Origin of the sequence: Burkholderia sp. CpTa8-5, from assembly GCF_017815045.1 — a bacterium.
Classification (GTDB): Bacteria; Pseudomonadota; Gammaproteobacteria; order Burkholderiales; family Burkholderiaceae; genus Burkholderia; species Burkholderia sola.
The window spans coordinates 1-57,488 of record NZ_JAGIQD010000032.1 but is presented as its reverse complement, the minus strand read 5'-3'; the positions used below and the strand labels follow the sequence as shown (position 1 = coordinate 57,488).

Here is a 57,488-nt window from a genome sequence, read left to right as displayed (position 1 = left end):
GGCGTTCGCGGGCTTCGGCGCGTTCGCGGCCGCGCACTGGTTCAATCACGTCGGCGGCCCGCTGCCGCTGTTGCCGCTCGTCGGCGGCGTGGCCGGCGCGGGCTTCGGGTGCGTCGCCGGGCTGCTGGCGACGCGCCGTTCCGGTACCGCGTTCGCGATGATCACGCTCGGGCTCGGCGAATGCGTCGCGGCGGCTGCGTGGAGCGTGCCCGCGTGGTTCGGCGGGATCGGCGGCGTGCCGATCGACCGCGCGAGCGGCGCGCCGTGGGGCAACGCGCATTTCGGCGCGCCGGCGCACGCGTATGCGCTGATCGCCGCGTGGTGCGTCGTGTCGGCATGGGCGATGCATGCGCTGAGCCGCACGCCGCTCGCGCGGCTCGCGAACGCGGTGCGCGACAACCCGGCGCGCGTCGCGGCGCTCGGCACCGATCCGCGCCGCGTGCGGCTCGCGATGGTCGCCTGCGCATCGTTTTTCGCCGGCGTCGCCGGCACGCTGACGCTGATCGACGTCGAGATCGCGACGCCCGACAGCGTATCGATGGCGCGCTCGGCGACCGTGCTGATCGCCGCGGTGATCGGCGGCGCCGGCGCATTCTTCGGGCCGGCGGCCGGCGCGGCCGTGCTGACCGCGCTGAGCATCGTCGTCGCGGGCGTGTCGCGCGCGTGGGCGCTGTATCTCGGCGTGCTGTTCGTCGCGATCGTCGTCGCCGCGCCGGGCGGGATCGCGGGCATCGCGCAGGCATTCGCGCATGCGCTGCGGCGCGAGGCCCCGGCGACCGAGCGGTGGCGGCTGCTGTGCGCCATCGGCGCGTGTGCGTTCTGGGGCGTCGCGATCGTCTGCGCGGCCGAGCTCGGCTATGCGTGGCGCTTCGCGCAGGACGACGGCACGGGCGTCGCGTTCGGCGCATGGGGCATCGACGCCGATACACCGATCGGCTGGGCCGTCGCGGGTTCGGCGGCCGGCATCGGCATCCTGCTGTGGGGCTGGCGCGCGCGGCTCGGGCACGGCGCGGCGGCCGCCACGCGGGAGGACGCGCGATGAACGGCAACGCGATCGCGCTGCACGGCATCGTGCAGCGCTTCGGTGCGCAGACCGTGCTCGACGGTGTCGATCTGCGCATCGCAGCCGGCGAGCGCCACGCGCTGATCGGGCCGAACGGCGCGGGCAAGTCGACGCTGTTCGGCGTGATCGCCGGGGCGACGCGGCCGACGCGCGGGCGCGTCATGCTGCACGGCGTCGCGCTGCGCGGGCGCGGGCCGGTCGTCGCGAGCCGCCTCGGCATCGGCCGCAGTTTCCAGCAGACGAGCGCGTTCGCGCGCCTGAGCGTATTCGACAACCTGCGCTGCGCGGCGCTGCATGCGCCGGCCGAACGGCGGCGCTGGTGGAACCAGCTGCGCGAATCCGCGTCGGTCGATCTCGCGGCCGCGCGCGTGCTGCACGACATCGGCCTCGACGCGCGGCGCGACACGCCGGCCGGCGAACTCGGCTATGCGGAGCAGCGCGCGCTCGATCTCGGCATTGCGCTCGCGAGCGGCGCGCGGACGCTGCTGCTCGACGAGCCGACGGCCGGCATGAGCCGCGCGCAGGCCGCGCGGATGATCGCGTTGATCCGCGCGACGACGCAGGGCCGCACGGTCCTGATGATCGAGCACGACATGGACGCGGTGTTCGGCTTCGCCGAACGCATCACGGTGCTCGTGCGCGGCACGGTGGTCGCGACCGGCGCGCCCGACGCGATCCGCGCCGATCCGCGCGTGCGTGCCGCGTATCTGGGCGAGGGTGCGGCATGAGCGCGGTGCTCGACATTCGCGGGCTGCGCGCGTGGTACGGGATGCAGCCCGTACTCGATGGCGTCGATCTCGCGCTCGCGCCGGGCGAGACGCTCGCGCTGCTGGGCCGCAACGGCTCCGGGCGCTCGACGCTCGCGAAGGCCGTGATGGGGCTCGTGCGCACGGCCGGCTCGGTGCGCATCGCCGGCGCCGAATGCGCAGGGGCGCGCACGTTCGAGATCGCGCGGCGCGGCGTCGCTTACGTGGCCGAAAGCCGCGACGTGTTCCCGCTGCTGACCGTGCGCGACAACCTGCGGCTCGGTTTGCGCGGCGTGAGCGGCGCAGCCGAACGGGCGGCGCTCGACCGCCTGTTCGACCGTTTTCCGCTGCTGGCCGCGCGCGCGGACGTGAAAGCCGGGCGGCTGTCGGGCGGCGAGCAGCAGGTGCTCGCGCTGGTGCGCGCACTCGCCGGCGGCCCGCGCGTGCTGATCGTCGACGAACCGGCCGAGGGGCTCGCGCCGCTCGCGGTCGACGAAGTCGGCGCGTGTCTCGCCGCGCTGCAGGCCGACGGCGTCGCGATCGCGCTGATCGAGCAGCGGCTGCAGCTCGCGCCGCGGCTCGCGCGGCGCGTCGCGGTCATGGGGCGGGGACGGATCGTCTACGACGGCGGGCTCGACGGGCTGCACGGCGAGGTTGCCGACGCGTGGCTGAGCGCCGGCTGACCACGCCCGGTCGATTGTTCGGCAAACTCCGCCAGTCAATTCGCGTCGAGCCGCTTTATCGCTGCGGTGCCGCAACGTAAATTTCCAGTCAGGCCGATTGCCGCGGCAACATCGTCGCGGCAACCGGCGCCATCCATCGAAGGTCTTCTGACTGAGGAATGAAATCATGAGCAAGCTGGCAGGCAAGGTAGCGGTCGTCACGGGCGCCTCGAAGGGCATCGGCGCGGCGATCGCGAAGGCACTGGCCGACGAGGGCGCAGCGGTCGTCGTCAACTACGCGAGCAGCAAGGCGGGCGCGGATGCGGTCGTGAGCGCGATCACCGAAGCGGGCGGCCGCGCGGTCGCGGTCGGCGGCGACGTGTCGAAGGCCGCCGACGCGCAGCGCATCATCGATACCGCGGTCGACACGTACGGCCGTCTCGACGTGCTCGTCAACAACTCCGGCGTGTACGAATTCGCGCCGATCGAAGCGATCACCGAAGAACACTACCGCCGGCAGTTCGACACGAACGTGTTTGGCGTGCTGCTGACCACGCAGGCGGCCGCCAAGCATCTCGGCGAAGGCGCGAGCATCATCAACATCAGCTCGGTCGTGACCAGCATCACGCCGCCGGCCAGCGCCGTGTACAGCGGCACGAAGGGCGCGGTCGACGCGATCACCGGCGTGCTCGCGCTCGAGCTCGCTCCGCGCAAGATCCGCGTGAACGCGATCAACCCGGGGATGGTCGTGACCGAAGGCACGCACAGCGCGGGCATCATCGGCTCCGATCTCGAAGCGCAAGTGCTCGGCCAGACGCCGCTCGGCCGCCTCGGCGAGCCGAACGACATCGCGTCGGTCGCCGTGTTCCTCGCATCGGACGATGCACGCTGGCTGACCGGCGAGCGCCTCGTCGCGAGCGGCGGGCTGCGCTGAGTCGGCATGAGTGGGGCCTGCGCGAGGCAACGTGCCCCGCGATCACCGCGTCGCAGGCCCCGCCGTCGTGGCATCCCCGCAGCGCAGCTCGGTCGGGTTTGCGAAAACGCGAATTTCGATATTTAATTCCTCTGAAGTGATCCGGCAGGTTTGAACGGTTTGCGGCCGGATGCAAACGGCGCACGTCGCTGGCCGGTCGAGCGAACATCGGCGGTGCGGCGCTCGACATGCGGCCGACGCCGGCATGGTTCGTTTTCGGGGAAGCGGGACATGAGACGTGCGGTCATCACGGGGATCGGCATTGCGTCCAGCATCGGCAGCGATGTTCCGACCGTGCGCGACGCGCTGCGCGCGGGCCGCAGCGCCATCGTGTTTTCCGAATCATTCAGGGACGCGGGACTGCGCAGCCACGTCTGGGCGCCCGTCGAGGCGCCCGCGCCGGATCGCGTCGATCGCCGGCATCTCCGATGGATGACCCCTGCCGCGCTGCAAGCATTCGCATGCATGCAACAAGCGATCGACGACGCGCGGCTGCCCTCGCGCCTCGTGTCGAACGAGCGCACCGGCGTGATCGTCGGCAACGCGTGCGGGGTGTCGCTCGGTTACGTCCATGCGGTCGATGCGATGCGCACGCGTGGGTTGCGCGGCGTCGGCGCGTACGACATCGTGCATTCGATGCCGTCCGTCCATGCCGCGTGCCTTGCCGTCGCGTTCGGCGTGCGCGGCGTGAGCTACGCAATCTGCGGTGCGTGCGCCGCATCGGCACAGTGCATCGGCCATGCCGTCGAATTGATCAGGGCCGGCACGCAGGACATCGTGTTCGCCGGCGGCGCCGAAGAACTGGGGTGGGAAGTCGCGTGCCAGTACGATGCAATCGGCGCGCTGTCGACCCGCTTCAACGATACGCCGGTGCGCGCGTCGCGCCCCTACGATGCGGACCGCGACGGCTTCGTGATTTCAGGCGGCGCAGGGATCGTCGTGGTCGAGGAAATGAATCATGCAATCGAGCGCGGCGCGCCCGTCTATGCGGAAGTGATCGGCTACGGCACGACGACCGACGGTATCGACATGGTCGTGCCGTCCGGCGAAGGCGCCGAGCGCAGCATGAGGCTCGCATTGCGCGGTATCGATTTGCCGATCGACTATCTGAACACGCACGGCACGTCCACGCCCGTCGGCGATATCCGCGAATTACGCGCGATCCGCAACGTGTTCGGCGAGGCCGCGCCGCCGTTGTCGTCGACCAAGTCGACGACCGGCCACGCGCAGGGTGCGGCCGGTGTGCACGAATTCATCTATGCGGCGCTGATGATGAACGACGGATTCATTGCGCCGAGCATGAACATCGGGCAGCTCGACGACGGCGCGTGCGGCTTCGACATCGTCACGGCGACCACGCAGCGGAAACTGACGACCGTGATGACGAACAGTTTCGGTTTCGGCGGCGTCAATGCGACGCTCGTCATGACGAACGCCTATCGCGCGCAGATGCAATAGCGCGCCGCCGCATGCGTTTCCCTGAACTGCCGATTTCTCCCGGAGGTGTCGACATGCAGGTTGCTCCCAGCCATCGCAGCCATCATTTTTCGTTGCGCGTGCCGTTCGTCGATGTCGATCTCGGCGGCGTCGTCTATCACGCGAACTACCTGCGCTGGTTCGATCAGGCCAGGATGGAATGGTATCGCGCCAACGGTATCGATCTCGCGCACATGATGGCCGAACTGCGAACCGGGCTCATCGTCTGCCGCATCGAGACGGCTTTCCTGTCGCCGGCGCGTCACGACGAACCGCTGACGATCCGCACGACGCTGACCGAGCTCACGCGCGTGCGTATCGCGTTCCAGCAGGAGGTCTATCGCGACGATACGCTGCTGGCAAAAGGGCGAACGGGGCTCGCCGGCGTGAATCTCGACACGCTGCGGCCCGTGCGGATTCCGTTTGCGTTTCGCGTCGAATGAAAGACGCATGCCGTGGCGCTGCGCGACCCGTCGACCGCCGGCCGCGAGCGGCCGCTACGCGCTCATCGCCAGCGCATTCGCGCCGACGTGCCACCGCAGGCATTCGACGACGAGCGCGTGATTGGCTTCGGAGCCGAGCCCCGCGATCGTCATCGCGCCGACGATGCCGGCGCCGGCGAGCCGCAGCGGTACGCCGCCGCCATCGAGCGCGTAGTCGTCGTCCGACAGGCCGTGCGAGCGCAGCGACCAGCCGGCACGCCGGAAGCACGCGCCGACCGCGAGCGAACTCTGGCCGAAACGCAGCACCGTGTTCTGCCGGCGGCGGATCGCATCGCTATCGTGCGCGCCGCTGCCGTCGAGCGCGCAGTAGAACAGCGGCGCTTGCCCGCCGACGATGCCGACCGCGATCGGCAGCCCGCGGCGCGACGCGAGGTTGACCGCGATTTCTCCGATGCGGCGTGCGACGGCTGCATTGAAGTGCGGCAGCGCCGGGTTCGACGCATCGTCGTCGAAGGCGTGGGGTTCGAGGCGAAAGGGGGGCGTCACCATGGCGGCTCCGTCGCGTTGCCGGCACTGTACGCGCGTGCCGGGCGTCGCATCGTCACGGGCCGCGCGCGGGCCCGTCTTTCGTTCAGTGCTTCGGCGTTTCGGCACGTCGACGTTTCAGCGTTTCGCGCTTCAACGTTTCGGCGCCGCGTCGAGCATCCACTCGTGCGCGGGATCGTTCCTGAACGCCCACGCGCGGCTCGGGCCCGCCATCACGTTCAGGTAGTACAGGTTGTAGCCGTGCGGTGCGACGACCGGGTGATAGCCGCGCGGCACCATCACGACGTCGTGGTTCTCGACCGCGCACGCCTCGTCGAGGCTGCGGTCGTCGGTGTATACGCGCTGGAACGCGAAGCCCTGCGGCGGATCGATCCGGTGGTAATAGGTTTCCTCGAGCGACGTCTCGTCGGGCGCCGCGTCGCGGTCGTGCTTGTGCGGCGGATAGCTGCTCGAATGGCTGGCCGGCGTGACGACTTCGACGACGAGCAGCCGGTCGGCGGCCGGGTTGTCGCCCATCAGGATGTCGCATACGTAGCGCGTGTTGGTGCCTTGCCCGCGCACCGAGCGGCGCATCCGTTCGCCGTCGAGGCGCTGAACCCGCTTGTCGCCGCTCGCGTACGGCGCGGTGCACAGCGCGACTTCCGCATCGCGCGTCGCGACCAGCGTGACGGTCTTGCCGCCCGGCACGTACAGCGCGTCCGGCGACACGTCCTCGAACACGCTGTCGCGCTTGCCGAGCGCGTCGTACGTCTCGCCGTCGACTTCGGCGCGCACCGTGCCCGTCAGCACGACCACACACAATTCGCGCGTGTCGGTGTCGAGCGTTTCGGTGTCGCCGGCCTTCAGGCGCAGCGCGCGAAAGCCGACGTGCTTCCAGCCGGCCGATTCGGGCGTCACGTTGCAGATCTCGCGGTCGGCGGATGCCTTGACCAGCAGGGGAGAAATCGTCATGAAATAAGTCTCCGCAATAGGGTAGGGCGCGAACGCTCAGGCGCTTGCGCGCGAACTCACGCGCTCAACCGGTCGACGATCGCGCGCAGCGATTCGTAGCCCTTCTTCGCATACGCATAGCTCGGCGCGACGGCCGGGTCCTGCTCGGCCTCGACGACGAGCCAGCCTTCGTAGCCGGCGTCCTTCAGCGTGCGCAGCGTCGCGTCGTAGTCGAGCGCGCCGTCGCCCGGCACCGTGAAGGTGCCGTTGATCACGCCGTTCAAAAAGCTCCAGCCGTCGTTGCGTGCCTTGCTGACGACCTGCGGCCGCACGTCCTTGCAATGCACGTGCGCGACGCGCGACACGTGCTTCCGCAGCAGCGCCACCGGGTCGGCCGCGCCGCCGAAATACGCGTGGCCGGTGTCGAACAGCAGGAACACCTTCGCGGGATCGGTCAGCGCCATCAGCCGGTCGACGTCGTCCGGCGACTCGACGTACGCGCCCATGTGGTGATGGTACGCAAGCTTGATGCCGTACGTGTCGAGCAGGTGCGCGCCGAACGCGTCGAGACGCGCCGCATAGCGCCGCCACGCCGCATCGTCGACGAAACGCGGCCGCTTCGCGACCGGCGTGTCGATGTTGCCCTGGATCGTGCCCGCGCATTCGCCGTACACGACGACCTTCACGTCGTTGTACTGCAGCTTCGTCATATGCGCGCGGCAGCGCTCGATTTCCGCCGCGACCGCATCGGCATCGGTCATGCCCGGCGCGACTTCCGCGAGGAAGCCCGAATACCAGCCCGACACGCACACGAGCCCGAATTCGGCGAGCTTCGCCTTCAGTTCGGGGCCCGTCTTCGGAAACTTGTTGCCGAGCTCGAAGCCCGCATAGCCGATTTCGGCGCCTTCCTTCAGCGCCGTCTCGAGCGGCGTCTCGCCGCCGAGCGACGGCAGGTCGTCGTTCATCCACGACAGGGGATTGATACCGATGCGGACGTTCCAGCTCATGACGGGTTTCCTGGGTTCGAATGTTGTTGTGTCGGCGCGGCCGATGGAAAGGGGCGCGGATCAGCGCCGCTGGCGGGTCTTCGCGTCGAGATACGCGCGGTGCGCCGCTTCGACGCCGGCGCGTTCGGACACCTGCGGCACCGCGACTTCCCACCACGCGCCGCCGTCGTCGGTCGTGCGCTGGTGCGTGGTGTCGATCACGAGCACCTGGCTCGTCGTCGCCGCCCGCGCGCGCTTCATTTCGTGGCGCAGCTCGCCGATGTCGCGCACGTGCACGGCTTCGGCGCCCATCGCGCGCGCATGCATCGCGAAGTCGATCGTCGAGCGTTCGCCGCCTTCGGGCACGCAGTCGTCGAGCATGTTGTTGAAGCTCGCGCCGCCGCAATTGAGTTGCAGCCGCTCGATGCAGCCGTAGCCGCGGTTGTCGAGGATCACGACGATGAGCTTGCGGCCGAGCATCACGGATGTCGCGAGTTCCGCGTTGAGCATCATGTACGAGCCGTCGCCGACGATCACGATCACTTCGCGCTCGGGCCGCGCGAGCTTCGCGCCGAGGCCGCCCGCGACCTCGTAGCCCATGCACGAATACGCATAATCCATGTGATAGTTGCCCGGCACGCCGCTGCGCCACAGCTTGTGCAACTCGGCCGGCAGCGTGCCGGCCGCGCAGACGACGAGATCGTCGCGCGCGCTGTCGCGTCCCGCGTCGGCCGCGGAGTCGCGCACCGCGCCGATCACTTCCGCATCGTACGGCAGCGTGTCCTTCGGAATCCGTGTGGTCAGGTCCGTCACGCGCGCGTTCCATGCGGCGGCCTGGTCGCGGTTCGCGGCGGTCCACGCCGGGTCGGCGCGCCAGCCGGCCAGCGCGGCCGACAGCTGGCCGAGGCCCGTGCGCGCATCGGCCACCAGTTGCCGGCCGCGTTTCTTGCCCGCGTCGAACGGCTGCACGTTCAGGCTCAGCAGCGTCGCGTCGCCGTAGAGCGCGTGCGAACCGGTCGTGAAATCCTGCAGCCGCGTGCCGACCGCGAACACGACGTCGGCCTGCGCGGCCGCGCGGTTCGCGGCGGGCGAGCCCGTCACGCCGATCGAGCCGAGGTTCAGCGGGTGGTCCCACGCGAGGCTGCCCTTGCCGGCCTGCGATTCGGCGACCGGCACGCCGTGCGTGTCGGCGAACGTGCGCAGCGCATCCCACGCCTGGCTGTACAGCACGCCGCCGCCCGCGACGATCAGCGGCTTCTTCGCGGCCTTCAGCATGTCGAGCGCATCGGCGAGCTCGAGTGCGTCGGCCGGCGGCCGGCGCATCCGGATCACCGGCGGCGCGAAGAAATCCTCGGGCCAGTCGTACGCGAAGGTCTGCACGTCCTGCGGCAGCGCGAGGCACACGGGCCCGCACTGCGCGGGATCGGTCATCACCTGGATCGCGCGCGGCAGCGCGACGAGCAATTGCTCGGGCGACGTGATGCGGTCGAAGTAGCGCGTGACGGGCCGGAAGCAGTCGTTCGCGCTGACGTCGCCCTGTTCGAAATCCTCGACCTGCTGCAGCACCGGGTCGGGCAGCCGCGACACGAACACGTCGCCGGGCAGCAACAGCAGCGGCAAGCGGCCGACGTGCGCGAGCGCGGCCGAGGTCAGCATGTTGGTCGCGCCGGGGCCGATGCTCGACGTCGCGGCCATCATCCGCTGGCGGAAATGCGCTTTCGCGAACGCGACGGCCGCGTTGGCCATCCCTTGCTCGTTGTGCGCGCGAAACGTCGGCAGCCGGTCCTTCTCCGCATGCAGCGCCTCGCCGAGCCCGGCCACGTTGCCGTGGCCGAAGATCGCGAACACGCCGCCGCAGTACGGCAGGATCTCGGTGCGGCCGTCGGGCTGGACGACTTCGGCGCGCAGGGCGGCCAGGTAGCGCACGAGCGCCTGGCTGACGGTCAGTCTTACGGTGGTGGTCATCGTCGGTCGATAGAGAGAAGTCGGGTGGTCGTCACGGGCACATGCATCAGGCCGCGGCGGCGGCGCGCGCGGCGGCCCGGCGGCCCAGCCACGCGTCGACCAGTTGCGCGAAGTTGCCGGCCACTTCGTCGATCAGCGCCTGGTCGTCGATCCGGCCCGCGAACCAGTTCAGCGACGCATCGGCCCACAGCGTGCGCCCGACCATGAAGCCCTTGACGATCGGGTTGGTCGCCGAGCGGAAGCTGTCGACGAGGTATTGCAGCGGCTGGTTCAGCCCGAGGATCACCGCGCCGCGGCAGTACGGGTCGCGCTCGGCGATCAGCGCGGCGAGCCGCGCCCAGCCGTCGGCGGTGAGCGGCGTGAGCTTCCACCATTCGGGCTTCACGCCGAGGTTGTAGAAGCGCGCGACCGTGCGCAGCACCGCGTCGTCCTCGGTGCCGGCCGGCGTGACCGCGCGCGGCGGAATCATTTCCAGCAGCAGCTCGTTGCCGCTCGCGCGCGTGGCTTCCCACAGCTCCAGCACGCGCTGCTCCTGTTCGACGCGCAGGTCGACGTGGTCGTCGGGGTGATAGTGGACGAGGCACTTCACGACCTGTTCGGTCGGCCAGTGCGTGAGCGACGAGCCAACCGAACGCGTGTCGTCGAACCGCAGCGGCCGCGAGCCCGGCAGCTCGACCGGGCGGCCGACCCACCAGCCGCGCCCGGTGGCCGACGCGAGCGCGTCGCTGCCGTACGCACCGCCGTCGATCAGCACGCCGACGTGGCCGGCGATCCCGCGATCGCGCTCGACCTGTTCGACCGCGCGCACGAGCAGGCGCTTCAATGTCTTGATCCGCGCTTCGTCCGCGCCGGCCTGCACCGCGAGCTCGTAGAACTGGCTGCGATGGTCGAACGCCATCACGCACAGGTCGTCCCATTCGCGGCGCGGCACCGTCACGCGATGCAGGTGCGCGAGCGTGCGGTCGGCGTCGACCTGCGGATTGCGGCTGCCGTCGAACCAGTGCGCGAGTTCGGCCGGCGTCGGCATCGCGGCCGAGCACGCGTGGCGCGACACGACGATCGCGCCGCACGCGTTCGCGATGCGCGTCGATTCGGCCCAGTCGCGCCCGCGCAGCAGCCCGGACAGCAGCCCCGACAGGAACGCGTCGCCCGCGCCGAGGACATTGAGCACGTCGACGCGCTCGCCGAGAAAGGTCGGCGCATCGTCGATGCGCGCGGGAACATCGCCTTCGATCACGCAGCAGCCGAGCGCGCCGCGCTTGACGACCAGCGTCGCGTTCGTGATCGAGCGCACCGCCTGCAACGACGCGATCAAATCATCCGGCACACCGCCCGCGATCAGGAATTCCTCCTCGGTGCCGACCAGCAGGTCGAATTCGCCGAGCACCTGCTGCAGCTGCCGTGTCACCTGCGCGTCGGGCACGTAGCGGTTTTCGCCGGCGCCGCGCGCGGTCAGCCCCCACAGCACCGGCCGGTAGTCGATGTCGAGGATCCGCACGGCGCCGTGGCGGCGCGCATACGTCAACGCGGTCAGCGACGCCTCGCGCGTGCCCGGCGTCGACAGATGCGTGCCGGTGATCGCCAGCGCGCGGCAACCGGCGATGAAGGCCTCGCTGATCTCGTCGGCGCGCACGGCCATGTCCGCGCAGTTCTCGCGCACGAACAGCAGCGGAAACGTATCGCGATCCTTCAGCCCGAGCAGCACCAGCGCGGTGAGGCGCTCGCGGTCGGTCTGCAACTGGCTCGTGTCGCAGCCTTCGCGCTCGAGCGTCTCGCGCAGGAAGCGGCCCATCTGCTCGTCGCCGACGCGCGAAATCATCGCGGTCTTCAGCCCGAGCCGCGCGACGCCGAACGCGACGTTGCCGGACGAGCCGCCGAGATACATCTGGAAGCTGCGCGCGTCCTCGAGGCGGCTGCCGTACTGCTGCGCATAGAGATCCACGGCCACGCGGCCGAGGCAGGCGAGATCGATGGGGCGGTCACTCGGAAAGTTCAGCAGGCTCATATCACGTGTCACGCTCGCGGCCGGCGTTCGGCGCTGCCGGCAGATTAGGGGACCGATCCGGCGGCGGCTGTCGCGGCAGGTGCTGCACGACGCGAGGCGGCCTGTCGCCGGGATTCGGGCTACGGAACGGAGTCTAGACTTTTTGGAAATCTAGTTCCCTAGGTGAAATCACGTAGAAATAAATTTCCAAATTTTCGAGGAAGTGATCTACAGTTTCATCCGGATGCTTCAGTCCCGATCGGACCAGATCGGACTCGGCCCGGCGGCGCGCAACGCGCCGTCTTCCGCCCCCCGGAGATGAGGAGACAGATTGATCATGAAGACCAAGCTGATGGCCGTCGCGGCCGCCGCGATCCTGGCTGCGCCGCTCGCGCATGCCGAGAAGATCGGCGTGACGATGGCATCGTTCGACGACACATTCCTGACCATCCTGCGCAACAGCATCGCCGATTCGGCGAAGAAGGACGGCGCGACGGTGCAGATCGAGGACGGCGGCAACGACGTCGGCAAGCAGTTGAGCCAGGTCCAGAACATGATCGCGCAGAAGGTCGACGCGATCATCGTGAACGCGGTCGATACCGACGCGACGCCGAAGATCACGAAGATGGTGGCCGCCGCGAAGATCCCGCTCGTCTACGTGAACCGCAAGCCGGTCGATTTCGACAAGCTGCCGGCCGGCGTCGCGGTCGTCGCGTCCGACGAAAAGCAGTCGGGCACGCTGCAGGCGCGCCAGGTGTGCAAGCTGCTCGGCGGCAAGGGCGACCTGCTGGTGCTGATGGGCGAGCTGTCCAACGAATCGGCGCGCGCCCGCACCAAGGACATCGAGGACGTGATCGCGACGAAGGATTGCGCGGGCATGAAGATCGTCGACAAGCGCGAAGGCAAGTGGAGCCGCACGCAGGGCCAGGACATCACGATGAACTGGCTGAGCTCCGGCACCAAGTTCGACGCGATCATCTCGAACAACGACGAAATGGCGATCGGCGCGATCAACGCGCTGAAGGCCGCACGCAAGCTGACGCCGAAGACGGTCGTCGCCGGCATCGACGCGACGCCGGACGGGCTCGCGGCGATGAAGGCCGGCGAGCTGAAGGTGTCGGTCTACCAGAACGCGACCGGGCAGGGCGCGCAGGCGGTAGCCGCGGCGCTCAAGCTGGCGAAGAAGCAGCCGGTCGATCGCTACGTGAACGTGCCGTTCGAACTCGTGACGCCGGAGAACATGAACCAGTACGCGAAGCACTGACCGGTTTTTCCGCTGAACTGCGCGGGCCCGGCGCGGCCGGGTTCGCGCGCGATTTTCGAGGTACGTCCATGTTTACAGCCAGGATCGCGCGCTCGACGGCCAGCGAAAGCGCACCGGCCGCTTCGTCCGCCGCGCCCGGTGCGCCCACGGCCGACTGCGTGCTCGAAGTGCGCGGCGTCGGCAAGTCCTTTCCCGGCGTCGTCGCGCTCGACGGCGTGCAGTTCCGCGTGCGCCGCGGCACCGTGCATGCGCTGATGGGCGAGAACGGCGCCGGCAAGTCCACGCTGATGAAGATCATCGCGGGCGTCTACACGCCCGACCAGGGCGAAATCCTGATCAACGGCGAACCGGTCGTGCTGAACGGCCCGCTCGATGCGCTCGACCGAGGCATCGCGATGATCCATCAGGAACTCAACCTGATGCCGTACATGACGGTCGCGGAGAACATCTGGATTCGCCGCGAACCGAAGAACCGCTTCGGCCTGATCGATCACGCGGCGCTGCGCCGCCGCACGGCCGCGCTGTTCGAGCGGCTGTCGATCGACATCGATCCGGAGACCGACGTGCGCACGCTGACGGTCGCGAGCCGGCAGATGGTCGAGATCGCGAAGGCCGTGTCGTTCGACTCGGACGTGCTGATCATGGACGAGCCGACCTCCGCGCTGACCGACAAGGAAGTCACGCACCTGTTCCGGATCATTCGCCAGCTCCGCGAGCAGGGCAAGGGCATCGTCTACATCACGCACAAGATGAACGAGCTGTTCGAGATCGCCGACGAGTTCTCGGTGTTCCGCGACGGCAAGTACATCGGCACGCATGCGTCGAGCGACGTCACGCGCGACGACATCATCCGCATGATGGTCGGGCGCGAGATCACGCAGATGTTCCCGAAGGAGGAGGTGCCGATCGGCGAGGTCGTGCTGTCGGTGCGGAACCTCGGCGTCGACGGCGTGTTCCGCGACGTGAGCTTCGAGCTGCGCGCGGGCGAGATCCTCGGCGTGGCCGGCCTCGTCGGCTCGGGGCGCTCGAACGTCGCGGAGGCGCTGTTCGGCGTCGTGCCGGCCACGTCGGGCGAGATCCGCATCGACGGCAAGCCGGTGCGGATCGCGACGCCCGCGCAGGCGATGAAGCACGGGATGGCGTTCCTCACCGAGGACCGCAAGGATTCCGGCTGCTTCCTGAATCTCGACCTGCTCGCGAACATGGAAGCGGCGGTGCTCAGCCGTCGCTACGTGAAGTTCAACTTCGTGCAGCACGCGCAACTGAAGCGCGACTGCGAGGAAATGAGCCGGATGCTGCGCGTGAAGTCGCCCGGGCTGCACGAGGAAATCCAGAACCTGTCGGGCGGCAACCAGCAGAAGGTGCTGATCGGTCGATGGTTGCTCACGCAACCGCGCATCCTGATCCTCGACGAACCGACGCGCGGCATCGACGTCGGCGCGAAGGCCGAGATCCACCGGCTCGTCAGCGCGCTCGCCGGCAAGGGCGTCGCGGTGCTGATGATCTCGTCGGAAATGCCGGAAGTGCTGGGGATGAGCGATCGCGTGATGGTGATGCACGAAGGGCGCATGACCGGCATCGTCGATCGCAAGGACGCCGACCAGGTCCGCATCATGGATCTCGCGTCGCGCTGAGCCGAAACAAGATTGGAGACACTGAAATGGGCAACCTGAACCCGGTCGCGGATGCGCAGACCATGACCCTCAAGTCGCGGCATGCGAAGTGGCCGCCCGAACTGAGCATCTTCCTCGTGCTGGTCGGCATCAGCCTGTTCTTCGAGATCGTCGGCTGGGTCGTCGTCGGCCAGAGCTTCCTGTTCAATGCCGAGCGGCTCGAGATCATCGTGCTGCAGATGGCCGTGATCGGCATCATCGCGGTCGGCGTGAACCTCGTGATCATCACCAGCGGGATCGACCTGTCGTCGGGGTCGGTCGTCGCGGCGGCCGCCGTCGTATCGGCGAGCCTCGCGCAGGTGTCCGACTTCCCGCGCGCGGTGTTTCCGCACCTCACCGACCTGCCGATCATCTGGCCGGTGCTGGCCGGCGTGTGCGTCGGGCTGCTGGTCGGCCTGCTGAACGGCACGCTGATCGCGATGACGGGCATCCCGCCGTTCATCGCGACGCTCGGCACGATGGTCGCCGCGCGCGGTTTCGCGAAGTGGTTCACCAACGGGATGCCGGTGTCGATGCTGACCGACCCGTTCGCGGCGATCGGTGCGGGCGCCAACCCGGTGATCATCTTCGTCGTGATCGCCGCGATCTTCCACGTCGTGCTGCGCTACACGCGCTTCGGCAAGTACACCTATGCGATCGGCGCGAACCGCCATGCGGCCGTCGTGTCGGGCATCAACGTCACGCGGCACCTGATCTTCGTCTATGCGATCGCGGGCCTGTTGAGCGGCATCGCGGGGACCGTGACCGCCGCGCGTGCGATCTCCGGCCAGTCGGGCATGGGCGTGATGTACGAGCTCGATGCGATCGCGGCCGTCGTGATCGGCGGCACGTCGCTGTCGGGCGGCCTCGGCCGCGTGACGGGCACCGTGATCGGCGTGTTGATCCTCGGCGTGATGACGTCGGGCTTCACGTTCATTCGCATCGACGCGTATTACCAGGAGATGGTGAAGGGCGCGATCATCGTCGCGGCCGTGATCGCCGACCAGTACCGCAACAAGAAGAAGCGCCGCTGACCCGTCATGCATCGCCGGGCGGGGGCGGCACGTGCCGCCGCCTGCGTCCGGCACCTGTCACCGTCGAGGAGATTCGATGAAGATCGCGCTGGACCCCTACATGATTCGACACCTGCCGCTCGACCGCCTGCCGCACGCGGTGGCCGAGCTTGGCTACGACCAGATCGAGCTGTCGCCGCGCAGCGACTTTCTCGACTGGTGGGTGATGCCGCGCGCCACGCGCGAGCGGATGGCCGCATTCCGGCAGGCGATGCGCGCGAGCGGCGTCGGCCTCGCGTCGCTGCAGCCGATGTACCGCTGGGCGAGCCCGTTCGAGGACGAGCGCCAGTGGGCGGTGCGCTGCTGGAAGAAGGCGATCGAGGTGGCGGTCGAGATGGAGTGCGCGCTGATGGTGTCGGAGTTCGGGCGCGGCGCGTCGCCCGAGCGCTCGGTCGGCGAACGGCCGGGTGCGAACCCCAAGGAGCTGTGCGAAGCCGCGTGGTTCCGGTCGATGGACGAGCTGTTGCCGATCCTCGAGCGCGAACGCATCGTGCTGTCGGTCGAGCCGCATCCGGAGGACTGGATCGAGCAGCTGCAGCCGGCGATCGACATCGTCACGAACCTCGGCTCGCCGTCGCTGAAGCTGTCGTATATCGCACCGCACACGTTCTACTACGGCGACGACATGGCCGCGATGATCGCGCAGGCCGCGCCGATCCTCGCGCATGTGCGCGTGGCCGATACCTTCGACCACCGCAAGAGCAGCCAGCTGCGCTACATCGTGAACCCGCCCGGCTCGAACCAGATTCGCGTGCACCAGCATCTCGACATCGGGCAGGGCGAGATCGACTGGGACGTGTTCTTTCGCGCGCTCGGCGCGGCAGGCTTCGACGGCGTGATGTCGTCGTGCGTGTTCGCGTGGGAGGACCGCGCGGAAGCGTCGTCGCGCTACATGCGCGACACGATCCAGCGCTACGTCGATCGTCATTTCGATCGCACCGCGCGCTGACGGATGACTGACCGGTGCGGCGCGTGCCGCACCGCCAATGAACGACTGGAGACTCCTAGATGACCTTGCAAATCGGCGTGATCGGCTGCGGTGCGATCGGCCAGGACCATATTCGCAGACTGACCCGCACGCTGTCCGGCGCGCGCGTCGTGGCCGTCAACGACATCGATCCGCAGCAGGCGCGTGACGCGGTGACGAAGTACGGGCTCGATGCGGAGATCTACGGCGACGGCCACGAGGTGGTCGCGGCCGCCGACGTGCAGGCCGTGCTCGTCACGTCGTGGGGGCCGACGCACGAAGCGTTCGTGCTCGACGCGATCGCGCACGGCAAGCCCGTGTTCTGCGAGAAGCCGCTCGCCGTCACGGCCGAAGGCTGCATGCGGATCGTCGAAGCCGAAGTCGCGCACGGCAAGCGGCTCGTGCAGGTCGGCTTCATGCGGCCGTACGACGAAGGCTATCGCGCGCTGAAGCGCGTGATCGACAGCGGCGAGATCGGCGCACCGCTGATGCTGCATTGCGCGCACCGTAACCAGTCGGTCGGCGAGCGCTACACGACCGACATGGCGATCACCGACACGCTGATCCACGAACTCGACGTGCTGCGCTGGCTGCTCGGCGAGGACTACGTGAGCACACAGGTCGTTTATCCGAAGAAGACGCGCCACGCGTCCGCCCATCTCGCCGATCCGCAGATCGTGCTGCTGGAAACCGCGAGCGGCGTGCGCATCGACGTCGAGATCTTCGTGAACTGCCAGTACGGCTATGACATCCAGTGCGAGGTGGTGGGCGAGCAGGGCATCGCGAAGCTGCCCGATCCGCCGGCCGTCGGGCTCAAGCATGCGGCGCGGCAGTCGGTCGAAATCATGACCGACTGGAAGGAGCGCTTCATCGCGTCGTACGACGTCGAGCTGCAGGCGTTCATCGACGGCGTGCGGGCGCAGGCGCTCACCGGGCCGTCGGCCTGGGACGGCTACGCGGCGGCGGTCGCGGCCGACGCCTGCGTGCGTGCACAGAAGAGCGGGGCGGTCGAACCGATCGCGATGGCCGAACGCCCTGCGTTCTATCGCGGCTGAACCGCAGCCGCCTGTTTGCCGGACTGACCGACATGACGATGAAGATAGGTTGCGCACCGTGCTGCTGGGGTGTCGACGATGTGAAGAACCCGCACCTGCCGCCGTGGCGGCACGTGCTCGCCGAGGCCGCACAGGCCGGCTACTCGGGCATCGAGCTCGGGCCATACGGCTACATCCCGCTCGACCTCGACGTGGTGAGCGCCGAGCTCGAGCGGCAGCGCCTGAGCATCACCGCCGGCACGATTTTCGACGATCTGGTGTCGCCGGAGAACCTGCCGAACCTGTTGCGCCAGACGCGCGAGATCTGCGCGCTGATCACGCGGCTGCCGAAGCTGCCGAAGCTGCCGACGCAGGACGGCCAGCGCTACGCGGCGCCGTACCTCGTCGTGATCGACTGGGGCCACGAGGAACGCGACTACGCGGCGGGCCACGGCGAGCGCGCACCGCGGCTGTCGGACGAAAGCTGGGCGGCGATGGTCGACCACATCCGGCAGATCGCGACGATCGCACGCGACGAATTCGGCGTGCGCGCGGTGATCCATCCGCATGCGGGCGGCTACATCGAGTTCGCGGACGAGATCGACCGGATCGTCGCCGACATTCCGGCCGACACGGCCGGCATCTGTCTCGACACGGGCCACCTGTATTACTCGGGCATGGACCCGGAAACGTGGCTGCGCCGCCATGCGGCACGGCTCGACTACGTGCATTTCAAGGACATCGACGCGGCCGTGTACGACGCCGTGATGGGCGAGCACATCGCGTTCTTCGCCGCCTGCGCGCGCGGCGTGATGTGCCCGATCGGCACCGGCGTGCTCGACTACCGGTCGATCCGGCAGGCGCTCGACGATATCGGCTATGCGGGCTATATCACGATCGAGCAGGAGCGCGACCCGCGCAACGCCGGCACGAGCCTGCGCGACGTCGCCGCGAGCCGCGCGTTTCTCGCGTCGGCCGGCTTCGCGTGATCCACCGCATCACGCCCACCCTGAACTGAACACGCACCAGGAACACCACCATCATGATTGACGGACAGATTCTGCTTGGACATTCGATTCGCTGGGGCATGGTCGGCGGCGGGCTCGGCAGCCAGATCGGCTACAGCCACCGGTCGGCCGCGCTGCGCGACGGCAGCTTCCAGCTGGTTGCGGGCGCATTCGATATCGATCCCGAACGCGGCCGGCAGTTCGGCGTGAAGCTCGGCGTCGCGGCCGAGCGCTGCTATCCCGACTACGCGGCGATGTTCGACGCCGAGGCGCGCCGCCCGGACGGCATCCGCGCGGTATCGATCGCGACGCCGAACAACACGCACTTCGAGATCTGCCGCGCCGCGCTGAACGCGGGGCTGCACGTGGTCTGCGAGAAGCCGCTGTGCTTCACGACCGAGGAAGCCGAGGCGCTGCAGCGGCTGTCGGTCGAGAAGAACCGGATCGTCGGCGTCGCGTACGGTTATTCCGGACACCAGATGATCGAGCAGGCGCGCGAGATGATCGCGCGCGGCGACCTCGGCGAGATCCGCATCGTGCAGATGCAGTTCGCGCACGGCTTTCACAGCGAGGGCGTCGAGGCCGCGAGCGCGGCCGCGCGCTGGCGCGTCGATCCGAAGTTCGCGGGCCCGAGCTACGTGCTCGGCGACATCGGCACGCATCCGCTGTATATCTCCGAGGTGATGGCGCCGGAACTGAAGATCAAGCGGCTGATGTGTTCGCGGCAGAGTTTCGTGAAGAGCCGCGCGCCGCTCGAGGACAACGCGTTCACGATCATGGAATACGACACCGGCGCGATCGGCTACGTGTGGTCGAGCGCGGTGAACGCCGGCTCGATGCACGGGCAGAAGGTGCGCGTGATCGGTTCGAAGGCGAGCATCGAATGGTGGGATGAACACCCGAACCAGTTGCGCTACGAAGTCCAGGGGCAGCCCGCACAGGTGCTCGATCGCGGAATGCCGTACCTGCATCCGCACGCATTGCGCGAGGACCGCATCGGCGCCGGGCATCCGGAAGGGCTGTTCGACGCATGGTCGAATCTCTACGCGCGCTTCGCGCTCGCGATGGACGCGGCCGATCGCGGCGACGCCGCGGCGGTGCAGGCGATCCGTATTCCGGACGTGCACGCGGGCGTCGAAGGCGTGCGCTGGGTCGAGAACTGCGTGCGTTCGGCCGACGCGGGCGGCGTGTGGGTCGACTATCGCTGAACGGAGGCGGGCCGGCTGCGCCGCGCTTCGTCGCGACGGCCGGCCTCGGTACACACCCTGATCTTTACGCCGCCGCGAGCGCGTTGGACAATCGCTCCCAGTCTTGCCGTGGAGCGTATGCAAGCGATGATCGAGCGCGTGGGAGCGAGCAGGCGGCGCGGGCCGTGCCGCAAACGTGATTAAATTCGCCCTTCATGCATGTATCCAGTCGAGCCCCGGGCCGCGCCGGCCAGCCACGCGCGCGCACCGGGGCCGTCAACTTCGCGCTATCCGATGAGTTCATCCGAGAAACCTCCCGCCACCGTCGAGGCGTTCCTGCAGCACCTGACGCAGGAGTACGACGGCCTCAGCAATCGCCTGAAGGTGATCGCGCGCCACGTGGAAACGCATCGGGACCAGCTTGGGCTGGAGGGCATCCAGTCGCTCGCGGAAGCCTGCGGCGTGCAGCCGTCGGCCGTCGTGCGCTTCGCGAAGCACTTCGGCTTCTCCGGGTTCTCCGAGATGCAGCGGCTGTTCCGCGAAGGGCTCGCGCAGCAGATCGCGCCGGGCCGTGCGTACAACCTGCGCGTGCGCGACGTGATCGAATCGGGTTCGTCGAGCCTGCAACCCGAACAGATCGCCGACGAATTCATCAAGGGCAGCATTGCCGGGATGCAGCAGTTGCGGCAGACGCTCGACTCGCAGGCGCTCGCGCAGGCGGTCGACCTGCTCGCCGATACGCAGACGATCTGGATCGCCGGGTCGCGGCGCGCGTTTCCGATCGCCGTGTATCTGGACTATGCGCTGCAGCACACCGACAAGCGCATCGGGCTGTTCAGCGCGCTCGGCAGCATGCATCTCGGGCAGATCCGGTCGGTGCGCGAAGGCGACGTGATGATCGTGATCTCGTTCATGCCGTACGCGGACGAGACGGTACAGGTCGCGCAGCAGGCCGCGCAGCGCGGTGCGCGGCTGATCGCGATCACCGACAGCCGGATGAGCCCGCTCGCGCGGGAGGCGGAAGTGACGCTGATGGTGCAGGACAGCGCGACGTTCGGCTTTCGCGCGCTGACGGCGACGATGGGCCTTGCGCAGAGCCTGTTCGTCGCGCTCGCGTACCGGCTCGAGCTGTCGTACCTGCCGACCGCCGACGGCGCGCACGGCACGAAGGCCGGTTGATCTCGGCTACCGGTGGGCCGCCCGCCGAACGGATCGACGGGCGGCCCACCGGCCGGCTTACTTCGCGGTCGGCATCGCGAATTCGGCGCCCTTGCCGATGCTCGACGACCAGCGCTGCATCACAGACTTCTGGCGCGTGTAGAAGCGCACGCCTTCCTCGCCGTACGCGTGCATGTCGCCGAACAGGCTCTTCTTCCAGCCGCCGAAGCCGTGCCAGGCCATCGGCACCGGGATCGGCACGTTGATGCCGACCATCCCGACCTGGATGCGCCGCGCGAATTCGCGCGCGATCCCGCCGTCGCTCGTGAAGCACGACACGCCGTTGCCGAACTCGTGCGCATTGATCAGGTCGACCGCTTCGCCGAAATCCTTCACGCGCACGCAGCCGAGCACCGGCCCGAAGATTTCTTCCTTGTAGATCCGCATGTCGGGCGTGACGTGATCGAACAGCGTGCCGCCGGTGAAGAAGCCGGCCTCGCGGCCCGGCACGCGCAGCCCGCGGCCGTCGACCACCAGTTGCGCGCCTTCGTTCACGCCTTGCTCGATATAGCCTTCGATGCGCTTGAGCGCTTCGCCGGTGACGATCGGGCCCATCTCGACTTCCGGCGACATCCCGTCGCCGATCACCAGCTTGCGCGCGCGCTCGGCGACCGCCGGCACGATCCTATCGGCCACGTCGCCGACCAGTACCGCGATGCTGATCGCCATGCAGCGCTCGCCGGCCGAGCCGTACGCGGCGCCGATCAGCGCATCGACCGCCTGCTCGATGTTCGCGTCGGGCATCACGACGAGATGGTTCTTCGCGCCGCCCAGCGCTTGCACGCGCTTGCCCGACTGCACCGCGCGCTGCTGCACGTAGGCCGCGATCGGCGTCGAGCCGACGAAGCTGACGGCCTGCACGTCCGGGTGGTCGAGCAGCGCATCGACCGCGCCCTTGTCGCCCTGCACGACGTTGAACACGCCGGCCGGGAGGCCGGCCTGCGTGAGCAGGTCGGCGATGAACAGCGCGGCCGACGGGTCGCGCTCGCTCGGCTTCAGCACGAACGTGTTGCCCGTCGCGATCGCGACCGGGAACATCCAGCACGGCACCATGCACGGGAAGTTGAACGGCGTGATGCCCGCGACGACGCCGAGCGGCTGGCGCATCGTCCAGTTGTCGATGCCGGTGCTGACCTGGTCGGTGAAGTCGCCCTTCAGCAGTTGCGGCACGCCGCACGCGAATTCGACGATGTCGATGCCGCGCGCGACTTCGCCCTGCGCGTCGGAGAACACCTTGCCGTGCTCGGCCGTGATGATCGCAGCCAGCGTGTCGCGGTGCTCGTTCATCAGTTGCAGGAAGCGGTGCAGCACGCGCGCGCGGCGGATCGGCGGCGTCGCGGCCCAGTCCGGGAACGCGGCGTGGGCGGACGCGACGGCCCGCTCGACTTCGTCGTTGCCGGCGAGCGCGACGCGGCGCACCGCGCGGCCGAGCGACGGGTTGAGCACGTCCTGGAAGCGGCCGCTGCGGCCGGCGACGGGCGCGCCGTCGATGTAGTGGCCGACGTCGGCGTCGGACGTATACGCGGGAACCGTGGTCATGCGTGTCTCCTGGGGGGATGAGAGCGGAACAGCGCCTAGTCTAGGGAAACCGGCAGGGCGGGAGAAGACCGCGCAGCTTGATTCACTGTTCAGAATTCTGAATAATCACTGGATGAATCAGCAAAATGTCCAGGCCCTCTGGCCGCATATCCATTCGCTGACGGTGCTGGCCGCGGCCGGCAGTTTCACGGCCGCCGCGCAGCGGCTCGGCATCAGCAAGGCCGCGATGAGCCAGCGCATCGCCGATCTCGAAAAGGCGGCCGGCGTGCCGCTCGTGCGCCGCACCACGCGCAGCGTGCGGCTCACCGATGCGGGCCAGACGCTCGTCGACAGCACGCGCGACGCGTTCGAGTCGATCGGCCAGCATTTCGCGCGCGTGAAGGACCTCGCCGGCGAGCCGCGCGGGCTGCTGCGCCTGACGGTGCCGGTCGCGCTCGGGCGCCAGCAGGTCGTGCCGCACCTGCCCGATTTCCTGCGCCAGCATCCGGGCGTGCAGATCGAGCTCGACCTGTCGGACCGCCTGCATTCGCTGACGCAGGAGGGCTTCGATCTCGCGATCCGCCATACGACCACCGCGCCGCAGACCCACGTCGCGTGGAAGCTGTGCGACACGCGTTCGCTGCTGGTCGCGAGCCGCGACTATCTCGACGCGCGCGGCGCGCCGCGCCACCCGAGCGAGCTCGTCGATCACAGCTGCCTGTGCTATCTGCGCGAGCACGAGCCGGCCGCGTGGAGCTTCGAGCCGGACGGCCGCCGCCGCGAGCGCGTGAGCGTGCCGGTGCGCGGCAGTTTCGCGGCGAACAACAGCGAGGCGATGCGCGAGGCCGCGCTCGGCGGGCTCGGCATCGCGCTGCTGCCCGATTTCAGCGCGCGGCGCGATCTCGACGCCGGCCGGCTCGTCGCGCTGCTCGACGGCTGGCGGCCGTCGGGCGCGTTCGGCGACCACATTTTCGCGATCCGCCCGTACAGCCCGGTCGTCCCGAGTGCGGTGCGCGCGCTCGTGCGGCACCTGCGCGAACGGCTCGCGGGCGGCTTCTCCGGCGCGTGAGCCGGGTGCCGGCGGGCGCCTGGCCGTGGGCGGCCCGGGCAAGCGCGGCGGCGCTGCGGTAAAATCGCCGCTTCCTCCCGCGCCACGTATGGCGCGTCATTCGAAGGTCGACAGCCGATGCAGATTCACAAGGAAGTGGACGCGCGCGGGCTCAATTGCCCGTTGCCGATCCTGCGTGCCAAGAAAGCGCTTGCCGATATGGAAAGCGGGCAGATCCTCAAGGTGCTCGCGACCGATCCGGGCTCGCAGCGCGATTTCGCCGCGTTCGCGAAGCAGACGGGCAACGAGATCGTCGAATCGACGACCCAGGACAAGACCTTCGTATTCCTGATGCGCCGCCGCTGAAGGCGCGCATCACGTGTCCCGCCGCGCCGGGCACCTCGCCGGCTGTCCCTGGCCCGGTGTCCTTGCCCAGGCTCCTGTTCCATTGGAAGCGCCGGCCACACTTCTCTGACAATTCTTAAACCTCGTTGCGCGACCGGCTGCGTATACTGACCCGGCCGGTCGTCCGCTCCCAGCGGAGGCGCCGGCCACGGTACGTCGCACGGCGGGCTCGGGGGCCATGCCTGACGCTACCGTCGTACAACGGGGAGAGGACATGTCCTTCAGACCAGGGACCCTTCGAAGTCCGTCCGGAGCGGAAAGCATCGCGCCCGTGCGCACCTCGGAATTGAGCCGGATCGAGCTCGATCCGCAACAGGACCGCCACGCGCGTGCCGCGCTGGAGGCCTATGCGGATTCGGCCGCGGCCGAGATGCCGTGGCTGGCCGAATGGCTGGACGAACGGCTGCGCGACGCCGCGCGGGACGACGGCGCGGGCCCGACCTACTGCGGTGCGACGATCGAACGCGTGTTCGATCTGGCGCAGGCATGGGCGGCGGGCCAGCCCGACTACGTGGCCGGCGCGTGGGAGCGCGTGCGCGACCAGTTGCAGCGGATGCTGGGGCAGCCCGCGCTGGGGCAGCCCATGCTGGCGCAACCGCCGTTGCCGCAGCGGCCGTCGCCGCGCATGCCGACGGTTGATTTCGCCGAGCCGGTGGCCGGCATCGCGGGCGCCGAATAGGCGTCCGGTTGCGCAAGAGAAAGGATTATTCGAAGAAAGGGCGATAGTCCGCGCAATTTCTTGGCGAATTTCATACTACTATGATGAAATCGCCGGTTCGTCCGTGCCCCGTTTTTGAGATATTTAGCCGGGGTCGCCGGCTTGCGCAGGAGGCGCGAGCGGCGAACGACGGCTCGCCGGCCGGTATCCGGACGCCGCGCACAGGTGGCGCGGCCGGGGCAGGCGCGGGAGCCGAGTGGACGAGTCGACTTCGATTTGCGGGGTGCTATGAGAATTGCTGTACTGGATGACGATCCGGCCCAGACGGATTTCGTCAGTCAAACGCTGACGGCCGTCGGCCATACGTGCTATGCGTTCAAGGAAGGCAAGGCCCTGAAGAAGCGCCTGCAGCGCGAGACGTTCGACCTGCTGGTGCTCGACTGGAACGTGCCCGACATGTCCGGCGAGGAAGTGCTCAAGTGGGTGCGGGCGAACCAGACCGAGCACAGCCTGCCGATCATCTTCATGACGAGCCGCGACGACGAGGCGGGAATCACGCAGATCCTCAACGCCGGCGCCGACGATTACGTGGTCAAGCCCGTGTCGGGCCCGATCCTGCGCGCACGTATCGGTTCGCTGCTGCGCCGCGCGTATCCGGTCAATGCCGAGGCCACCGTCCGCGAGTTCGACCAGTTCCGTTTCGACGTGAACCTGAAGCAGGCGTACGTCGGCGACAAGGCTGTGAGTCTCACGCAAAAGGAATTCGAGCTCGCGCTGCTGCTGTTCCAGCATCTCGACCGGCCGCTGTCGCGCGCGCACATTCTCGACCTCGTATGGAAGCAGGCGACCGACATTCCGTCGCGCACGATGGATACGCACATTTCGATGCTGCGCACCAAGCTCGGCCTGCGGCCCGAAAACGGCTACCGTCTCGCGCCGATCTACGGATACGGCTACCGGCTCGAACGGGTCGGCCAGGGGGAACCGGAGTGACCGCGCGCATCACGCGGCGCACGGCGGGCCTGTGCACGGCGGCGCTGCGCGCGGCCTGCGCGGTCGCATTCGCGTTCGCCGCGCAGCAGGCCGCGGCGCAGCCGCCCGCCGCCGCGGGCAAGACGGTCGTCTATCGCACGCAGGCGGGCGACACGCTGTACGACGTCGCCGCGCGCTACCTGCAGGGCGTGGACGACTGGCACCTGCTCCAGCAGATCAACGGCGTGCCGGCGCCGAAGCGCCTGCAGCCCGGCATCGCGCTGAAGCTGCCGGTCGCGCGCCTGCGCAAGGAAAAGCTCACCGCACGCGTGATCGCGGTGCAGGGCACGGCCGAGCGCGCGTCCGGCGCCGCCTTCGCGCCGCTCGCGAACGATGCGACGCTCGCCGAAGGCGACCGCGTGCGTACCGGTCCGAACGGCTTCGTGACGATCGAGCTGACCGACGGCACGCACATGAGCCTGCCGCCCGACAGCCAGCTCGACCTGAAGTCGCTGCGCCGCACGGTGCTGACCGGCACGCTCGATCGCGAGTTCGAACTCACGCGTGGCTCGGTCGACAGCGAAGTCACCCACCTGAAGAAACGCGACGACCGCTTCCAGATCCGCTCGCCGTCGGTCGTCGCCGGCGTGCGCGGCACGCGCTTTCGCGTGAACTACGACGCGGCCGGCACGGCGTCGACGCGCGTCGAAGTGCTCGACGGCACCGTCGGCGTCGCGGGCGGCCGCAAGCCGGCCGGCGCGACGCTCGTGCATGCGAACTTCGGCAGCGTCGCGACGTCGTCGGGTGCGGTCGGCGCGCCGATCGCGCTGCTGGGCGCACCCGCGCTCGAGCATCCCGACAAGGTGCAGGACGAGCCCGACGTCGCGTTCGACATCGCGCCGCTCGAGCAAGCGCATGCGTACCGCGTGCAGCTCGCGCACGATGCGGGGCTGATGGACCTGTTCCGCGAGACACGCACCGATTCGCCGCGCGCGGTGTTCCGCGACGTGCCGAACGGCAACTACTTCGTGCGGATCGCCGCGATCGATGCGAACGGCCTCGAGGGGCTGCCGCGCACCTATGCGTTCGAACGCCGCGTGATGGGGCTCGACGCGAGCGCGTCGCCGGGCGCCGGCGGTTACGAGTTCCGCTGGTCGCCGAACGGGGCGGGCAAGAACGCGCGTTACCGGTTCGTGCTGTCGCGCTCGAAGGACCTGAGCGCGCCGGTCGTCGATCAGGTCGGCCTGCACGCGCGCCAGATCACCGTCGCGCACCTGCCGCCGGGCGACTATTTCTGGGCGGTGACCGTCGAGGAATTCGAAGGCGGCAAGTTCTACGAGAAGACCAGTCCGGTCAGCGCGTTCACGTTGTCGCGCTGACCCGCGGCGCATGAAACCCGATTCCGTTTCCACACGGCGGCACCTCGGCCGCCGCTTCCTGATCGAATGGATCGCGATCGGCTGCCTCGGGGTCGCGGTGATCCTCGCGTGCGCGCTCGGCCGCCTGTCGTCGAGCGTCGACGGACTGATCTACGACCGGCTGCTGATGCTGCGCAGCCTGCCGCTGTCGCCCGACGTGGTGGTCGTCGACATCGACAACGAGAGCGTGTCCGCGCTCGGCCGCTGGCCGTGGTCGCGCGACGTGCATGCGCGGCTGCTCGACACGCTCGCGCGCGCGCAGCCGGCCGCCGTCGTCTACGACGTGCTGTTTACCGAACCGTCGCCCGAGGATCGCGCGTTCGCGGACGCGATGAGCCGCGTGCCGACCTTCCTGCCGGTGCTGCTGAGCCCCGAGCAGGCGGACGGCACGCGTTCCGTCGATCCGCCGGTCGCCGCGCTCGCGGCGCGCGCGACGGGGCTCGGCCATATCAATCTCGAAGTCGATCGCGACGGCATCGTGCGCAGCGTCGCGCTGTTCGAAAGCGACGGCCGCGTGCGCTGGCCGCAATTGATGGTGCCCGTCTATCGTGCGATCCAGGCCGGCCGGCTGCATCCGGTCGGCGGCGTGCCCGGCGCGAACGCGCACGACCTGTCGCGCGATGCGGCGGGCGACGGCCGCTACCTGATTCCGTTCAGCCGCAACACGCCCGCGTATCCGACGCTGTCGTTCGACGACGTGCTCGAAGGGCGCGTGAAGCCCGACGCGCTGCGCGGCAAGATCGTCGTCGTCGGCGTGACGGCGTCCGGGCTGTACGATCGCTTCGCGACGCCGGTGTCCGGCGAATTCGGCCCGCTCGCCGGCGTGTACATCCATGCGAACGTGCTCGACATGCTGGCGACCGGCAGTGCGATCTCGCCCGCGTCGCCCCTGGGGCTGTTCGTCGCGTCGCTGCTGCCGCTCGCCGTGTTGCTGGGCGGCTTCCTGATGTTGTCGCCGTGGCGTGCGCTGCTGCTGACGCTGAGCCTCGCCGCGCTCGCCGTCGTCGCGAGCCTGGCGCTGCTGTTCGAGGCGCGCATCTGGCTGACGCCGGCACCCGCGATCTTCGGGCTGATCGCCGTCTACCCGATCTGGAACTGGCGGCGGCTGGAAATGACGATGTCGTACCTGCGCCGCGAGCTGCAGAAGCTCGCCGACGAGCCGCACCTGCTGCCCGAGGCGCCGCGTACGCGCAGCGTCGGCGGCGACGTGCTGGAGCGGCAGATGGCGCTGATGGCGCAGGCCGCGCAGCGCGTGCAGGACATGAAGCGCTTCGTGTGGGACAGCCTCGACAGCATGCCCGAGCCGATCTTCGTGACCGATCTCGCCGGCACCGTGCTGATCGCGAACCACGCGGCGAAACGCTACGGGTCGCGGCTCGCGCTGCCGCTGCCGGAAGGGCGGCCGCTGCGCACGGCGCTCGGCGAGCTGACGTTCATGAAGACGGTCGACGGCAACGCCGAGCACGACGCGGCGATCCGCGAGCGCTGGCCGGCCGCGCTCGACCCGACGCTCGAGGACGAGCACGACGCGATGGCGCGCGGTATCGAGGTGCGCGATCGCGACGGGCTCGACCATCTGCTACGCTACGCGGCGTGTACGAACGCGCAAGGGCGCGTGACGGGCTGGATCGCCGGCCTCGTCGACGTGACCGAGCTGCACGCGGCCGAACGGCATCGCGAGGAAGCGCTGCACCTGCTGTCGCACGACATGCGCTCGCCGCAGTCGTCGATTCTCGCGCTGGTCGAGATCGAGCGCGACCGCGTCGACAGCGACGCGATGCGCGGGTTGCTCGCGCGGATCGAGCGCTATGCGCATCGCGCGCTGTCGCTCGCCGACGAGTTCGTGCAACTGGCGCGCGCGGAGTCGCAGGCGTACCAGCTCGAGGTGACGAGCCTCGTCGACGTGCTGATCGACGCGAGCGACGAGGTGTGGCCGCAGGCGCAGGCGAAGCACATCCGCGTCGAGACCGACGTGGGCGCCGACATGTGCTGGGTGCGCGCGGACCGCTCGCTGATCACGCGCGCCTTCGTGAACCTGCTGAACAACGCGGTCAAATACAGTCCGTCCGACACGGTGATCACGTGTACGCTGACGGTCGAGCACGCATCGAAGCGGATGTTCTGTACGATTCGCGATCAGGGATACGGCATTGCGCCGGAAGATCAGCGGCATCTGTTCGAGCGTTTCAAGCGATTCCATGCCGGCGAGCGGCCCGAAATCTCGGGCTCCGGGCTCGGCATGGCATTCGTGAAGACGGTCGTCACGCGCCATGGGGGCAGCGTGTCGGTCGACAGCGAAGTGGGTGTCGGCACCGCGGTGACGGTGTCGCTGCCCGCGATCGACGAGCCGTCCGCCTGACAGGGCCGGGCGCGACGGCAGGTATTTGGGGAAAGCCATGAGAAAGCAATGGGCGGCGACCGCGCTGGCGGCGTCGCTGTTGACGGGTTGCGCGGGCGTGACGAGCGGCGTGAGTGCGCTCGGGCAGCCGAATGCATTTGCATCGGGGGCGCACGGCTACGATTTCGTGCGGACGGCCGCGCAGGCGGGCGACGCCGAGTATCGGCAGATCGAGACGCTCGTGCGCGACGAACTCGCGCGCCGCGGCTTCGATGCGCAGCCGCTCAAGGACGCGCGCTATCGGTTGTCGATCGCGTATGCGACGCAGCCGGCGGCGGTCGCGGCGAGCGCCGCCGGCTGCGGCGCGGCGAGCAGCGCATGCGTGACGGTCGACGGGCCCGCGCCGTTCGCGCTGCCGTTCATGGGCCGCGTGTACCGTCACGTGCTGACGCTGCGCTTCGTCGATGCGAAATCGGGCGCCGACGTCTATCGCGTGTCGGCGTCGCTGCGCGACCGCGATCCGGGCACGCAGCAGGCCGCGCCGGCGCTCGTGAAGAGCGCGCTGGCGAAGGTGCCGTTCGGCGACGGCAGCGGCTGGCTCGTCAAGACGAAAAAAGACGACGCGGGCGGCATGCCGGGCGTCGTCTCGGTGAAGCCGGCCGACGCGCACTGACAGCGCTGGCCGCGAGGTGAGGGCGGGCCCGCCGGGGGCGGGCCCTTGCCGCGTTCAGACGGTCGGTTGTCCGCCGTCGCGCGTGCGCAGGTACGTTTCGAACTCCGCACCGACTTCCGGGTGGCGCAGCGCGAATTCGACCGTCGCCTTCAGGTAGCCGAGCTTGCTGCCGCAGTCGTAGCGCGTGCCCTGATACTTGTAGGCCAGCACCTGTTCGTCGGCGAGCAGCGCCTGGATCGCGTCGGTGAGCTGCAGTTCGCCGCCCGCGCCCGGCTTCAGCGCACGCAGATGCTCGAAGATCCGCGGCTTCAGGATGTAGCGGCCGACCACGCCGAGGTTCGACGGCGCGACTTCCGGCGCCGGCTTCTCGACGATCGCCGACATCTTGACGATCGACTCTTCCCATTCCTTGCCGTCGACGATCCCGTACGACTTCGTCTCCGACGGCGGGATCTCTTCGACGCCGATCACCGAGCTGTGATAGTGGTCGAACACGTCGACCATCTGCTTCATCACCGGCGGGTTGCCGTCGAGCAGGTCGTCCGCGAGGATCACCGCGAACGGGTTGTCGGCGACCAGCTTTTCCGCACACAGCACCGCGTGGCCGAGGCCGAGCGCTTCCGGCTGGCGCACGTAGAAGCAGTCGACATGGCTCGGCTTGATGCTGCGCACGAGTTCGAGCAGCTTTTCCTTGCCGCGCGCCTCGAGTTCGGCCTCGACCTCGTACGACTTGTCGAAGTGATCCTCGATCGCGCGCTTGCTGCGCCCGGTGACGAAGATCATCTCGGTGATGCCCGCCGCGATCGCTTCCTCGACCGCGTACTGGATCAGCGGCTTGTCGACGACGGGCAGCATTTCCTTCGGGCTCGCCTTCGTTGCCGGCAGGAACCGCGTGCCGAGGCCGGCCACGGGGAATACCGCCTTGGTGACTTTCAACATGATCGAACCTTTATTCCTGTAATCGACTTGTCAGACGGTCTATGTTCACGTTCGCATTATATTGAACGCAAATGACCTTACCGTTTGTTACGCAGGCAACCGATCGAGCTGCGCACGCAGTTTGTCGAGCGTGCTCTGGAATTCCGCGACGCGTTTCTGCTCCTGTTCGACCACGGCCGGCGGCGCTTTCGCGACGAACGCCTCGTTGCCGAGCTTCGCGTTGCATTTGGCGATCTCGCCCGTCAGGCGCGTGATTTCCTTCGACAGGCGCTCGCGTTCGGCCGCGACGTCGATCTCCACCTTCAGCACCAGCTTGTTCGGGCCGACGATCGCGATCGGCGCGCCGTGCGCTTGCCGGTCGAGCGTCGCTTCGTCCGCGAGGATCTGCACGTCCGACAGGCGCGCGAGCGCCTGCACGTACGGCGCGAACGAGCGCAGGCGCTCGGCGTCGCCGGCGGCCAGCAGCGGCACCTTGGTGGCCGGCGACAGGTTCATCTCGCCGCGCAGGTTGCGGCACGCGTCGACGATCGCCTTCAGGTCGGCCACCCACTGTTCGGACGCCTCGTCGAGCTTCTGCAGGTTCGCGACCGGATACGCCTGCGTCATCAGCGACGCTTCGCCCTCGGCCTTGCCTTGCGGATAGCGGCCGGCGAGCGGCGCGACCTTTTGCCAGAGCGCCTCGGTGATGAACGGGATGACCGGGTGTGCGAGGCGCAGCACCGTTTCGAGCACGCGCAGCAGCGTGCGGCGCGTCGCGCGCTGTTGTTCCGGCGTGCCGTTCTGGATCTGCACCTTCGCGAGCTCCAGATACCAGTCGCAGTACTCGTCCCACACGAACTTGTAGATGCTGCTCGCGATGTTGTCGAAGCGGTAATCGGCGAAACCCTTTGCGATGTCGGCTTCGGTGCGCTGCAAGAGCGACACGATCCAGCGGTCGGCCGCCGAGAAGTCGAGGTAGCCGCCGGGGCCGCAGTCGCCCGCGCCGCACACTTCCGGCTTGTCGGCGCCGCAGTCGTGGCCTTCGCAGTTCATCAGCACGAAGCGCGTCGCGTTCCACAGCTTGTTGCAGAAGTTGCGATAGCCTTCGCAGCGCGCGAGGTCGAAGTTCACGTTGCGGCCGAGCGTCGCCATCGACGCCATCGTGAAGCGCAGCGCGTCGGTGCCGAACGCGGGGATGCCGTCCGGGAATTCCTTGCGCGTCTTCTTCTCGATCGTCGCGGCCTGCTTCGGGTTCATCAGGCCCGTCGTGCGCTTCGCGACCAGCGCCTCGAGGTCGATGCCGTCGACGATGTCGATCGGGTCGAGCGTGTTGCCCTTGCTCTTCGACATCTTCTGGCCTTCCGCGTCGCGCACGAGGCCGTGCATGTAGACGGTATGGAACGGCACCTTGCCGGTGAAGTGCGTGGTCATCATCACCATCCGGGCGACCCAGAAGAAGATGATGTCGAAGCCGGTGACGAGCACCGACGACGGCAGGAAGTGCTTCAGTTCGGGCGTTTCGTTCGGCCAGCCGAGCGACGAGAACGGCACGAGCGCCGACGAGAACCACGTGTCGAGCACGTCTTCGTCGCGCTTGAGCGCCCCCGTGTAGCCCTTTGCAGCGGCCTGCGCGCGTGCGTCTTCCTCGTTGCGGGCGACGAACACCTCGCCGTTCTCGCCGTACCACGCGGGGATCTGGTGGCCCCACCACAGCTGGCGCGAGATGCACCAGTCCTGGATGTTCTCGAGCCACTGGTAGTAGGTGGTCGTCCAGTTTTCCGGGACGAACTTGATCTGGCCGTCGCGCACGACGTCGAGCGATACCTCGGTGATCGACTTGCCAGGATGGAACGTGCCTTCCGGCGCCGGCTTCGTCATCGCGACGAACCACTGGTCGGTCAGCAGCGGCTCGATCACGACGCCCGTGCGGTCGCCGCGCGGCACCATCAGCTTGTGCGGCTTCACGGAGTCGAGGAAGCCTTGCGCGTCGAGGTCGGCGACGATCGCCTTGCGCGCGTCGAAGCGGTCAAGGCCGCGATACTGTTCGGGGCCGTTGTCGTTGATCTTCGCGTCGAGCGTCAGGATCTCGATCGGCGCGAGCTTGTGGCGCAGGCCGACCTGGTAGTCGTTGAAGTCGTGCGCGGGCGTGACCTTCACGACGCCGGTGCCGAATTCGCGGTCGACGTAGTCGTCGGCGATCACCGGAATCTCGCGGCCCGTCAGCGGCAGCGTGACGAGCTTGCCGATCAGGTGCGCGTAGCGTTCGTCTTCCGGATGGACCATCAGCGCGACGTCGCCGAGCATCGTCTCGGGACGCGTGGTGGCGACCGTCAGCGAGCCCGAGCCGTCGACGAGCGGGTAGCGGATGTGCCACAGGTGGCCGTTTTCTTCCTCGCTGACGACTTCGAGATCCGACACGGCGGTGAGCAGCACCGGATCCCAGTTGACGAGGCGCTTGCCGCGGTAGATCAGCCCTTGTTCATACAGCGTGACGAACACGTCGCGCACGGCGGCCGACATCTTGTCGTCCATCGTGAAGTATTCGCGCGACCAGTCGGTCGACGCGCCGAGGCGGCGCACCTGGTCCGTGATCGTCGAACCGGATTTCTGCTTCCATTCCCACACGCGCTCGACGAACTTCTCGCGGCCGAGGTCGTGGCGCGACACGCCCTGCGCGTCGAGCTGGCGCTCGACGACGATCTGCGTGGCGATCCCCGCGTGGTCGGTGCCGGGCACCCACAGCGTGTTCTCGCCGAGCATCCGGTGATAGCGGGCGAGGCCGTCCATGATCGTCTGGTTGAACGCGTGGCCCATGTGCAGCGTGCCCGTCACGTTCGGCGGCGGCAACTGGATCGCGAAATCGGGGCGGGACGGATCGAATGCCGGGGCGGCGTAGCCGCGTTTTTCCCACTCCGGCCCCCATTGGGACTCGATGGTGTGGGGTTCGAAGCTCTTCGCCAGCGTGTTGTCGCTCATGGTTGGAAATTTGCCGAAAAATGCTTGTTGGAGACTTGAACCGCACATTATAAGTCGCCGGGCGTCGAGCGGAGCCGTTCGCGGCTTACAGTCAGGTTCGTACGTGTCCAATTGCTGACGCGTGTTGGGACGGTTAACTTGCGGGTCAGGCTGCGGGTTTGAGTCGGCGAGGGCTTGCTGCCGCACCGGTCCGCCGTCGCCACCCAGGAGAATGGAGTGGTACGACCGACATTTGCCGCCGCGTGGGCGGCGTCAACGAAGATCTACGATCCGGCCCGTTCGGGCGAGAGCGTGGCACAGGTGATCGGGGGCAGCGTCGCTGCGCATATCCGGGATAAGACGAATCCTTGGCGGATGCCGGAGGCGAACTATCGCACTAGCCGCGCTTATTTCGGGGCGCTCAAATGAACATTTTTCGGGTGGTCTGCGCCGTCGCGCTATGTTCGGCACTGTCTGCCGAAGCAGCCGATTCTGTCATGGCCGTGCGGCGCACCAATGCGGAGAATTACAAGGACAGGGTGTTGGCGGCGTGCCTGTCGCTCGCTTACCGGGGATCGCCGGCAGGCAAGGATGCCGATGTCACCAACAGTGCGTTCCTGGAATGGACTTATTACGATGGGGAAAAAGGCGATCGGGCGGCTTGCAGAACACTATTTTTGCGCCGCGATTACGGCAATCCCGTGGAAGGTTACGCCGGGGCAAAATTTGCTCTGCTGAAATGCCTGGACCTGTATCACGGCCCCGAACTCGCCGAACAAGTTCGCCGGTATGTCCCTCATCCCGACTGGATCGGCGACCAACCTGCTGCCCCGCGCAGGAAATAACGCTGGTCACGCGTGCCGAAGCCGTCGCCGGCGGGGAAGGCGGCCTGTTGGGCCGCGATGCCACATCGGTTGGTCACGGTATCGCGCACGACGGACTTATAATGTCGGGTCCGCATTTTTCTCGCCCGTTAGCCGCCGCTCCATGCCCGATCTGCTCGCCAATCTGAACCCCGAACAACTCGCCGCCGTCACGTTGCCGAACGAACCGGCGCTGATCCTCGCAGGGGCGGGCAGCGGCAAGACCCGCGTGCTGATCACGCGCATCGCGTGGCTGATCCAGCAGGGCTATGCATCGCCGCCCACCGTGCTCGCCGTCACCTTCACGAACAAGGCCGCGCGCGAGATGATGGCGCGCCTGTCGGCGATGATGCCGATCGACACGCGCGGGATGTGGATCGGCACGTTCCACGGCCTGTGCAACCGGATGCTGCGCACGCACTGGCGCGACGCGGGCCTGCCGCAGACTTTCCAGATCCTCGATACGGCCGACCAGCTGTCCGCGATCAAGCGACTGATGAAAGCGGCGAACGTCGACGACGAAAAGTACCCGCCGAAGAACGTCCAGTACTTCATCAACAACGCGAAGGAGCAGGGGCTGCGCCCGGACAAGGTCGACGCGACCGACAACTTCAACCGCAAGTTCGTCGAGCTGTACCAGGCGTACGACCAGCAGTGCCAGCGCGAAGGCGTCGTCGATTTCCCCGAGCTGCTGCTGCGCTGCTACGAATTGCTCGCGTACAACGCGCCGCTGCGCGCGCACTACCAGGCGCGCTTCCGGCACATCCTCGTCGACGAGTTCCAGGACACCAACAAGCTGCAGTACGCGTGGCTCAAGATGCTCGCGGGCGGCGAGAACGCGATCTTCGCGGTCGGCGACGACGACCAGTCGATCTACGCATTCCGCGGCGCGAACGTCGGCAACATGCGCGACTTCGAGGACGAATTCCGCGTGCGCAACCTGATCAAGCTCGAGCAGAACTACCGGTCGCACGGCAACATCCTCGACGCGGCGAACCAGCTGATCTCGAACAACGCGCACCGCCTCGGCAAGAACCTGCGCACCGACGCCGGCCACGGCGAGCCCGTGCGCGTGTACGAAGCCAGCACCGATTCGCAGGAAGCCGGCTGGATCGTCGAGGAAATCCGCTCGCTGATCAATACCGGGATGGCGCGCAGCGAAGTGGCCGTCCTGTACCGCAGCAACGCGCAGTCGCGCTCGATCGAGCACACGCTGATGTCGTCGGGCATTCCGTACCGCGTGTACGGCGGCCTGCGCTTTTTCGAGCGGCAGGAAGTGAAGCATGCGCTCGCGTACCTGCGCCTGATCGACAACCCGAACGACGACACGGCATTCGCGCGCGTCGTGAACTTCCCGACTCGCGGGATCGGCGCGCGCTCGGTCGAGCAACTGGCCGACGCCGCACGGCTGTACGGCTGCTCGATGGCCGCCGCGATTCCGTACGTGACCGGCAAGGCCGGCACGAGCCTCGGCGGGTTCGCGAACCTGATCGCGAAGATGCGCGCCGACACGCAGCACATGAACCTGCCCGACACCGTCGAGCACATCGTGCGCGCGAGCGGCCTCGCCGATTTCTACCAGGGCGAACGCGAAGGTCAGGATCGCCTCGAAAACCTGCAGGAACTCGTGAACGCGGCCACCGCATTCATCGCCGAGGAAGGCTATGGGCTCGACACGCCGGCCCGCTCGATTCCGCTGCGCGCGGGCGCGATCGCGGCGCCCGAACTCGGTACCGCGACCGACGATCCGGCGGTCGACGTGCTCGATCCGGCATCGCCCGCCGACCCTGCCCAGAACCCCGACACGATGACGCCGCTCGCCGGCTTTCTGTCGCACGCGTCGCTGGAAGCAGGCGACAACCAGGCGCAGGCCGGCCAGGACGCGGTGCAGCTGATGACCGTGCACGCGGCGAAGGGGCTCGAGTTCTCGGCCGTGTTCATCACGGGGCTCGAGGAGGGGCTGTTCCCGCACGAGAACAGCGTGCTCGAATCGGATGGCCTGGAGGAGGAGCGCCGGCTGATGTACGTCGCGATCACGCGTGCGAAGGAGCGGCTCTACCTGTCGTTCGCGCAAAGCCGGATGCTGCATGGCCAGACCCGCTACAACGTACGCTCGCGCTTCTTCGACGAACTGCCGGAGCACGTGCTGAAGTGGCTCACGCCGAAGGTCGAGGCCGGGTCGCGCTGGGGCGGGCGCTCCGACAACGCCGGCTACGGGCGCGACTGGTTCGCGCGGCCGGGCGGCGGCAGCCGCGAGCAGATCGTCGATGCGGCCGTGTCCGCGCCGCTGCCCGCGTTCGCGGACAAGCAGCGCGCGGCCGACACCGGCTTCCGGGTCGGCCAGCAGGTGTTCCATACCAAGTTCGGCGAAGGCACGGTCACCGCGCTCGAAGGCAACGGCACCGATGCGAAGGCGCAGGTGAAGTTCAAGCGCCACGGCGAGAAATGGCTCGCGCTCGCGGTCGCGAAACTGCAGGCGGTGGAATGATGGACGTCGACCTCGTCGTTGCGCCTGCCGCGCGTCGGCTCGGCATTCTGGCCGCGCTGCCCGAGGAACTCGGCGACCTGATCGCCGCGATGCGCGCCGACGGCGCGATGAAGACGGTCACGCTCGGCCGCCGTGATTATCACGTTGGCACCGTGCACGGCGCGGCCTGCGTCGTCACGCTCGCGCGGGTCGGCAAGGTCGCGGCCGCCGCGACGGTCAGCGCGCTGATCCACGTGTTCGGCGTGTCGGGCGTGGTGTTTACCGGTGTCGCGGGCGGCGTGTCGCGCACGGTGCGGGTCGGCGACGTCGTCGTGGCCGATACGCTGCTGCAGCACGATCTCGACGCATCGCCGCTCTTTCCGCGCTACGAGGTGCCGCTGCTCGGCATCACGCGTTTCGCGACCGACGCGGCGCTGACGGCCCGCTTGCGGGCCGCATGCGCGCTGTTCGTCGAGGAAGAGGCCGCGCGGTTCGCCGAGCGCTTCGGGCTTGCCGGCGCGGCGCTGCACGCGGGGCTCGTCATCAGCGGCGACCGCTTCGTGTCGAGCGAGCGCGAAGTCGTCGCGCTGCGCGACGCGCTGCCGGACGCGCTCGCGGTCGAGATGGAAGGCGCCGCGATCGCCCAGGTATGTGCCGAACACGACGTGCCGTTCGCGCTCGTGCGCACGATCTCCGATACGGCCGACGATCACGCGACGCAGTCGTTCTCGCACTTCCTGTCGGCGATTGCGAGCAGCTATTCGTCGGGCATCCTCAAGCGTTTCCTGACGCTGCATGCGACGACGGCGGCCTGAAGCCACCGTCTCGTCTTTTCCGTTCAAACCGCTCGACCGGCCACGGTGCGTACGCCGCGGCCGGTCGTTCGTCACGCCTTTTTGCGCCCGCTGCCTTCGAGGTTCGGCAGGAACACCGTCAGCACGCCGATCAGCGGCAGGAACGAGCACACCTTGTAGACGAACGGGATGCTCGTCGCGTCCGCCAGCTGGCCGAGCACGGCCGCGCCGACGCCGCCCAGCCCGAACGCGAAGCCGAAGAACAGGCCCGCGACCATCCCGACCTTGCCGGGCATCAGCTCCGTCGCATAGACGAGGATCGCGGCGAACGCCGACGCCAGCACGACGCCGATGATCACGGTCAGCACGCTCGTCCAGAACAGGTTCGCGTACGGCAGCAGCATCGTGAATGGCGCGACGCCGAGGATCGACACCCAGATCACGTACTTGCGGCCGATCCGGTCGCCGACGGGCCCGCCGATCAGCGTGCCGGCCGCCACGGCCGCGAGGAACACGAACAGGTGGATCTGCGCGGCCTGCACCGACAGGTGGAACTTGTCGATCAGGTAGAACGTGAAATAGCTGTTGATGCTCGCGAGATAGAAGTACTTCGAGAACACGAGCAGCACCAGCACGCCGATCGCGCCCATCACGCGGCCGCGCGACAGCGTCGGGTGGCCGGCCGGTACGGCTTTCTTCTTCATCGACGGATGCTTCTTGTACCAGTGGCCGATCTGCGTGAGCACGATCATCGCGACGAGCGCGGCCGCCGAGAACCACGCGATGCTGTGCTGGCCGTGCGGAATGATCACGAGCGCGGCGAGCAGCGGCCCGAGCGCGGAGCCGGCGTTGCCGCCCACCTGGAACACCGACTGCGCGAGCCCGTGCTGGCCGCCCGACGCCATCCGCGCGACCCGCGACGATTCGGGATGGAACACCGACGAGCCGCAGCCGACGAGCGCCGCGGCCACCAGCAGCATCGGGAAACTCGACGCCGCCGACATCAGCAGCAGCCCCGCGAGCGTGAAGCCCATGCCGACCGGCAGCGAATACGGCTTCGGACGCTTGTCGGTATAGAGGCCGATGAGTGGCTGCAGCAGCGACGCGGTGATCTGGTAAGTGAGCGTGATCAGGCCGATCTGCGCGAACGACAGCGCGAACTGGCTCTTGAGCATCGGGTAGATCGCGAGGATCAGCGACTGGATCATGTCGTTGAGCATGTGCGAGAAGCTGATCGCGCCGAGCACCGGGTAGACGGTGCGGGCGACGGGCGGTGCGGACGGCTGAGCGACGGCTGGGCCGGCGCCGGAGTCGAGGCTGGTTTCCATGTGAGCTGAACGAGTTGAGGTGGCTGGCGCGCTCTGTTGGGGATCGGCGCGTGGTTGATTCGTTGATGCGTCAAAGAAGTGTAATGTGGCGTGTCACGAATGTCCTGCCAAGTTTTATCGCGAATCGGACATTCGTCGGACGGATCGGCCGATGCGTGCTTTTTTGGACGGGTATAACGCTGGCGGTGCGTTCGCCGCTTCAGCGGGGCCGCGCCGGGGCCCGGTGCGTGTTTTTCCGGACTCAAGAAACGGCGGTGGCGGCCGTAGAACGACCCAATGACAACACGCGCGCCGCGCCTGGCCCCGGCTACCCGCCGGGCGGGCGCCGGACGCGCGGCATGGCCTGCCATCGCGGGACCGCCGGACCGACCTTTCCGGCAGCGTGATCCATACGGGGATAGTTCGATGAAAGCAGCATCTTTGCATCCACAGCCCGGTGCGGCGGCCGCCGCATCCGGTGTTGCCGCCGGTCGTGTCGCACGGCGTGCGCGCGCGGCGCGTCGCGAGCGTCGGCCGTGGACCGTCAAGGCGACGTTGCGCGCCGCATTCGCGATCCTGCTGGCGGGCACGCTCGCGATCGGCGTGTTTTCGCTGTGGCAGATCAGCCGGCTGAACGCGTCGATCGCGTCGGTCTACGAACAGGGTCACGTCGCGAGCCGGGCGGCGGCTGAAGTCCGCGCCGAGGTGCTGCGCGCGAGCCGCGCGCAGAAGATGCTGCTGACCGCGACGACCGCGAAGGAGCGCGACGAACTCGGCGCAGACGTCAGCGCCGGGCTCGCGTCGATCGGCCAGGCGCTCGGCACGCTGCAGCGCTATGCGGATCCGGCCGATGCCGGCGATTCGGCGCGGCTGCACGCGTTCTCGACAGCGGTCGGCACGTGGAGCACGCATCTGCGCGATTTCGTCACGCTGGTGCGCGCGCAGCCGCTCGACCTGTCGCAGATGAACTGGCAGGTCGGCACGCAGGACGTGTCGCTGCTGGTCGAAACCGGCAAGCTCGAAAAACTCGTCGCCGAACTCGTGAAGACGCGCGGCGAGAAGTCGAAGGCGACGCTCGATGCGTCCGCCACCATTTTTTCGTCGTCGTTCGCGATGATCGCCGCGATGACGGCCGCATTGATCGTGCTGGCCGTCGTGATCGCCGAGCGCGTCGTGCGGCGTCTCGCGTCGCAGCTCGGCGGCGAGCCCGCGCTCGCGAAGGAGATCGCCGCGGACATCGCGCGCGGCGACCTGACGCGGCCGATCGCGCTCGGCCGGCACGATCGCGGCAGCATGGTGCGCGCGCTGGCCGAGATGCAGACGGGGCTCGCGGCCACCGTCGGCGAGATCGCGGTGAGCGCCGAGGCCATCGCGGCCGCGTCCGGCGAAATCTCGACCGGCAACCTCGACCTGTCGCGCCGCACCGAACAGCAGGCCGTCGCGCTCGAGCGCACCGCGGCCAGCATGGAGCAGCTCACGTCGACCGTGCGGCAGAACGCCGAGAATGCGCGTCAGGCGAGCTCGCTCGCGGCCAATGCGTCGGCGGTGGCGGAGACGGGCGGGGAGGTCGTCGGGCGCGTGGTCGCGACGATGAGCGAGATCGACGACAGCGCGAAGAACATCCGCGACATCATCGGCACGATCGAAGGGATCGCCTTCCAGACCAACATTCTCGCGTTGAACGCGGCGGTCGAGGCCGCGCGCGCCGGCGAGCAGGGGCGCGGTTTTTCGGTGGTCGCCGGCGAGGTGCGGCTGCTCGCGCAGCGCTCGGCGACCGCGGCCAAGGAGATCCGGGAGCTGATCGGCGCGTCGGTCGAGCGCGTGGCCAACGGCGCGGCGCTCGCGCACGACGCGGGCCGCACGATGGGCGACGTGGTGCGCGCGGTCAAGCGCGTGACCGACATCATCGGCGAGATTTCGGCGGCGTCGGACGAGCAGAGCGCGGGGATCGACGAAATCGGCCGCGCGGTCACGCAGATGGATGCCGGCACCCAGCAGAACGCGGCGCTCGTCGAACAGGCGGCGGCTGCCGCGAACGCGCTCGACGAGCAGGCTCAGGCGCTGAAGGCGCTGGTCGGGCGTTTCCGCATCGCACACTGAGCGTGCGGCGCGCCCCGGCGCTTACGACTTCTTCTGCTTGTCCGGATCGATGATGACCGTGCAGGTCGTGCCCGCCGACAGCACCACGTCGGCCGGCACTTCGTCGATCCGGATGCGCACCGGCACGCGCTGCGCGAGGCGCACCCAGTTGAAGGTCGGGTTCACGTCCGCGACGAGGTCGCGGCTTTGCGGGTTGTCGCGATCGTAGATGCCGCGCGAGATGCTTTCCACATGGCCCTTCATCACGCCGCCGCTCATCAGCCGCATTTCGGCCGGCGCGCCGATCTTCACGCGCGGCAGCTTGGTTTCCTCGAAGTAGCCGTAGACCCAGAACGAATGGCTGTCGACGATCGCGAGCTTCGCCTGGCCGGCCACCGCATAGTTGCCCTTGAACGTCTGAAGGTTCGTGATGTAGCCGTCGACCGGCGCGACGACGCGCGTGCGTTCGAGGTTGAGCTTCGCGGCGTCGAGCGCGGCGATCGCCTGCTGGTACTGCGCATCGGCGCTCGACGCGCTGTGCGCCGCGTTCTCGCGGTTTTCCTTCGACACGACGAGCGCATCGAGGTCCGCGCGGCGGGCCGCGTCGTCGCGGCGCATCTGCAGTTCCGCGCGGCGGGCGGCCACGGCCGCCTGCGCCTGCTCGACCGCGATCCGGTAGTGCGACGGGTCGATCTGCATGATCAGGTCGCCTTTCTTCACGAGCTGGTTGTCATGCACGGGCAGCTCGACGATCGCGCCCGACACGTCCGGCGCGACGTTGACGATTTCGGCGCGCACACGCCCGTCGCGCGTCCACGGATCGTCCATGTAGTGCACCCACAGCGAGCGCCCGATCAGGATCGCGACGAGAAGGATGACGGCGGTCGCGACGAAGCCGAAGAGTTTTCTGAGCATCATGATGGTTCGGAATCAACGGTAAACGGCAAGACTCAGTCCGCCGCAAATGCAGACGAGAAGGCAGGCCCGGAATAGCGACGGGTGCCAGACAAGGCGATAGAGGCCCGTATAGGCGAGCAGGCGGTCGACGGCCCAGGTCGCGATCGCGCCGAGGACGAACATCAGCACCACCGTCGGCATGTAGGCATCGAGAATGGCGATTTCACGCGGCATCATGACGAGGCTCCTGGTTGGGGACGCACGGGGCGGTTGCGGTTGAGCGGCTCGAGCGGCGATTCCGGGTCGAGCAGCGCGGTCCGCACGAAATGCAGATGGCTCAGGATGCGCTGCAGCCGGTGACGCTCGTCGCGCGACGGCTCGACCGCATCGAGCGTCTGCCGGGTCGCGTCGATCGCCGCATTGGTCGCGGCGAGCGTCGCGTCGAAACGTGCTGCGCTCGGCGTCGAGAACAGCGCCGACAGCGCGCTGCGCATCGTCTCGATCGCGCGCCGCCACGGCATCGCGCTCGCATAGCGCGGGTCGGACGGCAGCGTCGCGAGCTCCTGGCGCAGGTCGATCGTCGCGTTGCCGGCTTCGAGCACCGCGAACATCCAGCGCAGCGCGTCGCGCTGCACGTCCGGCTGGTCGGCCGACAGCGTGTGCGCCTGGTACATCAGGTCGCGCGCGCCGCTTTCGAAGCGCGTGCGCAGGCCCGCGAGCCGCGCGTGACCGGCCGCGACGGCCTGGTGGCGCAGGTCCGCGAAGAGGCGCTTCTTGAGCCACGGCGCGGTCGGCGGGAACAGCACCGCGAACGCGATCGCCGACGCCAGCATCGCCAGCACCAGCGCGAGCGAGTCGTTCATGAAGCTGGTCGGATCGTAGTGCGTGATGTTGTCCGGGCCGGCGAGGAAGCTGAAGAAGATCAGGTAGCCCATCCCGTAGCCGGCGAGCTTCGGCTTCAGCGTCATGAAGATGCCGATCGCGAGCAACGGCGCGAGCGCGACGCACAACAGCGGGAAGCCGTCGATGTGCGGATAGATGCCGAACGTCAGCAGGAAGCCCGTGCAGATCGCGAGTGCGGTACCCATGCCCATCTGCGCGGACATCGCTGTCGGGCGCGGCGTCGACGACGCGAGCGCGCAGGTGGCCGCCGCCGTCAGCGTCATCGTCACGCCGCTCGGCCACGCGGTCTCGATCCAGAACCAGCCGAGCACGAGGATCACGGTCGCGGTGCGGATCGCCGCGATCACCATCGCCGTCGCATTGGTGCGCGGCTCGTAGCGCTCGATCCAGCGTTCGCGCTCGTGCGTCGCGCTCGACAGCGACGCGTAGGTGGCCGCGTATTCGTGCAGGTCGGTGATGAAGCGGTACAGCAGTTCGGCGGCCGTATCGAAGTCGAGCAGCGGAAAGTCCGGCTGCGTCTCGAGCGCGGCGCGCGTCGCGCGGATGCGGCGCGGCAGCGCGTCGCGCCACGCGAGCAGTTGCGCGGCCGCGTGGCCGGCATCGGCCGACGTGCGCACCGGTTCGCCGGCGGGCGTCAGCAGCAGCGGCGCGATCTCGCGAAAGTACGGCTCGATCGCGTCGATCGCGGCCTGCGCGCCGGCCGCATGCAGCCGGTTCATCAACTGGTGCAGCGCATGGAAGCGGCTCGACGCGCTCATGAACTCGCTGTTCAGCCGCGCGAGGCGGCCGCTGCGCATCCGCGTGTCCGGATCCTCGAACACGGCCATGCTGCGCGCGGCCTCGAACCCGACCACGTCGGCGACGAAGCGCGTATGGATGGTTTCGATATGCGCGCGGTCGAGCTTGCCCGACAGCGCCGCCGCGACGTAGTCGACGAAGCTGCCGAAGCGCTTGCGCACCGTCGTGCGCATCTGCTCGCCGGTGGTCCGCGGAAACACGAGTGCGCTGACCACGCCGGCCGACACGATCCCGACCATGATTTCGGCCACGCGCGTCATCGCGCTCATGAATGCGCCGTCCGGGTGCTGCGACGCGGGCAGCCCGATCAGCGCGGTCGTGTAGCCGGCCAGCAGGAAGCCGTAGCTGCGGAAGTTGCGGTTGCGTGCGGCGCCGGCCGTGCACAGCGCGACCCACAGCGCGACCGCCAGCAGGAACAGTTGCGGCTGCTGCGGGAACAGCCCGACGAAGGTGAGCGTCGCGATCAGCCCGAAGATCGTGCCGGCGACCCGGTAGAAGCTTTTCGCGAGCACCGCGCCGCTTTGCGGCTGCATCACGATGAACACGGTCGTCATCGCCGTTTTCGGCGCGGGCAGGTCGAGCCGCATCGACACGCCGGTCGCGATGAACGCGGCGAGCAGCGCCTTGAACAGGTAGAGCCACGCGGCGCCGTCGGTGCGGGCCCAGTCGCCGAACGCGTCGGTCCAGGCCGCGAACGGGCCGTCGACGCGCGGGGAAGCGGGGGAGGAAGCTGACATGGCGGCGCTCCGCGTTACCGTGCGGCCGGCGCGGCGCCGCCGGCGGTTGCGACCTGCGCGGGCCGGGCGGCGGCTGCAGCGGGCTTCGCGGCCGATGCGGCGGCTGGCGCGGCTACACCGACGGTGGCCTCATCCTTCGGCGGTTGGCCGCCCCGGACATCCGTCCCCGTCTCGACCCCGCCGCCGAGCGCGGCCATCAGCTGCGCGTGTGCGGCGAGGCGTTCCGCGTCGATGCGGGCGGCCGTCTCCTGCGCACGCAGCAGTTGCTGTTGCGCGACCAGCACGTTCACGTAATCGGTCAGCCCGCGGCGGAAGCCTTCGCGGGACAGTTGATAGCTGCGATTGTTGGCCGCCACCGACCGCGCGGCGTCCTTCTTCTGCGTATCGAGCGAGCGGATCCGCACGACCTGGTCGGCGATGTCCTTGAGCGCGCCGACGATCGTCTGGTTGTAGCGCTCGACCGCCTGATCGTAGCCGGCATTCGCGGCGCCGAGCTGTGCACGCAGCCGGCCGCCTTCGAAGATCGGCAGCGACAGCGCGGGACCGGCCGTCCAGCCGCCGTTCATCGCGCGCAGGAAGTCGGTGAACGGCGCGGTCACGCCGAAGCCGCCGACCGTCGCGAGCAGGTCGATGTTCGGGTAGAACGACGCCTTCGCGACGTCGATGCCGCGCGCCTGCGCGTCGACCGTCCAGCGCGCCGCGACGACGTCCGGGCGGCGGCCGAGCAGGTCGGCCGGCATGGCCGACGGCAGGCCGGCCGGCGCATCGAGCACCAGTTGCGGCCGCTTGATCGCGTCGCCGGCGCCGGGACCCTTGCCGGCCAGTGCGGCGAGCTGGTGGCGCGCGAGCTGGATCGCTTCCTCATAGCTGTCGATCTGGCGCTCGTAGTCGGGCAGCGTCGATTCCGCCTGGCTTACGTCGAGCTGCGTGCCGAGGCCGGCCTGCAGCCGCTTGCGCGCGAGATCGGCGAGCGAGCGCTGGCGTTCGTACGTTTCGTGCGCGAGGTCGAGCAGCGCGTAATTCATCGACATGCCGACATACGCGCGCACGACGTTGACTTCGAGTTCGAGCTTTGCCGCCCGCGCGTCGGCGGCGGTCGCATGCGCGGTGTCGAGCGCACGCTCGGTTGCGTTCTTGTCCTTGCCCCACAGATCGAGGTGATACGACAGGCCGAGCGTGCCGGTGTTGTTCCAGGTGTCGGTATCGGCGAGCGGCCCCGGGCCGTAGTACACGTTGTCCGGCCAGTGCTGACGCATCAGCGACAGGTTGCCGTTGATCTGCGGCAGCTCGGCCGAACGGGCGACGCGCGCCATCGCCTGCGCTTCCCGCACGCGGGCCTCGGCCGCCGCGAGGGTCGGGTTGCCGGCCTGGGCGGCGGCGATCCACGCATCGAGCTGCGGATCGCGGTACGCGCGCCACCAGTCGGCGGCGGGCCAGCCCGCGTCGCGGTCGGCCGCGCGGATGGCCGCGCCGGCGTCGAGCGCGCTCGCTTCGATGCGAGTGGACTGGGTTTTGTTGTCGCCCATGCTCGCGCAACCGGCCATTATTAATGAGACTGCAAGAACCGCCAGTGCGAGCGTCCCTTTTGTCGCCGGAGACTGCACGATTTTCTCCCTTTCGGATATAGATGAGTCGGAGGCGATTATATTTTTCAGCGATTCCTGAATAAACGGACAACGGTGCAAGTCATTTTTACGAATCCTGAGATAATATTTGTTGGACCCTGTGCAACAATCCTTGCGGATTCACACGGGTAATCGGATGGATACGTTACAAAACATGCGGGTATTCGTCCGCGTGGTGGACGCGGGAAGCTTTACCGCCGCCGCCCAGCAGATGAATTCGACCACCGCCTACGCATCGCGCGCGGTCTCGGATCTCGAGGCCCACCTGCGCACGCGCCTCCTGAACCGCACGACGCGCCGGATCGCGCTGACCGAAGCCGGCGAGCGCTATCTGCAACGCTGCGAACAGATCCTCGCCTATGTCGACCAGGCCGAAGCCGAGGCCGGCGACGCGCATGCGCGCCCGTCCGGCAAGCTGAAGGTCCATTGCTTCACGAGCCTCGGCCAGCACTACCTGGTGCCGGCCATCGCGCGCTACCGCGAGCGCTATCCGGACGTGCACGTCGAGCTGACGCTTGCGCAGCGGATGCCCGACCTGCTCGACGAGGGCTACGACGTCGCGATCGTCGTCGGCCGCGATCTGCCGGATTCGGGGCTCGTGTCGCAACGGCTCGGCGAGAGCTACAGCGTCGTGTGCGCGTCGCCCGGCTATATCGAGTCGCACGGCTTGCCGCAGCGGCCGGCCGATCTCGCGCAGCACGTGTGCCTCGGGATGGTCGCGCCGGGCTTTCACTTCGACGAATGGGCGCTGGCGGGGCCGAACGGCGACGAGGTCGTGCCGATCACGGCGCCGCCGTTCCGCGTGAACGTCGCCGAGGCGCTCGCGGTGGCCGTGCGGGAGGGGATGGGCATCGGCGGCCTGCCGCTCTATTCGGCGATCGGCTGGCTGCGCAGCGGGCACATCGTGCGCGTGATGCCCGAGTACCGCTCGCACGTGATGAACATCTACGCGCTGTATCCGTCGCGTCAGTACCTCGACGCGAAAATCCGGACCTGGGTCGATTTCCTGCGCGAAGAGGTGCCGCTCACGCTCCAAGCCGACGAAGCCGCGCTCGAACAGTTCACGCGTGCGACATGACCGCGCGCTCGACCGCGATCTGACGAGATTTGTCCTTCACGCAACATTTTTTTACGAACGTGTGTCAGACAGTTTGATACTGTTGGAATTAACGAGATACACCACACCGGAGTAGCGATGGATACGCACCTGATGATCGGCCTTGGCGTCCTGCTGGGCGCGGCTGCCGCCGCGGCGGCGACCCGCGACCTGCTGCGTGCGATGAAGGCGAAGGCGCAGCTCAAGCCCGTGCCGGTCCGCGTGCGCGAGCCGCGCCGCCCCGGCCGCTGATCTCGCGGGCGTCACGCTTCAGGTCGGGAAGGCCGTGCGACGCGGCCGCCCGGGCCGGCGCTCAGCCGAGCTCGACGACCTTGTCCCACGCGAACGCGGGGTTTTCCCATTCGCCGGTGCGCCGGTGAAAGTAGCCGCGCGGATTGCACACCACGCGCGTGCCGCCGTCCGCAACGTAGTCGAATGACGTATGCGTGTGGCCGTGCAGCCACAGATCCACCGGCGGCCGCACCAGTTCCGCCATGTCCGTGACGAACCCCGCGGAAGCCAGATCTTTCGCATAGCGTTCCGCCAGCGAGCGCCGGTGCGGCGCATGATGGGTGACGACGATCGTCCTGCCCGCGAACGGCGCGGCCAGCTGCGCTTCCAGCCATGCGCGGCCTCGCCGGTGCAGCGCGATCGCGTCGGCCGGCGCGAAATCCCGTTCCGGCGCCGCGGCTGTCGTATGCACCGTCGCGTCGTGCGGCCAGGTCACCTGGATCAATCCCTTGAAATCGAGCATCACGCGCAGCCCGGCGTCGGTCGCGCGCGCGACGCTGGCTTCGTCCCGGCCGAACAGCGAAAAATCGGCCCACAGCGTCGTGCCCAGCACGCGGAAGCGTTGGGCGGGATCGACGTAGACACCGTTGTTCAGGTAATGCACGTTGTCGAGCGCATGCGCCGCGTCGCGCATTGACGATTCCAGCGCGCCGAATTCCCCGTCGTAATACTCGTGGTTGCCGGGCACGTAGATCACCGGCACCGCCGGGTCGAACGTCTCGGCGGCCCAGCGCAGACCTTCCGCGTGATTGTGGATGTCGCCGGCCAGCACGACGAGATCCGCGTCGGCATGCGGGATCGCGTCGGGCAGGTTGTTTTCGAGATGCAGGTCGGACAGGACGCGGACTTTCACGGGTGTGGCTCCTGAGTGGGCGGCTTCAGCGCAGGACCTTGCCGGGATTCATCAGGCCGCGCGGGTCGAGCGCGGTCTTCAGCGTGCGCATCAGCGTCGTTTCGACCGGCGACTTGTAGCGCTGCGCGTCGTCGATCTTCAACTGGCCGATGCCGTGCTCCGCGCTGATGGTGCCGTGGTGACGGTGCACGTTGTCGTAGACGATCCGGTTGATCGGCGCCTGGAACGCTGCGAGGAACGCCTTCGGATCGCCGCCTTCGGGCATCTGCACGTTGTAGTGCAGGTTGCCGTCGCCGAGGTGGCCGAACGTGACCATGCGCGCGCCCGGCGCGGCCTGCTGGATCGCCGCGTCGGTCTCGTCGATGAAACGGGCGATCGACGAGATCGGCACCGCGATGTCGTGCTTGATGTTGAGCCCTTCGTCCGCCTGCGCGAGCGGGATGTGCTCGCGCAAGTCCCAGAACGCACGCGACTGCGCGAGGTTCTCCGCGACCACCGCGTCGACCACGAGCCCGGCCTCGAACGCTTCTTCCATCAGCTTTTCGAACAGCGCGCGCGCATGCGCTTCGCTTTCGTTGTCGGACAGCTCCAGCAGCACCGTTTGCGCATGCGTCTGCGCGAACGGGTAGCGCAGTTGCGGATAGTGCTTGCCGACCAGCTGCATGCAGAAATCCGACATCAGCTCGAAGCCGGTCAACAGCGGCCCGGCCGCGCGCTGCGCGAGCGCGAGGAAATCGAGCGCCGCGTGCGGCGATTCGAGCGCGGCCAGCGCGGTGACCTGCGCGGCCGGCAGCGGATGCAGCTTCATCACGGCCGCGGTGATGATCCCGAGCGTGCCTTCGGCGCCGATGAACAGGTCGCGCAGGTCGTAGCCGGTGTTGTCCTTGCGCAGGCCGCGCAGCCCGTCCCAGATCTCGCCCTGCGGCGTCACGACCTCGAGCCCAAGGCACAGCTCGCGCGCGTTGCCGTAGCGCAGCACCGCGGTGCCGCCCGCATTGGTCGACAGGTTGCCGCCGATCGTGCAGCTGCCTTCCGCCGCGAGGCTCAGCGCGAACAGCCGGCCGCCTTCGCGGGCGCGCGCCTGCACGTCGGCGAGGATCACGCCGGCTTCGACGGTAATCGTATTGTTGTGCGGATCGAGCGCGCGCACGCGGTTCAGGCGCGCGACGCTCAGCACGGCCTGGCTGCCGCTCGCGTCGGGCGTCGCGCCGCCGGCGAGCCCCGTGTTGCCGCCCTGCGGCACGAGCGCGACGCCGTGCGCGTTGGCGAGCTTCACGAGCGCGGCGACTTCGGCCGTGTTCGCGGGCCTCAGCACCGCGCACGCGGCGCCCTTGTAGCGGCGGCGCCAGTCGGTCAGGAACGGTTCGGTATCGTGCGGATCGGTCAGCACGTGGTCGGCGCCGATCGCGTCGCGGCATGCGGAAACGAAAGCTTCGGAGGACATCATCACCTTGTCGCGTAAGGGTCAGGACGCGGCGCGCGGTTTTTTCGCCGCGCGCTTGAACGGCGCGACGTAGGCCAGCGCCGCCACGAAGAAGCCGACGGCAAGCAGGGTCTCGCACCAGCCGAGCGTCGCGGACAGCCCGCGATCGGACATGCCGCGCACGATGCCTTCGGCCAGATAGACGAGGATCAGCATGCTCGCCCACTGCATCGTATAGATGTTACGCCGCCAGACGCCGGGCAGCGCGAGCGCGAGCGGCACGGCCTTGAGCATCAGCGCGGAGCCGCCGGGGCGCAGCGGCGCGAGCCACAGTTCCCATGCGAGCGACAGCGCGATCAGCGCGACGAGACACGCGGCGGCGGCGAGCGCGTAGCGCGGCCGGGCCGCGACGGCGGGGCGGGCGGGGGCGGTCATGCGGCTTCGGCGGCCTGCGCGGCGGAAAGGGCCGCGGCGGCGCGCGCGAGCCGTACGCCGAGCGCGGCGGCAAGCGCCTTCTCGTCCGCCGACAGCCCGCCGGGCGCCGCGCGGTCGTGCTGCGCGACGTGCGACGCGCCGTACGGCGTGCCGCCGGTACGTGTCGTGCTGAGGGCGGATTCGGTGTACGGAATCCCGACGATCATCATCCCGTGATGCAGCAGCGGCAGCATCATCGACAGCAGCGTCGACTCCTGGCCGCCGTGCAGGCTGCCCGTCGACGTGAACACGCTCGCGGGCTTGCCGGTCAGTGCGCCCGATAGCCATTGCGGCGTCGTGCCGTCGAGGAAATACTTGAGCGACGCGGCCATGTTGCCGAAGCGGGTGGGCGAGCCGAGCGCGAGGCCCGCGCATTCCTCGAGGTCGCGCAGCTCCGCGTACGGCGGGCCGTCGGCCGGGATGTCGGGGGCGGTGGCTTCGCAGACGACCGACACGGGCGGCACGGTGCGGATGCGGGCCTGCATGCCCGGCACGCTGTCGATGCCGTTCGCGATCGCGAGCGCGAGATCGCGCGTGGCGCCGTGACGGCTGTAATAGAGGACGAGAATGTCTTTCATGGGCGACGGAGCCGCGTGCGGCCGCGCGCGTGCCCGGTGCAGTCGGCCCCTGCTGGAATCGAGCGGCTATTATAGGGGCTGAAGCCGTCGCGCAGCGCGGCGGCGGCGCGCCGTGACGCGCGCAGTTTCGAGAAGGAGAAGCCGTTTGCCGAAGTTGAGCGTCGATCTCGACACCATCAAGCGCCTCGCGCAGTTCGCGGCCCGGCGCAGCGCCGAGGATCGCATCCCGCAGGTGGCGGGGAGCCTGACCTTCACGACGATGCTGGCGCTCGTGCCGCTGCTGACGGTCGCGTTCGCGCTGTTCACAGCGTTCCCGATGTTCGCGTCGTTCCAGATCTCGCTGCAGGGGTTCCTCGCGGATCACCTGATGCCCGCGCAGTTCAACATCCAGATCTTCAAGTACCTGAACCAGTTCGCGTCGAAGGCCAAGGGGCTGACGACGGCCGGGCTGATCGTGCTCGTCGTCACGTCGGTGATGACCATGATGACGATCGAATCGGCGTTCAACCTGATCTGGCGCGTGCGCAAGCCGCGGCCGTTCGCGCAGCGCGTGCTCGCGTACTGGGCGCTGATCACGCTCGGGCCGTTGCTGTTCGGCGTGAGCCTGTCGATTTCGTCGTACCTGTTCACGCAATCGCTCGCGTTCACCGGCGCGGGGGCGTCGACGTCGATCGTCGAGTGGCTGCTCGCACTTGCGTCGCTGCCGTTGACGGTGCTCGCGTTCACGCTGCTGTACGTGTACCTGCCGAACTGCGCGGTCGCCTGGCGCGACGCGGTGATTGGCGGGCTGTTTGCGGCCATCGCGTTCGAACTCGCGAAGCGCGGCTTCGGCTACTACGTCCGGCGCATTCCGACCTATACGGCCGTCTATGGCGCGTTCGCGGCGCTGCCGGTGTTCCTGCTGTGGGTGTATCTGAGCTGGTTCATCGCGCTGCTCGGCGCGATGGTCGCGTCGGCGCTGCCGGCGATTCGCGTCGGCCAGTTTCACCGGATCCACTATCCGGGCAGCGACCTGCTCGACGCGCTCGAACTGCTCGCGCGGCTGGCCGAAGCGCGCGCGGCCGGCAAGCGCGGCTACACGGCGCTGCGGCTCGCGACGATGCTGCGCTGCGACATGGAAACCGCGCAGCGGCTGCTGACGACGATGGAGGAGCGGGAATGGGTCGCGCGGCTCGACGGCGGCGAAGAGGCCACGCCGCGCTATATCCTGCTCGCAAACCCGGAGCAGTTGACGCTCGCCCAACTGTTCGACGTGCTGGTGATCGATCGTACCGAGTTGACGTACCAGCTCGAGCGGCGCCGCAGCCACGTCGAAGGCGCGGCGCTGCTCGAGGTGCTGTCGAGCGACCGGTTCGACGTGACGCTCGCGTCGTTGATCGCCGCGCACCGGCTCGCGGGCGGGCAGCCGGCCGCGAGCGCCGGGCCGGCGCCGGGCGCGGCCGACCCGCACGCGCGGCCGCCGCGGCCGGCCTGAAGGCTGGCCGGCGGCTACAGCGGGATCTTGCCGGTACAGATATCCTTGAACATCACCCAGTCGCCCATCAGGCTGTAGATCGGGTGCCGGAACGTCGCCGGACGGTTCTTCTCGAAGAAGAAGTGGCCGACCCACGCGAACCCGTAGCCGCAGACGATCGCCGCCGGCAGCCACAGCCAGTGGCCGGTCGCGACCGCCATCGCGACGCAGCCGATCACGCCGAGCGAGCCGATGAAGTGCAGCCGCCGCGACGTCAGGTTCTGGTGCTCGTTCAGGTAATACGGGTAGAAATCAGCGAAGCGGGCGAATTGCTCCGTATGCGTATGCGCCATGGCCGTCTCCTCGGGCCGCTGTTCATGAGGTCATTGTGCGGCCGGCGGGCCGCGTCCGCAAGCGGCGGCGGCCCGCCGCGCCGGCCCGTGCTTTCCTTTTGACAGGCTTTCCGATAGGATCGAAAGAGATTTTGCATTCAAGCATGAGGGGACTACGATGCGCGTCAGCGATATTCTGAAAGTGAAGGGCAACACGCTGTTTACGGTGACGCCCGATAAGCCGCTGCGCGAAGCGGTCGATACGATGGCCGAGCACGACATCGGTTCGCTCGTCGTGATGGAGTACGGCGATCTCGTCGGGATGCTGACGTTTCGCGAGATCATCCTGCGCCTGCACGTGAACGGCGGCGCGATCGGCGACGTGCAGGTGCGCAAGGTGATGGACGAGCCGCTCACGTGCACGCCGGAAACGGACGTCAACGAAGTGCGCCGGATGATGCTCGAGCGTCACGCACGCTACATGCCCGTGCTCGACAAGAAGGTGCTGATGGGCGTCATTTCGTTCTACGACGTCGCGAAGACGGTCGTCGAGGCGCAGAGCTTCGAGAACCGGATGCTGAAGGCGTACATTCGCGACTGGCCGGAATCGGAAGCCGAAGCGCACAAGCCGTGAATCGCGCCGCGCCCGGCACGTCGATGCATGGGCGCCGCCATCCGGCACGCGGCGGCGCAGGCATGTCCTGCGCCGCCGTTTTTTCAACGACAACACGAGGCCCGCGCAGCATCGCCCAGACGATGCGCGCGTATTCCGCATGAGCGATCACACGCAAGCCACATCGGGGCGGCGCGACGAACGTCGCGCCCACGCATCGCAGTTCGACCTGCTGCGCGAGCGCCGCTTCGCGCCGTTCTTCACGACCCAGTTCCTCGGCGCGCTGAACGACAACGTCTTCAAGATCGGCTTCACGTCGCTCGTCACGTATCACACCGCGCGGTTCTCCGGCGTCGATGCGAAAACGGCCGCGTTCCTGATTTCCGCGATCTTCATCTTGCCGTTCGTGCTGTTCTCGGCCACTTCGGGCCAGATCGCCGACAAATACGACAAGGCGATCCTCACGCGCTTCGTGAAATCGTTCGAGATCGTGCTGATGCTGGTTGGCGCGGCCGGCTTCGTCACGCACAGCGCGACGCTGCTGTATCTGTGCACGTTCATGATGGGGATGCATTCGACGCTGTTCGGGCCCGTCAAGTATTCGTACCTGCCGCAGCATCTCGGCGAACATGAACTGGTCGGCGGCAACGGGCTCGTCGAGATGGGCACGTTCATCGCGATCCTGATCGGCACGATCATCGGCGGCGCGGCGGCCGGCATCGAAGGCAGCGGCGAGCGCGTGCTCGCGGTGAGCGTCGTCGTCATCGCGCTGGCCGGGCGGCTCGTCGCGCAGCGCGTGCCGTCGACGCCCGCGCCGCAGCCCGATCTCGTGATCAACTGGAACCCGGTCAGCGAGACCTGGCGCAACCTCAAGCTCGCGCGGCAGAACCGCACGGTGTTCCTGAGCCTGCTCGGCATCTCGTGGCTGTGGTTTGTCGGCGCGACGTTCCTCACGTCGTTCTTCAATTTCGCGAAGGACGTGCTGTCCGCGAGCCCCGACGTCGTCACGGTCCTGCTCGCGACGTTCTCGGTCGGCATCGGCCTCGGTTCGCTGCTGTGCGAGCGGCTGTCGCAGCGGCGCGTCGAGATCGGCCTCGTGCCGCTGGGCTCGATCGGCATCAGCGTGTTTGCGATCGAGCTGTATTTCGCGAGCCACGCGCTGCCGTCCCCCGGCCATCTGCTGTCGGTCGGCGAATTCCTCGCCGGTGCGCGCCACTGGCGCATCCTGGTCGACCTGTTTCTGCTCGCGATGTTCGGCGGCTTCTACAGCGTGCCGCTGTATGCGCTGATCCAGAGCCGCAGCGCGCCGACGCACCGCGCGCGGATCATCGCCGCGAACAATATCCTGAACGCGCTGTTCATGATCCTGTCGGCCGTGATGGCGATGGGGTTGACCAAGGCCGGCGTCGACATCCCGGGGCTGTTCCTCGTCACCGCGCTGTTGAACGTCGTGGTCGCGACGTATATCTACCTGCTCGTGCCCGAGTTCCTGCTGCGCTTCGTCGCGTGGGTGCTCGTGCATACGTTCTACCGGATTCGCCTCGTGCACGCGGAGCGGATTCCGGCGGAAGGGGCGGCGGTACTCGTGTGCAATCACGTCAGCTACGTCGATGCGCTCGTGCTGGCCGCCGCGAGCCCGCGTCCGATCCGTTTCGTGATGGATCACCGGATCTTCAAGACGCGTTTCGCGAGCTGGGTATTCCGGCATGCGAAGGCGATTCCGATCGCGCCGCGCCACGAGGATCCCGCGATGCTCGCGCGGGCGTACGACCTGTGCGAGGCCGCGCTGAAGGACGGCGAACTCGTGTGCATCTTCCCCGAGGGCAAGCTGACGAAGACCGGCGACATCAACCCGTTCCATCACGGCATCACCGAGATCCTGAACCGCACGCCGGCGCCGGTGATCCCGATGGCGCTGCGCGGGCTGTGGGGCAGCTATTTTTCGCGGCATACCGATGCGCGGATGCCGCGCCCCATCAAGCGCGGCGTGATGAGCCGGCTGACGCTGGCGGTCGGTGAGCCGATTCCGGCGTCGGTGGCGACGCCCGAGGCGCTGCAGGTCGCGGTGACCGAGCTGCGCGGCGCGCGGAAGTAGGCGGGCGGGCGTCGGGTCCGGCGCGGGACGATCGATCCGCGCACCGGGCCGGGATGGCGGCCCGGTTCGGCGGGTCCCGAGCGCAACGCCGAGGGCCTGCGATCGCCACACCTGCCTCGCATCCGCCCTTATCCGCGGCCGGCCCGTGTGGTCTGAACGGTTCACCCGGCCCGCGGGCCCGGGACGGCTGGCATAATAGCGGTTTACCTCTTTCTCGACCGGCAAACGATCGACCTGCCTGCGGCGCCGGCAGCGCATCGGTTTGACCATTTCTCTTTGGGCGGTTCCATCATGTCCGGCAATACCCTCGGCACGCTTTTCACTGTCACGACCTTCGGCGAATCGCACGGTCCCGCGATCGGCTGCGTGATCGACGGCTGCCCGCCGGGGATGGGGCTGACCGAAGCCGACATCCAGGTCGAGCTCGATCGCCGCAAGCCCGGCACGTCGCGGCACGTGACGCAACGACAGGAGGCCGACGAGGTCGAGATCCTGTCGGGCGTGTTCGAAGGCGTGACGACCGGCACGCCGATCGCGCTGCTGATCCGCAATACCGACCAGCGCAGCAAGGACTACGGCAACATCGTCGAGACGTTCCGTCCCGGTCACGCCGACTACACCTATTGGCAGAAATACGGCATCCGCGACTACCGCGGCGGCGGCCGCTCGTCCGCACGCCTGACCGCGCCGATCGTCGGCGCGGGCGCGGTCGCGAAGAAGTGGCTGCGCGAGCGCTTCGGGGTCGAGGTGCGCGGCTACATGAGCGGCCTCGGCGACATCGACGTGCCGTTCGTCGACTGGTCGTACGTGCACGAGAACCCGTTCTTCTCGCCGAACGCGGCGGTCGTGCCGGAGCTCGAGGCGTACATGGATGCGTTGCGCAAGGACGGCGATTCGATCGGCGCGCGCATCGACGTCGTCGCGTCCGGCGTGCCGGTCGGCTGGGGCGAACCGGTATTCGACCGTCTCGATGCCGATATCGCGAAGGCGATGATGAGCATCAACGCGGTGAAGGGCGTCGAGATCGGCGCGGGCTTCGACAGCGTCGCGCAGCGCGGCTCGGTGCACGGCGACGAACTGACGCCGGCCGGCTTCGTCGGCAACCACGCGGGCGGCGTGCTCGGCGGGATTTCGACGGGGCAGGACATCACCGTGTCGATCGCGATCAAGCCGACGTCGAGCATCCGCACGCCGCGCCGCTCGATCACGAAGTCCGGCGAAGAGGCGACGGTGGAAACCTTCGGTCGCCACGATCCGTGCGTCGGCATTCGCGCGACGCCGATCGCCGAATCGATGCTCGCGCTGGTGCTGATCGACCATGCGCTGCGCCACCGCGCACAGTGCGGCGACGTCGAGACGGCCACGCCGAAGATCGCGGGCAGCGCGACCTGATAGAAGCGGGCGCGTCGCGTCGGCCGTCGAACGATGAATGCAAGCGGGGCGCTGCGTGATGCAGCGCCCCGTTTCGTTTGCGGCGGTGGTGTGCCGTGACCAAAAAACGCGCCGCTCGCGGCGGCGCGTTCCGGCAGCTTACATGTTCGGGTAGTTCGGCCCGCCGCCGCCTTCGGGCGTGACCCACACGATGTTCTGCGTCGGATCCTTGATGTCGCACGTCTTGCAGTGCACGCAGTTCTGCGCGTTGATCACGAGCCGATCGCCGCCGTCGTCGTTCTTCACGAACTCGTACACGGCCGCCGGGCAGAAGCGCGCCTCCGGCCCCGCATACGTGCG

Annotated in this window: 50 protein-coding genes (1 of these 50 running past the window's edge); 31 read left to right on the top strand and 19 right to left on the bottom strand. The window is 68.4% G+C overall.

From position 1 onward, the window contains the following. From J8I35_RS30420 to J8I35_RS30395, 6 genes are all read left to right on the top strand, one after another. On the top strand, positions 1–1,042 hold the 3' portion of the coding sequence (locus J8I35_RS30420) for a branched-chain amino acid ABC transporter permease (protein WP_209928610.1). 188 nt of this gene lie to the left of the window's left edge; the window shows 1,042 of its 1,230 coding nt (coding positions 189–1,230); its start codon lies off the left edge, out of view; the stop codon is at positions 1,040–1,042. Then, complete coding sequence (locus tag J8I35_RS30415) at positions 1,039–1,791, top strand: ABC transporter ATP-binding protein (protein ID WP_209928605.1); 753 nt, start codon at positions 1,039–1,041, stop codon at positions 1,789–1,791. The genes J8I35_RS30420 and J8I35_RS30415 overlap by 4 nt, the downstream gene beginning before the upstream one ends. Continuing rightward, positions 1,788–2,492, top strand: coding sequence for an ABC transporter ATP-binding protein (locus tag J8I35_RS30410; protein WP_124557287.1), 705 nt, complete (start codon positions 1,788–1,790; stop codon positions 2,490–2,492). The genes J8I35_RS30415 and J8I35_RS30410 overlap by 4 nt, the downstream gene beginning before the upstream one ends. A 166-nt stretch (positions 2,493–2,658) precedes the next feature. After that, positions 2,659–3,405, top strand: coding sequence for a glucose 1-dehydrogenase (locus J8I35_RS30405; protein ID WP_050017591.1), 747 nt, complete (start codon positions 2,659–2,661; stop codon positions 3,403–3,405). Positions 3,406–3,675: 270 nt separating this feature from the next. Then, positions 3,676–4,902, top strand: coding sequence for a beta-ketoacyl synthase N-terminal-like domain-containing protein (locus tag J8I35_RS30400; RefSeq protein ID WP_209928603.1), 1,227 nt, complete (start codon positions 3,676–3,678; stop codon positions 4,900–4,902). A 53-nt stretch (positions 4,903–4,955) separates the two neighbouring features. Beyond that, entirely contained in the window at positions 4,956–5,363 is a 408-nt protein-coding gene (locus J8I35_RS30395; protein ID WP_050017589.1) for a YbgC/FadM family acyl-CoA thioesterase, read from the top strand. A gap of 54 nt (positions 5,364–5,417) precedes the next feature. On the opposite strand, the gene J8I35_RS30390 is transcribed toward J8I35_RS30395, so the two are convergent. The 5 genes from J8I35_RS30390 to iolC form a co-directional block, all read right to left on the bottom strand. Beyond that, positions 5,418–5,912 carry a heme-degrading domain-containing protein gene (locus J8I35_RS30390; protein ID WP_209928601.1) on the bottom strand — a complete coding sequence of 165 codons (495 nt, stop codon included), beginning with the start codon at positions 5,910–5,912 and terminating at the stop codon, positions 5,418–5,420. 129 nt (positions 5,913–6,041) lie between these two features. Then, on the bottom strand, positions 6,042–6,860 hold the full coding sequence (gene iolB / locus J8I35_RS30385; RefSeq protein WP_089488363.1) for a 5-deoxy-glucuronate isomerase: 819 nt from the start codon (positions 6,858–6,860) through the stop codon (positions 6,042–6,044). Positions 6,861–6,916: 56 nt separating this feature from the next. Continuing rightward, positions 6,917–7,846 carry a myo-inosose-2 dehydratase gene (gene iolE / locus J8I35_RS30380; protein ID WP_209928597.1) on the bottom strand — a complete coding sequence of 310 codons (930 nt, stop codon included), beginning with the start codon at positions 7,844–7,846 and terminating at the stop codon, positions 6,917–6,919. 60 nt (positions 7,847–7,906) lie between these two features. Beyond that, the gene (iolD, locus tag J8I35_RS30375; protein WP_209928595.1) at positions 7,907–9,790 is read right to left on the bottom strand and encodes a 3D-(3,5/4)-trihydroxycyclohexane-1,2-dione acylhydrolase (decyclizing); all 1,884 of its coding nucleotides are present in this window, start codon (positions 9,788–9,790) and stop codon (positions 7,907–7,909) included. Positions 9,791–9,836: 46 nt separating this feature from the next. Next, entirely contained in the window at positions 9,837–11,795 is a 1,959-nt protein-coding gene (gene iolC, locus J8I35_RS30370; protein WP_209928594.1) for a 5-dehydro-2-deoxygluconokinase, read from the bottom strand. 316 nt (positions 11,796–12,111) lie between these two features. Between iolC and J8I35_RS30365 the strand changes: the two genes are divergently transcribed. From J8I35_RS30365 to J8I35_RS30330, 8 genes are all read left to right on the top strand, one after another. Continuing rightward, positions 12,112–13,038 carry a sugar ABC transporter substrate-binding protein gene (locus J8I35_RS30365; RefSeq protein ID WP_124595266.1) on the top strand — a complete coding sequence of 309 codons (927 nt, stop codon included), beginning with the start codon at positions 12,112–12,114 and terminating at the stop codon, positions 13,036–13,038. 68 nt (positions 13,039–13,106) lie between these two features. Continuing rightward, entirely contained in the window at positions 13,107–14,672 is a 1,566-nt protein-coding gene (locus J8I35_RS30360) for a sugar ABC transporter ATP-binding protein (protein ID WP_209928592.1), read from the top strand. A 26-nt stretch (positions 14,673–14,698) separates the two neighbouring features. Next, a complete protein-coding gene (locus tag J8I35_RS30355; protein WP_209928587.1) occupies positions 14,699–15,724 on the top strand; it encodes an ABC transporter permease in 1,026 nt (341 codons plus the stop codon). 76 nt (positions 15,725–15,800) lie between these two features. After that, positions 15,801–16,712, top strand: a complete 912-nt coding sequence (locus tag J8I35_RS30350; protein WP_089439844.1) for a sugar phosphate isomerase/epimerase — start codon at positions 15,801–15,803, stop codon at positions 16,710–16,712. A 59-nt stretch (positions 16,713–16,771) separates the two neighbouring features. Further along, a complete protein-coding gene (locus J8I35_RS30345; RefSeq protein ID WP_174954527.1) occupies positions 16,772–17,785 on the top strand; it encodes a Gfo/Idh/MocA family oxidoreductase in 1,014 nt (337 codons plus the stop codon). Positions 17,786–17,817: 32 nt separating this feature from the next. Next, a complete protein-coding gene (locus tag J8I35_RS30340) occupies positions 17,818–18,753 on the top strand; it encodes a TIM barrel protein (protein ID WP_209928585.1) in 936 nt (311 codons plus the stop codon). Between the two features lie 53 nt (positions 18,754–18,806). Continuing rightward, positions 18,807–19,979: a Gfo/Idh/MocA family oxidoreductase gene (locus J8I35_RS30335; protein ID WP_209928582.1), complete on the top strand. Its 1,173-nt coding sequence runs from the start codon at positions 18,807–18,809 to the stop codon at positions 19,977–19,979. Between the two features lie 273 nt (positions 19,980–20,252). After that, positions 20,253–21,137, top strand: coding sequence for a MurR/RpiR family transcriptional regulator (locus tag J8I35_RS30330; protein WP_209928577.1), 885 nt, complete (start codon positions 20,253–20,255; stop codon positions 21,135–21,137). Between the two features lie 57 nt (positions 21,138–21,194). On the opposite strand, the gene J8I35_RS30325 is transcribed toward J8I35_RS30330, so the two are convergent. Continuing rightward, on the bottom strand, positions 21,195–22,715 hold the full coding sequence (locus J8I35_RS30325) for a CoA-acylating methylmalonate-semialdehyde dehydrogenase (protein WP_050017570.1): 1,521 nt from the start codon (positions 22,713–22,715) through the stop codon (positions 21,195–21,197). 112 nt (positions 22,716–22,827) lie between these two features. Between J8I35_RS30325 and J8I35_RS30320 the strand changes: the two genes are divergently transcribed. The 7 genes from J8I35_RS30320 to J8I35_RS30290 all read left to right on the top strand — a co-directional run bounded on the left by J8I35_RS30320 (position 22,828) and on the right by J8I35_RS30290 (position 30,206). Further along, positions 22,828–23,763: a LysR family transcriptional regulator gene (locus J8I35_RS30320; protein WP_050017569.1), complete on the top strand. Its 936-nt coding sequence runs from the start codon at positions 22,828–22,830 to the stop codon at positions 23,761–23,763. A 117-nt stretch (positions 23,764–23,880) separates the two neighbouring features. Continuing rightward, positions 23,881–24,108, top strand: a complete 228-nt coding sequence (locus J8I35_RS30315) for a sulfurtransferase TusA family protein (RefSeq protein WP_006402122.1) — start codon at positions 23,881–23,883, stop codon at positions 24,106–24,108. A 253-nt stretch (positions 24,109–24,361) separates the two neighbouring features. Beyond that, positions 24,362–24,826 carry a peptidase gene (locus tag J8I35_RS30310; protein WP_209928576.1) on the top strand — a complete coding sequence of 155 codons (465 nt, stop codon included), beginning with the start codon at positions 24,362–24,364 and terminating at the stop codon, positions 24,824–24,826. A gap of 267 nt (positions 24,827–25,093) precedes the next feature. Then, positions 25,094–25,798 (top strand): response regulator transcription factor, encoded by a 705-nt coding sequence (locus tag J8I35_RS30305; protein ID WP_006490421.1) that lies wholly within the window; start codon positions 25,094–25,096, stop codon positions 25,796–25,798. Then, positions 25,795–27,156, top strand: coding sequence for a FecR domain-containing protein (locus tag J8I35_RS30300; RefSeq protein ID WP_209928574.1), 1,362 nt, complete (start codon positions 25,795–25,797; stop codon positions 27,154–27,156). The genes J8I35_RS30305 and J8I35_RS30300 overlap by 4 nt, the downstream gene beginning before the upstream one ends. A 10-nt stretch (positions 27,157–27,166) precedes the next feature. Continuing rightward, positions 27,167–29,554 (top strand): CHASE2 domain-containing protein, encoded by a 2,388-nt coding sequence (locus tag J8I35_RS30295; protein WP_209928572.1) that lies wholly within the window; start codon positions 27,167–27,169, stop codon positions 29,552–29,554. Between the two features lie 37 nt (positions 29,555–29,591). After that, the gene (locus tag J8I35_RS30290) at positions 29,592–30,206 is read left to right on the top strand and encodes a DUF4136 domain-containing protein (protein ID WP_124595271.1); all 615 of its coding nucleotides are present in this window, start codon (positions 29,592–29,594) and stop codon (positions 30,204–30,206) included. A 54-nt stretch (positions 30,207–30,260) separates the two neighbouring features. Here the strand turns inward: J8I35_RS30290 and galU are convergent, their stop codons facing one another. Together galU and J8I35_RS30280 are read right to left on the bottom strand one after the other, a co-directional pair. Then, positions 30,261–31,145 carry a UTP--glucose-1-phosphate uridylyltransferase GalU gene (gene galU, locus J8I35_RS30285; protein ID WP_050017561.1) on the bottom strand — a complete coding sequence of 295 codons (885 nt, stop codon included), beginning with the start codon at positions 31,143–31,145 and terminating at the stop codon, positions 30,261–30,263. A gap of 87 nt (positions 31,146–31,232) precedes the next feature. Continuing rightward, complete coding sequence (locus tag J8I35_RS30280; protein ID WP_209928570.1) at positions 31,233–34,100, bottom strand: valine--tRNA ligase; 2,868 nt, start codon at positions 34,098–34,100, stop codon at positions 31,233–31,235. 404 nt (positions 34,101–34,504) lie between these two features. On the opposite strand from J8I35_RS30280, the gene J8I35_RS30275 reads away from it, so the two are divergent. From J8I35_RS30275 to J8I35_RS30265, 3 genes are all read left to right on the top strand, one after another. Further along, positions 34,505–34,924, top strand: a complete 420-nt coding sequence (locus J8I35_RS30275; protein ID WP_209928568.1) for a T6SS amidase immunity protein Tai4 family protein — start codon at positions 34,505–34,507, stop codon at positions 34,922–34,924. A gap of 142 nt (positions 34,925–35,066) precedes the next feature. Then, positions 35,067–37,430 (top strand): UvrD-helicase domain-containing protein, encoded by a 2,364-nt coding sequence (locus J8I35_RS30270; protein ID WP_050017558.1) that lies wholly within the window; start codon positions 35,067–35,069, stop codon positions 37,428–37,430. Continuing rightward, a complete protein-coding gene (locus J8I35_RS30265) occupies positions 37,427–38,224 on the top strand; it encodes a 5'-methylthioadenosine/adenosylhomocysteine nucleosidase (RefSeq protein ID WP_124557266.1) in 798 nt (265 codons plus the stop codon). The genes J8I35_RS30270 and J8I35_RS30265 overlap by 4 nt, the downstream gene beginning before the upstream one ends. 71 nt (positions 38,225–38,295) lie before the next feature. Here the strand turns inward: J8I35_RS30265 and J8I35_RS30260 are convergent, their stop codons facing one another. Then, the gene (locus tag J8I35_RS30260; protein WP_209928566.1) at positions 38,296–39,531 is read right to left on the bottom strand and encodes an MFS transporter; all 1,236 of its coding nucleotides are present in this window, start codon (positions 39,529–39,531) and stop codon (positions 38,296–38,298) included. A 405-nt stretch (positions 39,532–39,936) separates the two neighbouring features. Between J8I35_RS30260 and J8I35_RS30255 the strand changes: the two genes are divergently transcribed. Continuing rightward, the gene (locus tag J8I35_RS30255; protein ID WP_124557264.1) at positions 39,937–41,610 is read left to right on the top strand and encodes a methyl-accepting chemotaxis protein; all 1,674 of its coding nucleotides are present in this window, start codon (positions 39,937–39,939) and stop codon (positions 41,608–41,610) included. Between the two features lie 21 nt (positions 41,611–41,631). Here J8I35_RS30255 and J8I35_RS30250 read toward each other — a convergent pair whose 3' ends face one another. From J8I35_RS30250 to J8I35_RS30235, 4 genes are read right to left on the bottom strand one after another with little or no spacing between them, the layout of a single operon-like run. Beyond that, a complete protein-coding gene (locus J8I35_RS30250; RefSeq protein WP_050018179.1) occupies positions 41,632–42,507 on the bottom strand; it encodes an HlyD family secretion protein in 876 nt (291 codons plus the stop codon). Between the two features lie 12 nt (positions 42,508–42,519). After that, positions 42,520–42,723, bottom strand: coding sequence for a DUF1656 domain-containing protein (locus J8I35_RS30245; protein ID WP_006476212.1), 204 nt, complete (start codon positions 42,721–42,723; stop codon positions 42,520–42,522). Continuing rightward, positions 42,720–44,924, bottom strand: a complete 2,205-nt coding sequence (locus J8I35_RS30240) for an FUSC family protein (RefSeq protein ID WP_209928560.1) — start codon at positions 44,922–44,924, stop codon at positions 42,720–42,722. Before J8I35_RS30240 ends, J8I35_RS30245 begins: the two co-directional genes overlap by 4 nt. Before the next feature lie 14 nt (positions 44,925–44,938). Further along, positions 44,939–46,528, bottom strand: coding sequence for an efflux transporter outer membrane subunit (locus J8I35_RS30235; protein WP_209928558.1), 1,590 nt, complete (start codon positions 46,526–46,528; stop codon positions 44,939–44,941). Positions 46,529–46,685: 157 nt separating this feature from the next. On the opposite strand from J8I35_RS30235, the gene J8I35_RS30230 reads away from it, so the two are divergent. Both J8I35_RS30230 and J8I35_RS30225 read left to right on the top strand, forming a co-directional pair. Beyond that, positions 46,686–47,627 (top strand): LysR family transcriptional regulator, encoded by a 942-nt coding sequence (locus J8I35_RS30230; RefSeq protein ID WP_124557261.1) that lies wholly within the window; start codon positions 46,686–46,688, stop codon positions 47,625–47,627. 117 nt (positions 47,628–47,744) lie between these two features. Continuing rightward, complete coding sequence (locus J8I35_RS30225) at positions 47,745–47,897, top strand: hypothetical protein (protein WP_162838134.1); 153 nt, start codon at positions 47,745–47,747, stop codon at positions 47,895–47,897. Positions 47,898–47,958: 61 nt separating this feature from the next. On the opposite strand, the gene J8I35_RS30220 is transcribed toward J8I35_RS30225, so the two are convergent. Genes J8I35_RS30220 through wrbA form a run of 4 tightly spaced genes read right to left on the bottom strand, consistent with a single transcriptional unit; the run spans position 47,959 to position 51,264 of the window. Next, the gene (locus J8I35_RS30220) at positions 47,959–48,789 is read right to left on the bottom strand and encodes a metallophosphoesterase (protein WP_209928556.1); all 831 of its coding nucleotides are present in this window, start codon (positions 48,787–48,789) and stop codon (positions 47,959–47,961) included. Positions 48,790–48,814: 25 nt separating this feature from the next. After that, positions 48,815–50,236 carry an FAD-binding oxidoreductase gene (locus tag J8I35_RS30215; RefSeq protein ID WP_050018174.1) on the bottom strand — a complete coding sequence of 474 codons (1,422 nt, stop codon included), beginning with the start codon at positions 50,234–50,236 and terminating at the stop codon, positions 48,815–48,817. Positions 50,237–50,254: 18 nt separating this feature from the next. Then, a complete protein-coding gene (locus J8I35_RS30210; protein ID WP_050018173.1) occupies positions 50,255–50,647 on the bottom strand; it encodes a DUF2069 domain-containing protein in 393 nt (130 codons plus the stop codon). Further along, positions 50,644–51,264, bottom strand: a complete 621-nt coding sequence (gene wrbA, locus J8I35_RS30205) for an NAD(P)H:quinone oxidoreductase (protein ID WP_209928552.1) — start codon at positions 51,262–51,264, stop codon at positions 50,644–50,646. Before wrbA ends, J8I35_RS30210 begins: the two co-directional genes overlap by 4 nt. A 145-nt stretch (positions 51,265–51,409) precedes the next feature. Between wrbA and J8I35_RS30200 the strand changes: the two genes are divergently transcribed. After that, entirely contained in the window at positions 51,410–52,738 is a 1,329-nt protein-coding gene (locus J8I35_RS30200; protein WP_089488378.1) for a YihY family inner membrane protein, read from the top strand. A 14-nt stretch (positions 52,739–52,752) separates the two neighbouring features. Here J8I35_RS30200 and J8I35_RS30195 read toward each other — a convergent pair whose 3' ends face one another. Continuing rightward, a complete protein-coding gene (locus J8I35_RS30195; RefSeq protein ID WP_050018170.1) occupies positions 52,753–53,070 on the bottom strand; it encodes an Mpo1-like protein in 318 nt (105 codons plus the stop codon). Positions 53,071–53,227: 157 nt separating this feature from the next. Here J8I35_RS30195 and J8I35_RS30190 point away from each other — a divergent pair, with 157 nt between their 5' ends. The 3 genes from J8I35_RS30190 to aroC all read left to right on the top strand — a co-directional run bounded on the left by J8I35_RS30190 (position 53,228) and on the right by aroC (position 57,149). Beyond that, a complete protein-coding gene (locus tag J8I35_RS30190) occupies positions 53,228–53,683 on the top strand; it encodes a CBS domain-containing protein (protein ID WP_006488504.1) in 456 nt (151 codons plus the stop codon). A gap of 139 nt (positions 53,684–53,822) precedes the next feature. Continuing rightward, the gene (locus J8I35_RS30185) at positions 53,823–55,757 is read left to right on the top strand and encodes an MFS transporter (protein WP_209928547.1); all 1,935 of its coding nucleotides are present in this window, start codon (positions 53,823–53,825) and stop codon (positions 55,755–55,757) included. Positions 55,758–56,048: 291 nt separating this feature from the next. After that, positions 56,049–57,149, top strand: coding sequence for a chorismate synthase (gene aroC / locus J8I35_RS30180; RefSeq protein ID WP_050018168.1), 1,101 nt, complete (start codon positions 56,049–56,051; stop codon positions 57,147–57,149). A 138-nt stretch (positions 57,150–57,287) separates the two neighbouring features. Here the strand turns inward: aroC and J8I35_RS30175 are convergent. Beyond that, the coding region (locus tag J8I35_RS30175; protein WP_209928545.1) for a 4Fe-4S dicluster domain-containing protein at positions 57,288–57,488 on the bottom strand (201 nt) is incomplete at its 5' end.

Coding starts and splice junctions, on each gene's coding strand:
- J8I35_RS30415 (WP_209928605.1), top strand. CDS start 1,039: ATGAACGGCAACGCGATCGCGCTGCACGGCATCGTGCAGCGCTTCGGT.
- J8I35_RS30410 (WP_124557287.1), top strand. CDS start 1,788: ATGAGCGCGGTGCTCGACATTCGCGGGCTGCGCGCGTGGTACGGGATG.
- J8I35_RS30405 (WP_050017591.1), top strand. CDS start 2,659: ATGAGCAAGCTGGCAGGCAAGGTAGCGGTCGTCACGGGCGCCTCGAAG.
- J8I35_RS30400 (WP_209928603.1), top strand. CDS start 3,676: ATGAGACGTGCGGTCATCACGGGGATCGGCATTGCGTCCAGCATCGGC.
- J8I35_RS30395 (WP_050017589.1), top strand. CDS start 4,956: ATGCAGGTTGCTCCCAGCCATCGCAGCCATCATTTTTCGTTGCGCGTG.
- J8I35_RS30390 (WP_209928601.1), bottom strand. CDS start 5,912: ATGGTGACGCCCCCCTTTCGCCTCGAACCCCACGCCTTCGACGACGAT.
- iolB (WP_089488363.1), bottom strand. CDS start 6,860: ATGACGATTTCTCCCCTGCTGGTCAAGGCATCCGCCGACCGCGAGATC.
- iolE (WP_209928597.1), bottom strand. CDS start 7,846: ATGAGCTGGAACGTCCGCATCGGTATCAATCCCCTGTCGTGGATGAAC.
- iolD (WP_209928595.1), bottom strand. CDS start 9,790: ATGACCACCACCGTAAGACTGACCGTCAGCCAGGCGCTCGTGCGCTAC.
- iolC (WP_209928594.1), bottom strand. CDS start 11,795: ATGAGCCTGCTGAACTTTCCGAGTGACCGCCCCATCGATCTCGCCTGC.
- J8I35_RS30365 (WP_124595266.1), top strand. CDS start 12,112: ATGAAGACCAAGCTGATGGCCGTCGCGGCCGCCGCGATCCTGGCTGCG.
- J8I35_RS30360 (WP_209928592.1), top strand. CDS start 13,107: ATGTTTACAGCCAGGATCGCGCGCTCGACGGCCAGCGAAAGCGCACCG.
- J8I35_RS30355 (WP_209928587.1), top strand. CDS start 14,699: ATGGGCAACCTGAACCCGGTCGCGGATGCGCAGACCATGACCCTCAAG.
- J8I35_RS30350 (WP_089439844.1), top strand. CDS start 15,801: ATGAAGATCGCGCTGGACCCCTACATGATTCGACACCTGCCGCTCGAC.
- J8I35_RS30345 (WP_174954527.1), top strand. CDS start 16,772: ATGACCTTGCAAATCGGCGTGATCGGCTGCGGTGCGATCGGCCAGGAC.
- J8I35_RS30340 (WP_209928585.1), top strand. CDS start 17,818: ATGACGATGAAGATAGGTTGCGCACCGTGCTGCTGGGGTGTCGACGAT.
- J8I35_RS30335 (WP_209928582.1), top strand. CDS start 18,807: ATGATTGACGGACAGATTCTGCTTGGACATTCGATTCGCTGGGGCATG.
- J8I35_RS30330 (WP_209928577.1), top strand. CDS start 20,253: ATGAGTTCATCCGAGAAACCTCCCGCCACCGTCGAGGCGTTCCTGCAG.
- J8I35_RS30325 (WP_050017570.1), bottom strand. CDS start 22,715: ATGACCACGGTTCCCGCGTATACGTCCGACGCCGACGTCGGCCACTAC.
- J8I35_RS30320 (WP_050017569.1), top strand. CDS start 22,828: ATGAATCAGCAAAATGTCCAGGCCCTCTGGCCGCATATCCATTCGCTG.
- J8I35_RS30315 (WP_006402122.1), top strand. CDS start 23,881: ATGCAGATTCACAAGGAAGTGGACGCGCGCGGGCTCAATTGCCCGTTG.
- J8I35_RS30310 (WP_209928576.1), top strand. CDS start 24,362: ATGTCCTTCAGACCAGGGACCCTTCGAAGTCCGTCCGGAGCGGAAAGC.
- J8I35_RS30305 (WP_006490421.1), top strand. CDS start 25,094: ATGAGAATTGCTGTACTGGATGACGATCCGGCCCAGACGGATTTCGTC.
- J8I35_RS30295 (WP_209928572.1), top strand. CDS start 27,167: ATGAAACCCGATTCCGTTTCCACACGGCGGCACCTCGGCCGCCGCTTC.
- J8I35_RS30290 (WP_124595271.1), top strand. CDS start 29,592: ATGAGAAAGCAATGGGCGGCGACCGCGCTGGCGGCGTCGCTGTTGACG.
- galU (WP_050017561.1), bottom strand. CDS start 31,145: ATGTTGAAAGTCACCAAGGCGGTATTCCCCGTGGCCGGCCTCGGCACG.
- J8I35_RS30280 (WP_209928570.1), bottom strand. CDS start 34,100: ATGAGCGACAACACGCTGGCGAAGAGCTTCGAACCCCACACCATCGAG.
- J8I35_RS30275 (WP_209928568.1), top strand. CDS start 34,505: ATGAACATTTTTCGGGTGGTCTGCGCCGTCGCGCTATGTTCGGCACTG.
- J8I35_RS30270 (WP_050017558.1), top strand. CDS start 35,067: ATGCCCGATCTGCTCGCCAATCTGAACCCCGAACAACTCGCCGCCGTC.
- J8I35_RS30265 (WP_124557266.1), top strand. CDS start 37,427: ATGATGGACGTCGACCTCGTCGTTGCGCCTGCCGCGCGTCGGCTCGGC.
- J8I35_RS30260 (WP_209928566.1), bottom strand. CDS start 39,531: ATGGAAACCAGCCTCGACTCCGGCGCCGGCCCAGCCGTCGCTCAGCCG.
- J8I35_RS30255 (WP_124557264.1), top strand. CDS start 39,937: ATGAAAGCAGCATCTTTGCATCCACAGCCCGGTGCGGCGGCCGCCGCA.
- J8I35_RS30250 (WP_050018179.1), bottom strand. CDS start 42,507: ATGATGCTCAGAAAACTCTTCGGCTTCGTCGCGACCGCCGTCATCCTT.
- J8I35_RS30245 (WP_006476212.1), bottom strand. CDS start 42,723: ATGATGCCGCGTGAAATCGCCATTCTCGATGCCTACATGCCGACGGTG.
- J8I35_RS30240 (WP_209928560.1), bottom strand. CDS start 44,924: ATGTCAGCTTCCTCCCCCGCTTCCCCGCGCGTCGACGGCCCGTTCGCG.
- J8I35_RS30230 (WP_124557261.1), top strand. CDS start 46,686: ATGGATACGTTACAAAACATGCGGGTATTCGTCCGCGTGGTGGACGCG.
- J8I35_RS30225 (WP_162838134.1), top strand. CDS start 47,745: ATGGATACGCACCTGATGATCGGCCTTGGCGTCCTGCTGGGCGCGGCT.
- J8I35_RS30215 (WP_050018174.1), bottom strand. CDS start 50,236: ATGATGTCCTCCGAAGCTTTCGTTTCCGCATGCCGCGACGCGATCGGC.
- J8I35_RS30210 (WP_050018173.1), bottom strand. CDS start 50,647: ATGACCGCCCCCGCCCGCCCCGCCGTCGCGGCCCGGCCGCGCTACGCG.
- wrbA (WP_209928552.1), bottom strand. CDS start 51,264: ATGAAAGACATTCTCGTCCTCTATTACAGCCGTCACGGCGCCACGCGC.
- J8I35_RS30195 (WP_050018170.1), bottom strand. CDS start 53,070: ATGGCGCATACGCATACGGAGCAATTCGCCCGCTTCGCTGATTTCTAC.
- J8I35_RS30190 (WP_006488504.1), top strand. CDS start 53,228: ATGCGCGTCAGCGATATTCTGAAAGTGAAGGGCAACACGCTGTTTACG.
- J8I35_RS30185 (WP_209928547.1), top strand. CDS start 53,823: ATGAGCGATCACACGCAAGCCACATCGGGGCGGCGCGACGAACGTCGC.
- aroC (WP_050018168.1), top strand. CDS start 56,049: ATGTCCGGCAATACCCTCGGCACGCTTTTCACTGTCACGACCTTCGGC.